We start from the raw sequence: 57,671 nt of genomic DNA on the forward strand, positions 1-57,671 counted from the left end.
AATCCAGGTAATATTTTAAGCACTTATTCATATAAGCTATCTTTTCATAGCGATCATTTTCATAAAACCAGGTTAAAGAAGGCTCATAGTATATCCTAAATTTATTCAACGAATCTCCCGACAACTTACTGTATTCCTTCGTCAACGCATACCACTCCTCACGAATTAAATCCTGTTGGTAAGTTTTTTCAAACTCACGTTGAAGTTTCCTCGCATTCCGCCCTTTTCGGCTGAATTTATTGTAAAGTTTGTTAAGATTGACAGCGATCCCTCCTTGATGTGGCAATGTGACCATATTCTTGGTATCGCCCCAAAAATAGATAGATTTATATTCTTCTTTTTTTTTGTCCAGTTTCTCCTTGGCCGAAAGGTTTTCACGAATGATCTTAGCCGTATCCAGTTTAAGCGTATCTTTTCCATTCTTCTTCACGGTATCCTGCAAAATAATCTCTTTAGGTAGCGCAAAGACCTGCCGATCAAAGGCCAAATAGATGCAAAGAGCGATTAAAAATAAGAAACCAATACGTGCCATATCTATCATTGATTATCCTAAAATAATCAACGTCAGATAAGAGCAAAATAATTTTAACGATCTTTAACTTATAAGAATTATTGGCTAAGCTCTTTTTTGATTTCCTCCCCGATCAGGTTAATCTCTTCATCCATTCCAAACATCGGCAATTCGGTTTCAGGATTTAGTTTTAGCCAAGTGGTATCGGTATCCTTTATAATTTTCACATATTCCATTCCATCTTTAAAGATCACATAGGCATCTTCCTCTTCCGGAAAGACAGAATAAATTATATCGCCCAATTCTATATCAAAAGGTTCTTTCATTTCCATACTAAAAATATTGTTAATTCAACAAAGCTACCAAATCAAAACATTCTTCCCAAAAACAGCCTCAAATTGTTCCCCCAAAAGGAACGATTCTGAAATCAAAACGCTCATCTATACGATAGCGCAAATGCGGTTCCAGAACTCAATTTATCAACAATCAATGATCGTGCGATACACGACCAGCAATACGATCTCCGAGCTAGGGCTTATCAGTGGAAACAGCACCGCTAATGTTTGCGGAAAATGGCCACAAAATCAAATGATTAATTCTAATGAAAAGCGCTACAAGATTTATAATTTTTCACTATATTTAAAGTACCCAATTATGAAATTAATCTATCCCATAGCTTTGACTAAGATCAAGGGCATTGGCCCTAGAACAGCGCGTAATATCATGGATCATTGCGACAACTTAGCGGATTTCTTCTCTTACTCAAAAAAAGAACTGATGCAGATCCCGGGGGTGAAGGCATCTATCGCCGATGCTGTCCTTAACAAAACTTACCTGTCAGCCTGCGAAAAGGAACTTGCTTTTATCGACAAACATCAGATTAAAGCGCTATGGATCGAAGATAAGGAATACCCCGATAGACTAAAACAATGTGATGATGCCCCCCTCATGTTATACTACAAGGGAAATGATGTGCTCAACGCAACAAAAGTCATCAGCATCGTCGGGACAAGAAATGCGACACATTATGGGCAGAAAATATGCGAGGACCTAATCCGTGACTTAAATGAAGACCGGGACACGCTGATCGTCAGCGGACTAGCCTATGGCATTGATGCCCTGGCACACCGCAATGCCTTAAAAAATAATATCCCGACCGTTGCTGTACTGGCTCATGGACTGGATCGGATATACCCAGCATCTCATCGCGAACTCGCATCAAAAATGCTCGAAAATGGAGGACTATTAACCGAATTCACATCGGAGACCATACCGGAACGAGTCAATTTTCCAATGCGTAACCGCATCATCGCCGGGATGGCAGATGTTACTATCGTGGTAGAAGCAGCAATTAAGGGGGGCGCATTAATTACAGCCGAAATAGCGAATAGTTATAACAGAGACGTATGTGCCTTTCCGGGATCCATATACGAGAAGAGCAGCGAAGGAACCAATTATCTGATCAAAACAAATCGCGCCCACATGATCAGACATGCAGAAGATCTCGCCTATGTCATGAATTGGGAAATCAGTAAAAAAAACGACGTAAACCAGCAGTTAGCCCTCCCATTGAGTTTGACTAAAGACCAGGAGAGCCTTTTCAATCTCATTCACCAAAACGGACAACTGGAACTTGATCAAATGATCAAGCTGCTCAACTGGCCGCAGAGTAAGCTGGCCCTGGTCTTATTGGAACTGGAAATGCAATCGCTGATCCGCTCGCTCCCCGGAAAAGTATATAAATCAGAGGGCAGTCTACAATGGTAACCAAATGAGTTATCCAATAAATACAAGAAAATAAATTCATTCAGATCAAATTCTATATTAAGCAAGCATAACACTAAACCGATTATTAATGAACGACAACAGCACAAAGAGCATCTGGAAAGTCATCGGCGCCTCATCCATGGGCACACTCATTGAGTGGTATGACTTTTTTATTTTTGGAAGTCTCTCCATCGTAATTTCAACGAAATTTTTTCCTGCCGACAATCCCACAGCGGCCTTTCTATCGACATTGGCTACCTTTGCCGCCGGATTTGTCGTACGCCCTTTTGGGGCATTGTTTTTTGGTCGCTTGGGCGATATCATCGGCCGCAAATACACCTTTATGGTAACACTGATGCTGATGGGTGGCGCGACCTTTCTGATTGGTTGTATTCCAAGTTACGAAACGATCGGTTTTTGGGCACCATTGATTGTTTTGATCCTACGGCTTTTGCAAGGACTCGCGCTGGGCGGCGAATATGGGGGTGCAGCGACTTATGTCGCCGAACATGCTCCTTTGGGGCAACGTGGCTATTGGACATCCTGGATACAGACTACTGCTACCTTCGGCTTATTTATCTCCCTTGTGGTGATTCTTTTAACCAAAAGCTTTCTGAGTGAGACGCAATTTGATAGCTGGGGATGGCGCGTTCCTTTCCTGCTCTCCTTAGTAATGGTATATGTTTCATACCTCATCCGTAAAAAAATGAAGGAATCACCTGAGTTTAGCAAAGCGAAAGCAGAAGGTAAGACAAGTACCAACCCGCTAAAAGAAAGTTTCGGAAATCGGTATAACCTCAAATTTGTTTTACTAGCCTTATTTGGTGCGGCGATGGGACAGGGAGTCGTTTGGTATACCGGTCAATTCTACTCCATGAGTTTCATGAAAACGGTCATGCACCTGCAATCCGATCAGGCAGATACCATTTTAGGTATTGCGTTATTGTTAGGCACTCCATTTTTTGTCGTTTTCGGATGGCTTAGTGACAAAGTTGGCCGCAAGTGGATTATGCTGGGTGGTATGCTCCTGGCGGTGCTAACCTATCGCCCTATTTACGAAGCGATGTATCAGCTATCAAATGTTCAGCAAAAAACCAAGCTCAACGAAACTACAGTACCTAGCTCCCAACAAAATTCTACCATCATTACGATCACAAAAAGCCAGTATGCCGATGGGACAGAAATGAGCAGTTCAAAAATCCAGCATCAAGAGGGCGAGCTTAAAGGAAAAGAAACGGTCAAAACAACCGTACATTTAACAGGCAAAAATTACATACTGCTCGTTGCCCTTATATTTATCCAGGTTATCTATATTACGATGGTTTACGGACCTATTGCAGCATTTTTAGTAGAACTATTTCCTGTAAAAATTCGATATACCTCCATGTCTTTGCCCTATCATGTGGGCAACGGTATATTTGGAGGGCTCCTTCCGGCAGTTTCCACTTACCTCACCACAAATGCAGAAGCCTCGAATACGCCACAGTTTTATTTGGCGGGATTAGGGTATCCTATCCTTATTGCTGCAGTCTGCTTTATTATCGGTAGTCTATACATCAACAACAAATCAACACCTCCGAACCATGAATAATCTGAAAAAACTTCTCGGTATAGTATGGATCATGCTAGCCATATACACGGCATATTTTTCCATTTTTGAATTGGCATTACCTAAGATTGCTACAGGACACCAAGAGGATCTGGTCTTTGGTATCATTATACTCTGTATCTTAACGCCGATCATTTCCCTCGGTTTGGGGCTGTTTGGCTACTATTCTTTGCTGGGCGAGTACGACAAAAAGAAGATGTAATGCATTAAAAAAGCAATCATGGCCATCTTAACGGATTATTTATACCAGTAAGATGGCCTTTTGAATAATTTATTCTGATGAGAATCAGTACAGTAGGAGAAAAAGGCATTTTTTCTTTCCTAAAACTATTTTTTTTTCTACTTTTGTGCTGGGTAAGTCTTCTACGACCAGCTCCCATTGACTCCCCCAGGTTGGGAACAAAGCAAGGGTATTTGGTTGAGCGGTGCGATAGAAGTAGCTTACCCTTTTTTTGTGCCCAAATTTTTGATCAGGGATCGTCCTCAACCCCAGCCGCCCCAATTTAGCCCGACAATATGCTCTCAAATCGCGTGTCTTATCCGCCGACCAGCATCCCTACCAAACGAAACAATTGATTTACTGCCCTTTACATTCAACACAATTATAATTGTATATAAAAGCATTTTTATCTAAGTTTGTAATCGAATAAGAACTATCGTATGAGTTGGTTTAAAAGAGAAAAAGCTGGTATTAGCACAGCTACCGCTAATAAAAAAGAAGCACCGGATGGCATGTGGAACAAGTGTCCCACGTGTAAAAAACCACTGTTGCATCTTGAACAAGTAGAAAACGACTATGTTTGTCAATATTGTGGCCATCATTTAAGAATTGGCTCCAAAGAATATTTTTCAATTTTATTTGACAATAACGAATTTACTGAACTATTCCCCAACCTAAATTCTGGTGACCCGCTGGAATTTTTCGATTCAAAACCATACCCTGAACGCTTAAAAGAAAGTCAAGCAAAAACAGGCCTTAAAGATGCGATACGCTCTGGTCACGGTAAAATGAATGGCCAGGATATTGTGATCGCTTGTATGGACTTTAGCTTTATCGGCGGATCGATGGGATCTGTCGTTGGAGAAAAAATCGCACGCTCCATTGATTACTGTATCGAGCATAAAATTCCTTTTATGCTGATCTCAAAATCAGGTGGTGCACGTATGATGGAAGCCGCATTCTCTTTGATGCAAATGGCAAAAACTTCAGCCAAATTAGCATTACTGGCACAAGCAGGACTTCCTTACGTATGTCTATTGACCGACCCGACCACCGGCGGAGTAACAGCCTCTTATGCCATGCTAGGCGATGTTAATATTGCTGAACCCGGCGCGTTGATCGGATTTGCCGGCCCTCGTGTTATTAAAGAAACAATCAAAAAAGACCTTCCTAAAGGATTCCAGACATCTGAGTTTGTACTTGAACATGGATTCTTGGATTTTATCGTTGACCGTAGACAATTAAAAGACAAAGTGGCCACTTATCTCAAATTAGTCGGATAAAACGTAAAATTTAAATATACAAAAAGGCTCTTAACATGTTTTAAGAGCCTTTTTTATGCAATCTAAATGCTTGATCGAGTCAATTATATGTATTGCCAAAATGCCCAGATCTTTCTTTTGGATAAGTAGGCAGGATCATCTTCGTGACGATAAGCTTCCCGTTCAAAGGAAATCTGGTGGTAAGCTTTGTCAAAATCGTGAAAACGGGCAAAGCGAACCACAAATTCACATAAATACCAGAGATAAAAAAACACAATCCCCAGTTCCAGGGCTTGCCGCAAGTGGATACGCTCGTGGCGGATCAGCTCCTTGTTATCTTTAAAAAATGCATGTTTCAGAAATATAATCGGAAAAATAGTAATTGCATCGGCTTTCCCAAAAGAGAATAAATTTGTCCAAAATTTGCTAACGATAATCATCCGATCTGTCCATATAGGTTTCAACGTCAGTCAAACTTAGCTAATTTAGTCCTTATTTACAATGCGCATCCTAGCGCCACAACAACTTGCCATGTCCCAACCCCAAAGCGGCTAAGACCATATATAGATCAGAACTTCAATTACCGGCTCTCTTTCACCGCTTTGTTTCCCGGCTACCTAAAATAAGAAACCGCAAAATTTCTTTTTGAATTGGAATTTTTATTAAGTTTGCTATAGATTAATTGCGATGATATGCCGTACAAAGAGCGTGAAATAAATAAATTGTATTATACAATGGGGGAAGTTACAGAGATGTTTGATGTAAATGCATCCCAGATACGTTTTTATGAGCGTGAGTTTGACATTCTTCAACCCAAGAAAAATAAAAAGGGCAACCGACTCTTTACGCAGGAAGATATCGCAAACCTCAAAATCATCTTCAATCTGGTAAAAGAAAAAGGATATACGCTACAAGGTGCAAGAGATTATCTCCGTGACAACAAATCCGAGGCAAAAGAAAATCAACGTGTTGTGGATTCTTTAGAACGCCTGAAGAGCTTCTTGCTGGAAGTACGTGACTCGTTATAGGAATATCTGTGTATCCATCTTAAGGCCATCGTCGTAGCACGCCCCTTTAGAGATTGATGGACTATCTCCCCTTGAGCTCAATCACTTCAAGGTTTTCAATCTTATCCTTATTGATCTCAAAGCGCATAAGCGTTCTTACTTTATGCCAACCATGTTTGCCTGCAGCACCTGGATTGAGATGAAGACAACGGATTTTCGGGTCAAAAACAACCTTGAGGATATGGGAGTGCCCGGTGATAAACAATTTTGGCGGATCAGCCAATAGGCCGGCCTTGATTCGAGGAGCATACTTCCCCGGATAGCCCCCAATATGGGTTATAAAAACCTCCACCTCCTCACAGGTAAATCTTAAATCTTCAGGAAAACGCAAACGAAGATCTTTTCCGTCAATATTTCCGTACACCCCACGCAAAGGTTTAAAAGCTTCTAGTTGGTCCGCAATAGCAGCGTCACCGAAATCCCCGGCATGCCAAATCTCATCGCAATCAGCAAAGTACTTGAATACAGATTCATCTAAATAGGAATGTGTATCCGAAAGAAGTCCAATTTTTGTCATAGTCTAGAAAGCTAAAAAATAAGGCGCCAAAGCATTCTTGTACGATTCCGAGTAAACGCCCCTGGATTTATAAATCACAAATTCACGTCGGTCAACCATCGCCGTTGGCATACGTTCAAAAGTGACGATCTTTCGAATCACGGGATCCCCAACGAATGAGCTTATTTCAATTTCAGCGGTACGATACAAGCGATGTTCCACTGCCAATGCCATTACCGTTTCCGCGAGTTGTGTAGGGAGAATCAGAACAATTTTACCTTTAGAAGTTAAATACGACGATGCGAACTGTAGTAATTCCCGAAAAAAGTCCAGGTCCGTATGTCGGGCTAATTTCTTCCGGACATCTGGATTATGCAGTGAATCTGTATAAAAAGGAGGATTTGATACAATCAGATCGTAGGGATCGCTTATTTGTAAGTGTTGAAAAGCAGTCGCATGCAATACGAGCCGATCCTTAAAAATCGAATTATTAAAATTTCTGCTCGCCATCGCTGCTGCAAGTTCATCTATCTCCACGGCCTCCACCTGGCTATCAATCATCCGTTGAGCCAACATAAGTGCGATCACACCTGTGCCCGTACCGACATCCAGCATCCGCCTCGCACCATCCGTATCGACCAATGATGCCAACAATACGCCATCTGTATTGATCTTCATCGCACAATTGGATTGATCAACTTCAAATTGTTTAAATCGAAATATAGACGCCATGAGCCAAAGATAAAACTTTTGAGATGTTTGCCACAAATAAGGAAGACATCATTCAATTTATTTATTAATTTAGTCCCTGATAAATCTATAAGCCATGATGATCCGTCAGTTCATTTTTGCAGTATTTGCTTTCATTTGCTTTCTTGCCCCACAAAAAACTCAGGCACAAGAAACATGCGAAAAACATACAGCAGAGATCCTTCCCTTAATAACAGGAGCGTTGAACAACAATGAGTTCGACAAAATTGCCCCCTTATTGAATACCTTACAGGCCAGCTGTGGTGTAACGGAATTCGGCCAACGCTTACGCATTCTTCTACTCATTATCGACAAAAAGGATAGTGGTACAGAAATAGAACGTTATATCGGTAATCAATTGGACAAGACATTTGTTCAACGTTTAGATGCTGCTGACCGGGGCGACTTCGCCCAGCAATACGAACAAAATAAATCGATATACAATTTCTTTCCCCTGCGGCATCCTTTGGACAATTTAATCAAGATAAGAGCCCGGGCGCTGCTCTCTTCAACTAACTACAGTCTCAATGATCGTGAAAGAGATATTCTTCATTTGTTTGCCGATACCGATAGCCCCGAAGATGAACCGGCACCTCAAAATACCGAACAACCGAAGAGTCGTCCTCAAGTCTACGGAAACAGAAGTAGATCCAAACTGGGCTATGTTCCCCTCATCGGTGTGATGAGTCCTCTTGGAGGCGCAAACAAGATTTTTGGAACAAATTTCATGTTTGGATTTATGCTTATGAGTTCATTGGAACGCAAATTTATATTCGAGGGTGGTTTCAACGTGCGGATCAATTCAAATGATAAAAATATCGCCTACAATTATGAAGGATCCGATGTTACGGTCAATTCTTCCGCAACAGGATTTATCGGAGGTTCCGTGGGCTATAAAATTTTTGACAACGAAAAATGCATCCTAATTCCCAAAGGCATAATAGGGATAGATATTACGGATACGGGCATCACGGAAAGCGTCTATTCAGACGGATATTATGACCCGGACGGTTACTATTATGACGGCGGTTACAACGATCGCATGGTAACCATTAACAATGTTCACCTAGGCTTGGGGTTTTCCTCTCTTTTTCAGATGAAAAACAAGAAATATGTTGGAATTGAGGTGGCTTACCACTATGCTCCCTATGATGCGAGTAGCAAGGTCCTGACACCGATACAGTCGAATTACGGAACTGCAGCGTTCTTCTTCAGGTTCTAATTCACTTTATCATCCGTTCCACCATTTGAATCTCTTTTCCTCCTGTTGAAGCAGATCCTTGGGATCCACGTGCAGCATAAGCCAATCTGTTTTTATCTAATTTTTTAGCAAACGCTGAATTTCGTCTAATTTCATCAAGGCTTCCACAGGAGTAAGTGAGTTAACATCCAAGTTGTTCAACATGTCGCGGATTTTATTCAGAACCGGATCATCTATAGAAAACATCTGCAACTGATAGGCCTGTTTCTGAATCTTACGCATGCTATCTTTAATCTGCTCCCCCCCTGTACGCTCCTGTTCCAATCGTTTCAAAATTTGATTGGCACGGTTCAACAGCTTCGGCGGCATTCCCGCGAGCTTGGCAACATGAATACCAAAACTATGTTCGGACCCTCCGGGTACGAGCTTACGCAAAAAGATCACCTTATTATTGACCTCCTTTACCGTAACATTGTAATTTTTTATGCGCTCAAGCGAGGTTGACAGTTCATTCAATTCATGATAATGTGTCGCAAAGAGAGTCTTCGCTTTGGCAGCAGGATGATTATGTAAATATTCTGCTATTGCCCAAGCGATCGAAATTCCATCGTAGGTACTTGTCCCACGTCCAATTTCATCCAAAAGGATCAGACTTCGATCCGAAAGGTTATTCATGATACTGGCGGTTTCATTCATCTCCACCATAAATGTAGACTCTCCGGAAGACAAATTATCCGAAGCCCCTACTCTGGTAAATATTTTATCGACAAGACCTATTTTGGCTTCTTTGGCAGGTACAAAACAACCAATCTGCGCCATCAGGACAATTAGCCCTGTCTGACGGAGCAAAGCTGACTTACCCGCCATATTCGGACCGGTGATAATAATAATCTGCTGCGCTTTGGGGTCGAGATAGGTGTCGTTGGTAATATAATCTTCACCAATCGGCAGATTTTTTTCGATAACAGGATGCCGTCCACCTTTTATATCCAAAATCTTGCTGTCACTCACCTCCGGTTTGACGTAATAGTTCTTTTCTGCGACAATGGCAAAATTAAGTAGCACGTCCAGCTTGGCAATAAGCTGTGCATTCAGTTGAATCGGCTTGATATATTCTGCAATAGCAACCAATAGTTCAGCATAGAGTCTATTTTCCAATGCCTGGATCTTTTCTTCGGCTCCAAGAATCTGCTCTTCATATTCTTTCAGTTCCTCTGTGATATATCGTTCCGCATTGACCAAGGTTTGCTTGCGGATCCACTCCGTTGGAACTTTGTCCTTATGTGTATTCGTTACTTCAAGATAGTAACCAAATACATTGTTGAATGCGATCTTTAGGGACGGGATACCCGTCAGTTCAGCTTCTCTTTTTTGAATTTCCAACAAATAATCTTTACCGCCAAAAGAAATCTTACGCAGGCGATCCAATTCAGCATCAACTCCCGCAGCAATGACGTTGCCCTTATTGATGGCCACAGGCGGTTCAGCCTGTATTTGTTGTTCTATTCGTTCTCGAATAGCGGCACAGGCATCCAATTGATCGGATATCAGGGCCAGTGATTGCGCGTCCTTACGATCGGTCAGTTCCTTGAGTTTTTCAATGGCATGTAAAGCACGTTTCAATTGAACAATCTCTCTCGGATTGGCCTTTTGAAGCCCGATCTTTGATATCAATCGTTCCAGGTCACCAACTTGTTTAATCTGCCCGATCAGCTCGTCCCGCAGTTCACGGTTATTAAAAAAGAAATCCACAACGTCCAAACGTTCCTGAATACCCTTTTTATCTTTCAATGGCATGACGATCCAACGCTTCAAAAGCCGTGCGCCCATTGGACTTGCTGTATGATCGAGGACATCTGACAGTGTAACTGCATTTTCGTTCATGGATCCGATCAGTTCCAGATTGCGGATCGTAAATCGGTCCAGCCACATAAACCGGTCCTCTTCAATGCGGGAAAGTGTCGATATATGTTGTAGGTTGCGGTGTTCCGTTTCATTGAGGTAATGCAGGGCAACCCCCGCCGCAACGATGCCTGCTGACATCCGCTCCACGCCAAAGCCTTTCAACGATGCAACTTCAAAGTGCTTTAACAAAGCCTCGGTCGCATAGTCACCAGTATAGGGCCACTCATCCAAAAAATAAGTATAATAGTGTGCTCCGAACTGCTCGATAAAATCCTTGCTTTGTTTTTTGGGTAAAATGATTTCAGTCGGCTTGAAACCCTGAAGCAATTTATCTATATAGGATGTGCTTCCTTGAGCAACAAGAAATTCACCAGTAGAAATATCCAGAAAAGCAATACCGATCTTGTCTTTATCTGTAAAAATAGAGGCTAGATAATTATTCGATTTCTGCTGAACAATGTTATCATTGTAAGAGACTCCAGGAGTAACCAATTCCGTGACGCCACGTTTAACGATCGTTTTGGTTGTTTTGGGATCCTCCAGCTGATCACAGATTGCTACCCGTTGACCTGCACGCACCAATTTAGGGAGATAAGTTTCCAGCGAGTGATGTGGAAAACCCGCCAACGCCGTTTCGGATTCCGAACCATTCCCTCGTTTCGTCAAAACGATACCCAAAATTTGAGCCGCCTTGATTGCATCCTCACCAAATGTCTCGTAAAAATCGCCAACACGGAACAACAATAATGCACCAGGATACTTAATCTTGATCGCATTATACTGTTGCATCAACGGAGTTACTTTCTTTTCTTTTGCCAACTTCTAAAATCAAATTTGTGAAGCGTAAAAATAGGATAATATCGTCGCTTTGGCAAACAATACCCTCAACTTCTCGATAAAATCATTTCCATTAAACAAGAATATACGCTAAGTTTGTATCCGAAAAAATTTAGTCATGGCCATCAAAAGATCTGGTAAGCAAAATACAGCCAGCAAACAAAAAAATACCTTTAAGAAAGTTTCCTTCAATCCATTGAAGTCTATCAAATCACCCGTTCTGCGCATCATAAGCAGAGTCGTCCTCTATTTTATTGGCATCAGCCTTTTTTGGGTAATAAGCTTACGTTTTATTAACCCACCTATTACCTGGCTGATGATTCAACGTGGCTTTGAACTCAAGGAACAGGGTAAAGGGTTTAAACTGGAAAAAAACTGGTTGAGTTACGACGAACTTTCGGACAATTTAAAGCTAGCGGCCATTGCTGGTGAAGATGCCCATTTTATGACCCACTGGGGTTTCGACCTCAAGGGCATCCAAAATGCCATCAAAAAAAATGCGCAGGGTAAAAAACTGCGCGGCGGAAGTACAATCAGTCAGCAGGTTGCCAAAAACGTCTTTCTCTGGCCAGGTCGCTCTTGGTTAAGAAAAGGATTTGAAACCTACTTCACGGTACTCATTGAAACCTTCTGGAGTAAAAAACGTATTCTTGAAGTCTATCTCAATGTCATTGAAATGGGACAGGGAGTTTATGGAGCAGATGCAGCTGCTGAATACTATTTTAGCAAAACCGGAAGCAATCTGTCCAAAAAACAAGCGGCATTGATTATCGCAATCCTGCCAAATCCCCGCGAATGGGATGCGCGTAATCCTTCTTCTTATGTCAACAGAAGAGCAAATGCAATTGCAAAGTATATGCATCATTATACCATTCCGGAATAGGAATACCCGGATTGGATCTTAGCGTTAAATTTGGAGATTTCAGTGATCTGGCGCAACAACGGATGGAATGCAGATCAATTCCTTTATTATACAGCTCACTACGATCTCGTAACACCATAAAAAAACGCCATTGATGAAATGGCGTTTTTTTTATACCCTCTTTTCGTTATGCAAATAATCTTTTGTGCCAGCTCTCTTTAAAAGGAACCACCCAAGCGTTATCCAATTGATGCTCGTAAGTAATTGTATTATCAAACACGAGTGTGTTATCATTTATTTCACCTGCGGCCAATAATCTTTCAAAACCTGAACGGTTGACTACCGCGACGCCGCTCGCCGATTTATACGCAAATTGCATACGATCGAAGAGTTGTACCCCGTACTTTTCTTCTATACCTTTCAGAAAACGAACCGAACTATCTACAGAGCAACCTGAAGCCGCAGCAATATCCTCATCAACCTTTAGAATAATAAAAAGGTTGTCGCGCAGTTCAGCAGAGGCAGACAAGGGCTTACCATGCACTTTCCACTGCTCAGCAAAAGCCGATAGTTCAACTTCTATTTGTTGCCCCTCCTCAACCGTGAGGATGCGATCAGCTTGATATATCCAAATACGTTTCATAAGCACTCTCCTTTATTAAATTAACCTATATAATAGGGTGAAATCATCAAATAAACAATGACACCTGTCACTGCAACATAGAGCCACATGGGGTAAGTGATCCGTGCCAACTTTTTGTGTCGCGCATAAGATCCCGAAATACCTCTTACAAAAGTAAAAAGAACAAACGGTATGATTATAATAGACAAGAGAATATGTGTGATCAATATAAAGAAATAGATTGGTCTTAAAATTCCCTCTCCTCCATATTTTGTTTCAATAGATGTCATGTGATAGGCCACATACATTGCCAAAAAGGCTAAGGAACAGGCAATACAACATTTAATCAAACGTTCGTGCAAAGTTTTATTCCCCTTCTTTATTGCAGCTACCGCCCAAAATAACAACACCGCGGTTACTCCGTTGATCGTCGCATAAATCGGCGGCAGAAAAGTCAATGGCTTCACGTCATAACCTAGCTTTTGTAAATTCACAGTAAACAAAATAGCGACAACTATTGGAATCACAATAGACAGCAACCAAATCCACTTACTATACTTTTTTTCTTTAATAAGGCTCTCTTCCATAATGTTAAAATCTCTTTTGTTCTATTGTGGCTGGATGGTTTCGGATTTCTTCCACCAACAGTAACTTAATTTCGTCTTCAAGACGATCGACATCTGTCTTTACATTAATATCATACATGCCGCGAATCCGTCCTTTTGTGTCAAGCAAGAGATAATTCGAACCGATAATAAATGGCTTGTTCTTATCACTGTTTACCAACGCATCCTGTAATAAACTCTCTTTGGCAAATTTAAAGATATCGACATTAGGATCTGTCACAAAAAACCAGGATTTAGTCCAAGGTTTGTAAACTTTTACGTATTTCGTCAGAACCCCCGGCGTATCGTACGCAGTATCCACGGTGATCGAATACAGTTTTACCTTTTTATTATGAATAAAGCGATTGGCAATCTGATCCAGCTTCTTCACCATCATTCGCGACAATGAAGCATCTCTTGAATACATCAAATGTACCACGGACAAGGTCGTATCACTATCCATTAGGCGCACAGGCTTGCCGTCATAATTCACAAAATCAACGGGCGGAACGGTATGATAAATGGTATCGGGAATATCACGTCCCCATTTACGGTGTGTTGTTCCGGGAACCTCCTTTTTACCGAAAATAGGTAAGGAAACGTAGCTATTGGAACCACTTTTATTTAGTATAAAATATAAAAATCCTGGCAATAAAAGAATTACTGCCAGGATCAATATAGTTTTAATACCTTTCTTTTGTCCAGTATTATTATTATCCATTATTCACTTTATCTATTTATTTGGAAACAATTGATGCTCCTGAAAAGCACCAGCCAAGAAACCTCCCTCAACTAGCATCAGGACGATAAAATAAATAATAAAAATAAAGACTATTGATACTGTAACGATGAAACTCGATTTTTCAAATTTTAAGTGCATAAAGAATGCAACGATATAATATGCTTTAACCAAAGTTAAAACGATATAAATAGTATTTACCAATGCACCTTTGGCTAAAATTTGCCAGTGGTGAACAAAACCTAATGCAATTAAGAACTCTAGACAAGTAAGCGCCAAAAGTACGCCAAATACTCTCCAGATGGCTTTCTTATCCATCCCACCTTCGTGAGCATGCTCTCCGTGAGCGATATTATCTTGATATTGTGACATAGCGATCTAAAATTAATAATACAGTGATTAGATTAAGTAGAAGAATGTAAATACGAATACCCACACCAAATCCACAAAGTGCCAATATAAACCTACTTTTTCAATCATTAAATAAGAACCACGATTTTCAAAAGTATTATTCAACGTCATGCAAAGAATGATGATGTTTAATATAATACCTACAGTAACGTGGAAACCGTGGAAACCTGTAATCGTGAAGAACAAGTTTGCAAATTGCAAGGCCGACGTATAGGAAATATCGTGTGTAAAGTATGGCAACAACGCGGTTTTAATCGCATCACCTTCTAAACCTGTAGCTGGATTTTTACCAAACCAGAAACCCATGTGGTGTAAGTGAGTCCACTCGATAGCCTGACAACCTACGAAACAGATACCTCCCAAAATTGTCCATAGCATCCATTTAACAACTTCATTTTTTTGATTACGGTGACCAGCTTCAACGGCCAAAACCATCGTTACCGAAGACATAATCAAGATAAAGGTCATCAAACCTACGAATACCAAAGGTTGACCATGCTCCGCAATACCCGGGATAGATTGGAAAATCTTATCAGGATCTGGCCAAGTTGGGTGAGAAAAGCGTTGTGCGCCGTAATAAACCAAAAATGCAGAAAATGTGAAGGCATCCCCTACCAAGAAAAACCACATCATGATTTTTCCATACTCTAAGTTCCAAGGTGATTTTCCACCATTCCATGGACCAGTTTTTACCTTATCCAATTGCGATACTGTTGTACTCATTGTTTACTATTATTGATTCAAAAGTAAGAAAACATATATATAAATCCATAAAAGATCGAGAAAATGCCAAAAAATACTGGCAAGATCCATGCGGAAAAGATTGCCGTCCTTAGGAAGTTTGTTAACTCCTATAATCGCGCCAATCAAAACGATCAAACCCGCAATAATATGTGCCAAGTGCATCCAAATAAAAACGTAAATAAACGATTGGGATGCATTGTTATTCACAAAATAAACACCTCTTTCGATTAATACGTTCCAAGCATGTACCTGTAACGCAAAAAATACGATACCCAAAACAAAAGTGACCATCAACAATGCCTTTTGTTTGGAAGAATCACCATTTTTAGCAGCTTTATGTGCTAAAAACATCGTAAGACTACTTACCGCAATCACAATTGTACTATACAACAGTGCATTTGGTAATAGGGTCTTGATCCCTTTGTCCACGCCACTCGCTGTATATACAATGAAACCACTGGATAACGCAGCAAACATCATGAACATACCCAGCATACCCAACCAAAGGTTGAATTTCTGAGCTTTTCTCTGTACTAACTTCTCGTCAGTCTGTGCCTGTATATCTAACATTATTTCAAAGGAATAAAGTTAAGCAATAATACGAGTTGTGTAACAGGTAAATAGATGAAAGATGTAAACATAACTTTCTTTGCCGAAGGAATATCACAATTCCTAAAAAGCAAATAGCCATAATACCCAAACATCAATCCACCAATGACGGACACTATCGTAAACCAAATTCCACCAAAGCCAAAATAATAAGGTATAAATCCAGCAGGAATCATTAACAATCCTGTAATGAATACCATAAAGGCCGATATCTTATCACGTTTTGTAGTTGGTAACAACCTAAAACCAGCCAATTTATAGTCATCATCCACAACCCAGGCGATTGCCCAGAAATGTGGAAACTGCCATAAAAACTGAATCGCGAACAAAACAAAGGGAATAATAATAATCGCGGCTTCGTTGTGTCCACTGTAATAGGCAAGATCATCCTGTGAAAAGGCTGCATAATAACCAATTAATGGTGGAAATGCGCCCGGAAAGGCCCCTACAAAAACGGCTATTGGTGATTTTCTTTTTAAAGGTGTATAGATGAATGCATAAAGTAGGATACAAAATACCGACAATAAGCCCGCCACAAAATTTAAGCGAACCAATACCAAGGTACCCAGTATGCCCATAAAGACGCTCAATACCAAAGCTTGACCAGTTGTCATCCGACCGGAAGGTAACGGTCTATCCTCCGTACGTTTCATCAATTTGTCCAGATCTTTTTCGATGATCTCGTTAAAACCATTGGCAGAACCTGTTACCAGAAAACCGCCTACAGTCAACAACAACCAATTGATCCAGAAAATTTCACCCTGTTGTTTTGATCCTATCAGAAAAGCTATTGAGGCGGAGAATACCACCGTCAACGTAAGTCTTAACTTAACGAGCTTTTTAAAATCTGAAATAAATTCTTTCATAATTAAAAGAGACCTCCTACTACCAGTGTATTCAAACACATAGTTTTTAACATAAACATCTCGAATTTCAAAATTAATGCCTCTGCTTATTTAACAGCAACAACAGATAAAATTGAGCACCAAACAAAAGTGTCCCAATAACCAAGTGTGTTGTCTGCGCAAATGCCGGTATTGCAAATCGAGCTAAGATAATTCCTGATAGCATTTGGATACCCACGAGGATCAATGCGATTAAAGCAAATTTAAACTGCTTAGATCCTGTATTGAAACTTGTGCGGACCAAAAAGAATAATACAATAACTAAAATCAAAGAACAATATGCCAACCATCGATGCACTTCAAATTGTTGGCCAATAGCTGTTATAAAATCGGCACGGGCAATGTTGGAACCAGTCAATAGATCAACTTCCTCCCGAACACCCGTTCCGACGATCACTTGCGTTAACATCAATAATATCGATGCCAATGCCAGAACTTTCAATACGCTTAAAGAACGATTAACCAATATGGTCTTATCACGTAAAGTAACTGCTTTAAAGTAAGTGTATATACTAATACAAACAATTACAAGCGCCAAGAGCATATGTACAGTGATAATCCATGGCATCAAATTAGTCGATACGACGATCGAACCCAACCAAGCCTGAATAACCACAACAAAAAGATTAATCACTGACCAAACAACGATCGAACTTTTTGATTTTATATATGTGAAGGAATAAATGGCGGTAAACAATAAACAAAATCCGGAAATAACACCTACCAAACGATTGATATACTCCGTCCAGGTCTTCGCAACATTAAATTCCTCATGCTGCAAAATACTTTTGTCGGTACGAAGCTTGTAAGCCATTTCCTTATCACCAAAAAATTCTACAATCTTGGCGAAACGTTCATTCTTCTTTGCTCTTCCTTCAATATAATGTTGTTCATATCCTTGTGGTAATTGGGAAATATCTGTGGGTGGAATAATACGGTTAAAACATTTTGGCCAATCTGGACATCCCATGCCTGAACCTGTACTCCGTACAACACCCCCAGCAATAATGACCATGAATAATACGATAATCGTAATAAAATTGGTCTTTATAAATCGCTTTTCAGCAGCTGGAAACATAATACTACCCCTACCTCTTAAAATACAAACTTGTATAAAATAGAGTAGGTACAAGCCCTACTCTATTTCATTAAATCTTATTAGTCTTTTCTACCATTCTGCGCATTCCATTCTGCCTGGATACGCTCAGCTTCCTCGTCTCCTTCAAAATCATGAGGCAAATTCGAGCTCATTGTTTCAGAGAAAGGAACATCTTGAGGAATGAAATCCTCACCATGACCTGGCTTACTGTAATCGTAAGGCCAACGGTGTACTGTTGGAATTTCTCCCGGCCAGTTACCGTGAATATGCTCTACCGGAGTAGTCCATTCCAAGGTGTTTGATTGCCAAGGATTTTGTGTGGCCTTCTTACCGAAGAAGATCGAGTAAAAGAAGTTCCATAAAAATGCAACTTGTCCCAAAGCAGCAATGATAGCCGCCCAAGTAACCAATTGATTCACAGATACCCATTTTGCCATGAAAGCAAACTCAGTAAATGCATAGTAACGACGTGGCACACCATCAATACCCATAAAGTGCATTGGGAAGAATACCAGGTAAGCACCGATGAAAGTCAACCAAAAGTGTAAATAACCCAATTTCGTATTCATCATACGACCAAACATTTTAGGGTACCAGTGGTAGACCCCACAAAGCATACCGAAAATGGAAGCAGATCCCATTACCAAGTGGAAGTGGGCTACAACGAAATACGTATCGTGCAAGTTGATATCCAATGCTGCATTACCCAAAAACAATCCTGTCAAACCACCGGAGATAAAGAAAGATACCAAACCGATAGCAAACATCATTGCCGGCGTAAAGCGGATATTACCTTTCCATAATGTTGCAAGGTAGTTGAATGCCTTAACAGCCGAAGGAACGGCAATAATCAACGTTGTGATCATAAATACACCACCTAAGAACGGATTCATACCTGTCACAAACATATGGTGACCCCATACGATAAATGACAACACGGTGATACCGATCAACGAGTAAACCATGGCGTGGTAACCGAAAATTGGTTTACGTGAGTTTGTAGCAATAACCTCAGAAGTCAAACCTAATGCAGGCATAACTACGATATATACCTCTGGGTGACCCAAGAACCAGAACAAGTGCTGGAACAAAATTGGAGAACCACCTTCATTAGGTAAAATCTGTCCTTGTACAACCAGATCAGACAAATAGAATGACGTACCAGCGGCACGGTCAAAAATCAAAAGAACCACTGCAGATACCAAGACTGGGAATGACAACATACCCACGATTGCAGTTAAGAAGAATGCCCAGATTGTCAAAGGCATTTTCCATAGATCCATACCTTTTGTACGCATGTTCAAAATCGTACTTACGTAGTTGATACCACCGATCAACTGTGAAGCGACGAATAGAACCATACTCACCAACCATAAAGTCATACCAGTCGCAGATCCAGCGATTGCTGTTGGTACAGCCGATAATGGTGGATAGATTGTCCAACCAGCAGAAGCAGGTCCGCTCTCTACAAAGAAAGAAGCGATCATGATTACTGATGCAATGAAGAACAACCAGTAGGATAACATATTCATAAAAGGCGACGCCATATCGCGCGCACCGATTTGATATGGAATCAATAAGTTACTGAATGTACCCGATAGACCCGCTGTCAACACGAAGAATACCATGACAGTACCGTGGATCGTCACCAAGGAAAGGAAAAACTCCGGCTTAATACGGCCACCCTCAGCCCATTTGCCCAAGAATACTTCTAATATAGGGAATTCTTTATCCGGCCATGCTAACTGGATACGGAATAATACTGATAAAAGCATCGCAAAAACTGCCATGATGATACCAGTGATCAAGAATTGCTTGGCAATCATCTTGTGGTCACCAGAAAAGATATACTTTCTGATGAATGATTCCTCGTGATGATGTCCGTGCGAATCGTGATGTTCAGCGCTATGCGATATTACTGTACTTGACATATTCGATTTTATATTCAAAAATTCTTAATTAGTTCAAAGATGCTGTAACTTGTACGCTATCCTTTTTTACGTCAGCCGTTTTACCACTGAATTCCTTTTGTAGGTCTTCAGTAAAATATTTGTTTTGTTTAGCTAACCACTCTTTATATTGTGCCTCAGTTACAACAACCACTTTCTTTTGCATGTTCCAGTGAGCAGATCCACAGATCTTGTTACATAACATCACAAAATCATAGTTGTAGTCTCCCAAACGATCACGCATTTCTTCTGTTGTTACAGTAGGTGTGAATTGGAAGTAGTTGGTCATTCCGGGTACCGCATTGATTTGAACACGGAAATCTGGAATAAAGAAAGAGTGAATAATATCTTTTGAAACGATATGGAAACGAACTGGTTTGTTTACAGGTAACCAAATCTCAGAACCTTGAATATCATCCCATGAATTTTTATCATTAAAATCGATCCCGTAAGGATTTGTTGGTGTCGTCATTTTGTAATTACGTTTACCAATAACGCCATCTGTACCAGGGTAACGTACATTCCATTGGAACTGCTCACCCAATACTTCAATTTGTAATGCAGATTTTTGAAGATCCTCTGGAACATTTGTAATCGATCTCCAAGTAAAGAAACCGAACAATACCAATACGGTCAAAACCACAGCCGGAACAATTGTCCAAAGCTTCTCAATTGCATTGTTATGCGGATAATAATAGGCTTGACGTTTTGCACGCATGCGGTACAAGAATGTAAAAGTCAACAACAAAATATGTGTGATAACCAATACAAATGTTGTAATTGCCGTTGTGATGATAAACATGGTATCAATACGTTCACCATGTTCTGTCACCGCAGACCGCCAATATGCGGCTCCCCAATGTACGTATGACCAGTAGACACCGTAAAGAAATACAACCAAGAAGACAAACAACAATGCCGATTGGAATGTGTTATTCGCAAAAGGATTGTATCTACCGTTCATTTTTCGTGTCAATTCGTAGATCGAAAGTACCTTGCCAATAACGGCAACGATTGTACAAATGACTAAGAACAATAACACATAGTATGTGAAGTTTTTATAAACCTGAGGGTCTATTTGCTTCACTTCTTCAACAGCAGGAGCAGCTGCGCTAGCCTCTGTAGTAGAGCTAGCAGATGCAACAGCAGCAGCACCTGCTGCCGCTGTTGTATCTTTTGCAACCGAATCCGTTGCTGCAGGGGCAGCTAACGCTGTAGTCGCCACTTTAGCAGAATCAGATGCTACTGTATCTTGTTGACTTGCAAGAATAGGATTTGCAAAAAGCAGCCCTAGTGCAAGCACAAAACCCGAGATGGATTTGAATCTATTATTTAATTTAAAGCTCATTTCTTTTATAACGTTTTTACGTAACCTTCCTTTAAAAGTGAAACTATATCTGGTGATGTAAACTCTCATCCAAGAAAGGATGATTTTTAGGCACCAAGGCTTGTTTGCTTAATTTACTCATCACTAAAAAGATGAACAAACCTAAGAAACCAAGTGCAGTTCCGATTTCAATGATACCAAATCCTCTATGTTCAGCAACAGTACCGGGCATAACCATGATATAATAATCAAGCCAGTGACCTGCCAACAATAGGATCGCTACGAACAACATAACATTTTGTTTACGTTTAGCATCGCGATCTACCAATATAAGCAATGGAGACACAAAGTTAATGATAATACTCAACCAAAACCAAGGTTTGTATTCAGGTTCCCAACGTTTGTAGAAATAAACTGTTTCCTCAGGAATGTTCGAATACCAAATCAACATGAATTGTGCAAACCAAACATAAGTCCAGAAGATGGAGAAACCAAACATCAATTTACCCAAATCGTGTAAATGATTTTCGTTCACCCAGTTCATATAACCAGCTTTCTTCAATACAACAACGATAATCGTGATACATGAAATACCACTCACCCACATTGCTGCGAAGTTATACCATCCGAACATCGTAGAAAACCAGTGTGCCTCTAGGGACATGATCGTATCGAATGCCCAAATTGGTGTTGTAAATCCAAAGATAACCAAGAAGATTGCCGACAATTTGAATGACTTTTTGTAAGATGTCAAACCGCCTTCTAAATCCTCTTTATAAGAAAGTTTCGCAAGGACAACGGCAAAAATACTATAGATACCCATGAATACAATTTGACGAGTCAAAAAGAAAGGTACATTTAAGTAAGCTGATTTTCCTTCGATAATAGGGTCATAATTTGCATGATTGGGGTCTAAAAGACCATCTGCATGCCAGTGATGATACAAGTTATGTGTAGTCAGACCTAAGCCCACTATAACTAGTAAGATCAAGGATGCAATTGGTAAAACACCTGCCATAGCCTGAGGTATACGTACCAGACCTGCAGACCATGCAGACTGTGTTACATATTGCAAGGCAACGAAGAATGCTCCAGCTGCGCATACACATGTAAAGTAATAACCCATCAATAACAAGTTGGCGTAAGTACGCTCTACAGTATGCGAATCGCCCGAAAGCAACCCGAAAGCTACAGCAGCTACGCCTAGTACAACAGCGATAATACTGAACATTTTAGCTTTGCCAGCAAACTCGTATCGCTCGTTGAAATTATAATCGTGATGATGACTGTGAGTTCCCATTTATATATCTGATGTTAGATTATTTCTTTTGTAATTCGTGAACATACATAACAACTTTCCATCTCTCTTCTGGAGACAATTGCGATGCATGCGATCCCATGGAGTTGTGTCCGTAATAAATCGTATGGTAGATTTTACCATCTGTCAAGTCAGCCATCAAACCACCTCTCGAAGAGTTTGCCGCATCCGTTCTATGATAAGACGGTGGCGGCGGAAAGTTCTCTAATTGACGGGTACCTCTAGAATCAGTTACACTACGATCTTTCGTCAGCGGTCCGTCACCTTTACCTTCCGGTCCGTGACATACCGAACAGTACGTGGTGAACAATGCCTTTCCTTTTTCAAGGTTTTCTGCATTGACAACCAAAGGATTTTTAACTTCCCGTCCCGCACGTTCGTACTCCTCTAATGTATTGGCATACTCGAAACGAGTGAATCCAACTGGATCGGTACCCTTTGGCGGAGTTTGCGCTGTTTTTCCATCAGCAAAATTCGCGTTGGGTTGATCCGGATTGAACGCAAGCGGATCGTACATGTTACGGGAAAATTCCAAACCTGTACTACGAGTTGTTTTATCACCACAAGAAGAAACAAGTGCTGTTAATGCTACAGCTGCGCATACAGTTCCAAGTAAATTCTTCTTATTCATAGCTAACATATTTTCTATCATTGTACTTAACTTCAACAGCACCCGCTTCTTTCAATAAACTATCGATCAAAGCGTGGTCTGCATTTTCTTTGGCATCTACTGCAAGGATGAAACGGTCATCTGTCGCTCTTAGGTCCATCACGCGAGGTGTACGTCCCGGGAACAAGTGGTTACGGAAGAAAAATGTAGCAACCATACCCAAAGCACACAATAAGATGGTAACCTCAAATGTTACAGGAACAAAGTTTGGCATTGCAAAAGATGGTTTACCACCAATATTCATTGGCCAATCGTATACCATGGTATAATACAATAAACTAAAACCTAATGTCGTTCCCAATGCTCCAAAGCAAAATGCTGCGATAGGCAAGCGAGAAGGTTTCACACCTAACTTCGCTTCGATACCGTGGATAGGCATCGGAGTAAAGCAGTCATAAATACTTATATTGTTTGCTTGCAACTTGTCGATCCCATGCATCATGTCATCCGGATCCGCAAAACTACCTAATATATATTTTGTATTGCTCATTGCTGATTATTTTCTAACTGATAATTCTTTAATCTCTTCTTCTGTCACTGAATCATATTTCTCCAATGATTCCTGGAAGTACTCCACTTGCTCTGCAGGGAATGCACCTTCCTGAGCCAATTTCGTTTTGTGTTGTAATGATGATGATTTCAACAACAACTTAACTTCGGCAATTGCTATACCCGGTAAGAAACGTAAGAACAACAAGAATAACGTAAAGAATAATCCAATTGAACCTACAAAGATACCTACGTCTGTCCAAGTTGGGTAGAACATTGCCCAAGATGAAGGCAAGTAATCACGGTGCAATGAAGTCACGATAATTACGAAACGCTCAAACCACATACCGATATTTACCACGATAGATAAGATCCATGAGATCGGAATACTTGTACGGATTTTTTTGAACCAGAATAACTGTGGAGAAATTACGTTACAAGTCATCATCGACCAGTATGCCCATGCGTATGGACCCAACATACGGTTCTCGAACGCATACATTTCGTATTCTGAACGAGAGTACATCGCGATAAACAACTCTGTTAAGTAAGCCACACCTACGATAGAACCAGTCGTCATGATGATGATATTCATCGACTCAATGTGGAACATCGTGATGTAGTTTTCAAAGTTCATTACTTTACGTAAGATCAACAATAAAGTCTGTACCATCGCAAAACCCGAGAAGATCGCACCTGCCACGAAATATGGCGGGAAGATCGTCGTATGCCATCCAGGGATAACCGAAGTTGCAAAGTCCATGGATACGATGGTGTGTACAGAAAGTACCAGTGGTGTTGAAATACCTGCCAAGATCAATGACACGATTTCAAAACGTTGCCAAGTCTTCACAGAACCATTCCAACCGAATGATAATACAGAATAAATCTTTTGTTTTAATCCAGTAGCACGGTCACGGATAGTCGCGATATCTGGCAACAAACCACAGTACCAAAATACCAAGGATACGGTGAAGTATGTTGAGATCGCAAACGCATCCCATACCAATGGAGAGTTGAAGTTTACCCAAAGCGATCCAAACTGATTTGGAAGTGGGAAAATCCAATAAGCCAACCAAGGACGACCCATGTGAGCGACAACGTAGGTAGCCGCACAGATTACCGCAAAGATCGTCATCGCCTCTGCGGAACGGTTGATTGAGTTACGCCAGTTCTGACGGAAAATTAATAATACAGCTGAAATCAACGTACCAGCGTGACCGATACCAACCCACCATACGAAGTCGGTGATATCCCAGGCCCAGCCTACAGTTTTATTCAGACCCCAAGCGCCGATACCTGTCCAAAAGGTATAACTAACGCTAACTACCCATAATAAAGCTCCTAATACAGCAACGGTAAAACCAATCCACCATGCTTTATTTGGTTTATTTTCAACCGGTAGTAAGATATCATCCGTAATTTTTGCATACGTGATGTCTTTACCGGTCATTAATGGTTCTCTTAATATTGATTCGTTATGCGATGACATAGTAATTTTATTTCAAATATTGTACAAGATTACGCCTCAAAAGTGTTTCTAACTTTTGTCATATAACCGATACCCGGTTGAACATTGATTTCCTCAAGTACGTAATAAACACGCTCATTGCGCAATGCTTTGGATACTTCTGATTCTGGATCGTTAGCGTCACCAAAGATGATTGCATTTGCCGAACATGCTTGTTGACAAGCCATTTGGATATCGCCATCTTTCACTTTACGATTTTCGATCTTAGCTTGCAATTTACCTGCTTGGATACGTTGGATACACATTGAACATTTTTCCATTACCCCACGTGAACGTGTTACCACATCTGGATTCAATACCAATTGTGTGAACTCATTGTTCAAGTAGTTGTCAAAACGCGAATCATTCCAGTATGCGAACCAGTTGAAACGACGTACTTTGAACGGACAGTTGTTTGCACAGTAACGTGTTCCGAAACAACGGTTGTAAGCCATATGGTTCAGACCTTCTGAAGAGTGTACTGTTGCCAATACCGGACAAACTGTTTCACAAGGTGCGTGACCACAGTGCTGACACAACATCGGTTGGTGAACAACAGTGATATCTTCGAAATCCAATTCAGCCGAAGCTTTCGCAATTTCTTTCTCTTTTGTAAGATCTTTTTCTTTGCCTTCGATTGTATAGTAACGGTCAATACGTAACCAATGCATCTCACGACGACGACGAACCTCATCACGACCTACAACAGGGATGTTATTCTCCACATTACAAGCTACGATACAAGCACCACAACCTGTACATGCGTTCAAGTCGATCGCCATCACCCATTTGTGACCCGGTTGCTCGTATTTGTTCCACAAATCATACGTTTTGTGATTATCTGTAAAGCGTCCCGCCTCAGAGTTAGGATCTTTCAAGTATTTCGCAAACGTAGTCTCACGAATCACGTTACGACCTTCGATCGTGTGGTGTGTTTGTGTTTGTGCCAATTGGTAAGTTCCAGAAGCTTTCGCTACAGTTGCTTTTGCAACACCTTGAACAGTACCGTTGATAATAGAAGCAAACGGGAATGCGTTTTTACCGACTTCATTACCTGCTTTACCAACTTTCGTGCGGCCATAACCTACAGCAACTGAAACAGTTCCTTGTGCTTGACCTGGTTGTTGTACAACAGGCAATTCCAATTCAACACCATTTGCTTTTACCGTTACTTTGCCATCTTCACCCAAGCCTAGTTTTTCAGCATCTTTAGGATTTAGGGCAGCGTAGTTGTCCCAAGTTACCTTAGATACTGGATCAGGCAATTCCTGTAAGTAAGCATTGTTTGCGTAACGACCATCGCGAAGAGCAGAAGGTTCGTAAAGTTTCAATTCAAACTCGCCAGTGATTGCTTTGCTCGAAGCTTCGATAGCAGAAGCCGCAGCAGCAGCATTTCCTGTAAAGGCAGGAGCAGTCGCAGCTTTAGCACCTTTATATTCAAAACCAGTTTGCAATACAGCATCCCAGTTTTTCGTAGAACCAGCTAAGATTTGTGTAGACCACAAGTTCTTAACGAAGTTGTACATATCTGTTGTGTTTCCTGCCCAAGTCAACAAGCTTTGCTCAACTTGACGTGTTTGGAAGACAGGATTGATTGTTGGTTGAACGATTGAGTACAAACCTTCCTTCGGATTTGCGTCACCCCAAGACTCTAAGAAAGTACTTGCAGGCGCGATCGCTGTCAATTCCGAAGCGGTCTCATCAGCACGTTGCGCGAATGATAAGGTAAAAGGAATTTGTTTCAATGCGGCTTTTACATCCTCTGCTTTGAAGTAGTCGTAAACAGGGTTGCTGTTCAAGAAGAACGCAGCACCTACCTGTCCACCCTTAGCAGCTGCCAAGAATGCTTGGAATGATGAATCAGAACCTTGATATTGTTTAGAGTAGTTATCTAAATCAATGATTGTACCGTAAGCGCCCAATGCAACGTTGATTGCATTGACCAATACCTGAACATTCACATCGTTTGAACCAGCAACAACAACAGCTGCGCCTTTGCTGTTCACCAATTCTTTTGCAGCTAATGCTACACCTTTTTGTGCTTTTTTGTTTGCAGTCGCGCCAGCCAGTGATTGACCAGTGATTGCATTATACAAAGCGATCAATGTAGCACCTTCTTCTGAAGGTTTGATAGCGATACGCGCATCCGCATTTGTACCCGTCATCGAAAGACCGGATTCAAATTGTACGTGACGTGACATTTTGCCATTTTTCAATGATTTATAGTCACGGTTTTTAGCGTATTGTTGTGTATGTTCTTCACCTGCCAACCAAGTTCCTAAGAAATCAGCGGCAACTGAAACAATGATATTTGCTTTATCAAAATTGTATGAAGGAACTACAGCTTTACCAAAAGAAGCTTTATTTGCTTCAATAATACCACTGTAAGACACAGCATCGTATTGTACGTGGTTAACTGTAGGAAATTTCGTTGCGAAAGCAGCGATAGCTGCCAAGGTTGAAGGACTGTTTACTGTATTCGAAACGATCGTAATTTGTTTACCAGAAGATGCGGCTGCAGTTAATGCTTTAACAACTTCCCCATCCAATTTAGACCACTCTACATCTTGACCTTTCAATTGTGCCTGTTTCAATTTAGACTCATCGTATAAATCCAATACAGAAGCAGCAGTAGTTGAATCCAAACCTTGGTTCAAACCAATTGCATTCGGGTTAGGCTCAACGTTAATCGGACGACCTTCACGCGTTTTAACCAAGATACTCTGACCATTGAATGTCGAAGCATAGTAGTTAGGTATACCTGGAGTTATTTCTTCAGGTTTAATCAAATAAGGAACTGCCTTATGCACAGGAGTACGGTTACAAGCCGCTAAAGAAACAGCACCCAAACCAAAACCTAATGCTTTCAAGAAGTCACGGCGAGGAGTTTTAGTACTCAAGCCAGCTTCGTTTAATACATCTTCTACAGGAATAGATTCGGCAAACTCACCCTTGCTTCCCTCAACGAAAGCAGGAGTTTGATTTAACTCTTCCAAACCTTTCCAATATTTTTTATTGCTATCCATTTAAGCTGTATATAAGATTGCGTATTTCAAATAATTATTAATAGTGACATTTACCACACTCAAGACCACCGATCATGGCTGCAGTCATTTTCTCACCTTTCTTAATTCTTTCGTGTGCCTTAATCAGATCTTCATAATATTTATTATCCGATTTGATATCTGTCTTTTTGTGACAGTCCACACACCATTTCATTGTCAATGGAGAGTATTGATATACTTCTTCCATATTTTGGATCGGTCCGTGACAAGTCTGACACTCTACTCCTGCTACCACAACGTGTTGTGAGTGATTGAAGTAAGCGAAATCAGGCAAGTTATGGATACGAACCCATTGAATTGGTTTTGGATTATTTCCATAAGTACGTGTCTCAGGATTCCAATCTAACGCACGGTAAATCTTCGCGATTTCTGGTGAGATCTCACCATCATAATGCTCAGACGCAGTGATTGTATTGTGACAGTTCATACATACGTTAGCCGATGGTATAGATGCATTTTTAGATTTAAATGCACCACCGTGACAGTATTGACACTCAATTTTATTTACACCAGCGTGGATTTGGTGTGAGAACTTAATAGGTTGAACAGGTTTGTAACCTTCGTGAACACCAACGTTCCACATCGTTTTCCAACCACCTACTGCCAACAGAGCAACAAGCATCAACACGGTGAATCCAACCAATTTTTTGTTTTTAACGAATGCTTTCGCAAACTTCACAAAACGTTGATTGTCTTCAGGTTCTTGTTGTGCTGCAATCGCTTCCTGATTCTTAGCAATAACATTTTCTAAGGTACGGATCACACGGTTCAACACCACGATCACAACAACCGCCAAAACAACAACCGCGATCAAGCCCAAAATCATGAACATAGACGCGTTATCATCTTTTGCTGCTGCGCCACTTGTAGCAGCATCTTTCGGTTTCTCTACTGAGGCATCTTTGATAAACGCGATTACCGATTTAATCTGATCATCAGATAAATCCGTAAAAGAAGTCATCACAGACTTGTTGTACTCTTCAAAGATTTTAACCGCTTCGGCATCACCAGAAGCAATTAGAGCTTGAGAGTTGCGAATCCATTTGATCAACCATTCTTCAGATTTTGTATCTGGAACTCCTTTCAACGCAGGACCAACTACTTTTCTGTCAATGGCGTGACAGGATGTACACTTAGATTTGAAGATTTTTTCACCTTCCTTGACATCTTGCGCATGCAACGTCGTAACGGCAAATAATAGCATCAAACTCGTTGACACCACCCTCGCAAGGCTTCCCAAAACGGATGAGATAGTTCTCATATTTAGCACTTTATACTATTTATTTGTGAATGTAAAAAATTAACTCCCATGGTTAAAGGAGCCACTACCCCCCTAACAATGCCACAAAAGTATGATTTATTAATAAATCGCTGACAATTTTGTGACCTTTAATATCAATTTATAATCATTCTAAACAATTGCCTTTAAACCACCGTGAAATCACTATTATAGTAAAAAGTAGCTCTTTCGCTACAACTTTTCATTACGTCGTTTAATCAAATATAAGACATTACTATGACAATTTAAAATAGCTGAATATCAAGCCCATTCAAGCTCATAAAAAACATTATTTCATATTAATTCCGTAACTTTATAAGCATAAAAATGCGCGGATATCGCGAAAGTATCATCTTGCTCCTAATAGCTTATTGCTCTCTAAGAGCGTGATACACATTAAACACACTACGAAGATGGAAACGAATAAAAAACACAACCCGTTAAGCAAAGAAGAGGAATATGTGATTCTGCATAAAGGGACGGAGCGTCCTTTTACGGGAGCACTTTTGGACAATAAAGTGAAGGGAACCTATATTTGTCGACGTTGCGACAGTCCACTGTACCGTTCGGAGTCAAAATTCGAGTCTGGCTGTGGATGGCCGAGCTTTGACGACGAAATACCCGGTGCAGTCACCCGGATTGCGGATGCAGATGGCCGTAGGACAGAAATCCTCTGCAGCGCATGTGGAGGACATTTGGGCCATGTTTTTCTTGGGGAGGGCTTCACGGCAAAAAATACGCGCCATTGTGTCAACTCCATTTCAATGAAATTCGTCGCGGATACTACACGTTAACCTTTGCTTTAGTCGACTCACGAATTTTCAATTCACAAGGCAACACCATCTTACGTGTTGCTTTTATTTTTCCCTGCAGCCGAAGTAAAAGTATATTGATCAGATTTTCCGCGATCTCCTTGATCGGCTGAGAGACAACGGTGATCGAAGGTTCCAGTAATTTAAAAACAGTATGATCATCGAAGGCAATCATCGCAGGCATAGCAAAACTATATTTCTTTGAAGCTTTCAACCCTGAAATTGCCAGATAATTGGTTGAAAATAGCACAGCATCCAAACGGTTCTCACAGATAAAGTCTTTCAGGGAGTCCATTGCCTCCTCATCCGATGCATCCATTTGAACTTTCTGTATAAAACTTTGCTGTTTGTTATTATCCATGGCCTTCAGGTAGCCATCTGAGCGTTCTTTCATCTGCGTCTGGTCGGAATATAAGGACACAAAGCCAATACGTTTATAACCTTGCTGACACAGATGGTTGGTGGCATCAAAGGCCCCCTGAAAGTTGTCCGCCCCGACATAATCTGTTTCCAGGTTCGGAAAGTAGCGGTCAAAGAGTACAACAGGGATATTACTTTGCTGCAATTGCTTAACAGTATCTTCCAAGCCATCTGACGGGGTAATTATAAAGCCATCGACCTGACGGTCGTAAAACATCTGAATTAACTCCCTCGCCTTGTCTACATCGTTATTTGTGCTACAATAGATAATGCGGTATCCCTGCTCGTAGACCTTGCTTTCGATCAGACGGGCGATATTTCCAAAAAATGGATTCGAGATATCTTCGATAATCAGCCCCAAAATCTTGGTTTTTCCAGTACGCAAGCTTTTCGCCAACTCATTCGGCTTATATCCTACTTTCTTAACATAATCCAATACGCGCTTGGTCAGCGCTTCACTGATACGCTTCTCTTTCGCCTTGTCATTCAAAATAAAGGAGACTGTAGTTACAGAAATTCCCAACGCCTTTGCGATATCACTGATTAGAATACGTTTCTTCATGTAGAGTAGGTTTGTTAAGTTTTATTTCGAAGATTACTAAAGTAAAAAATTTAACGACAATTTACTAAAATAATAATAAAATTGCGCTAAAAGGTTTTATTTACTAATTTTAGGCAGTTTCAAATACCCGAATACAACACCTATGACAGGAAATAAGCTTATCACGACAGTGTTGGGCACGCTAATCTTACCATTTTGCGTTCAAGCTCAACAAAATTTAACACAATATGTCAATCCCTTTATTGGCTCAGCGGACCATGGACACGTCTTTGTCGGAGCCAATGTACCTTTAGGTGCAGTACAACTTGGACCAACCCAAATACCACAGGTTTGGGATAAATTCAATGGTTGGGATTGGTGCAGCGGATACAATTACAAAAGTCAGGAAATATTAGGTTTTACACATACGCATTTGAGTGGAACAGGTATTGGCGATCTAAATGATCTGATGATTGTTCCGGCGAATGGCAAACTGCAATTAACGCCAGCAGAATTCAACAAGATGAATACAGGTTATGGTTCATCCTTCAAAAAAGAAAATGAAGTTGCTAAACCCGGATTCTACAGTGCCTATCTGGATGACTATAAAGTTCAGGCCAATCTCACAGCAACGGAACGCGTCGGTTATCACCAATATCGTTACGAAAAAACAGATAATGCCCATATCTTGGTTGACCTGGGTTATCATATCAACTGGGATAAACCGACAGATACCTATATCAAACAGATCAATGATTCGACATTCGTTGGTTACCGCTTTTCCACCGGCTGGGCAACTGATCAAAAACTATACTTTGCCATAAAAACTTCGCAACCGATTCAAAAGGTTAGATTTTTTGATGGCAAAGACGAAAAATTTGGTCAGACCACGTTCAAGGGACAAGCAATTAAAGCGGCACTTTTTTTCGATGCCGCAAAAAATAAAAACATTGAACTGAAAGTTGGTATTTCACCCGTCAGCTCCAGCAATGCGCTAAATAATATTAATGCCGAGATTTCGGGCTGGAATTTTGAAAAAGTAAAACAGGAGGCAGATCTACGCTGGAACAAAACCTTAAACAAAATTCAGTTTGAAGCAGATAAGGATACTAAAACGATCTTTTACACAGCGCTATACCATACTTACTTCGCGCCTACGATTTTCAACGATGCAAACGGCGATTATATGGGTACCGATAAACAAGTCTACGAAAAGCAGGATTTTGTCAATCACACCGTATTCTCCTTATGGGATACCTATCGCGGACTTCATCCTTTAATGACTATCCTTGAGGACCGTAAGATCAATCAGGATTTTATCAAAACAATGCTTGCCATCTATCAACAGCAGGGGAAATTACCGATGTGGCATCTGCAGGGTAACGAAACCAACACTATGGTTGGCCTGCCAGCCATTCCGGTGATCGCCGATGCCTTCTTAAAAGGAATCATTGACGAGAAAGATTATCCTTTGGTATGGGAAGCTGTTAAGACCACAGCAATGGGCAATGATCACGGCCTAAAATACGCACGTAACCTGACCTATATCCCTATTGACAGCATGCCGAATGAATCGGTAGCCTGGGCACTGGAATATGCTATCGCTGATTTTGGTGCTTATAAAATAGCAGAGAAACTTGGTAAAACAGAAGATGCCGCCTATTTCAAAAAACGCTATAAGCTTTACGAACAATATTTTGACAAAGAAGTTGGCCACTTTGTCGGCAAAAAAGTTAATGGCGACTTCCGCCGTCCCTTTGATCCACTAATGGCCAAGCACCGTGAAAACGATTACTGTGAAGGCAATGCATGGCAATATACCTGGCTGGTACCACAAGATGTGACAGGATTGATCAATCTTTTTGGTGGTGAACAACAATTTTTGAAGAAACTGGATTACTTCACAACTATGTCCTCGGATTTGGGTGGCGAAGCCTCACCAGATATCTCGGGACTGATCGGGCAATACGCGCAAGGCAACGAGCCCAATCACCATATCCCTTATTTGTATGCGTATGCAGGACAACCATGGAAAGGTGCAGCGTTAGCGCGTAAAGCGATGACCGATTTCTATACAAATACACCGGCAGGACTCTGTGGTAACGATGACGTCGGTCAGATGAGCGCCTGGTATGTCTTCTCCGCAATGGGATTCTATCCGCTGAATGCGATGAGCGGTGTTTATGTATTTGGCTCGCCGATGATGGAACACGCCAACATCAATTTGCCAAATGGTAAAACCCTAGCAATAACGGTGAAAAACCAAGGCAAAGCAAACCCGTACATCAAATCCATCAAATTGGATGGAAAACCTTACAGCAAGACTTTTATCACACACGCGCAATTGCTACAGGGAGGTCAGATGGAGATTGAGATGAGCGCCACGCCGAATAAGAACTTTGGAAAAAATAAAGCAGACAGGCCATCAAGTATTGACAATAATTAACTGAAAAATTGTCAGCATAACATTAGTGGATTAATATTTGTTAATACCTATATAAATTAAGGAGAACAAAAAATGGCAGATTACAAAAACATCAACATACAAGACATCCCTGATGGAGGCGAGAATCCTAAAGACTTCTATGAAACTTTTAAAGAAAGATTAGAGGACTTGGAAACCTTTCCAAAAGACTACACGTACAAATTTATCTTACCAAAAGATCAGGATCATTTCAATCAGATTCAAAGTGTATTTGATGATACGGATGCACGTTTTGACTTCAAGGATTCCAAAACAGGCAAATACACCTCGATCACGGTCAGCCTGAATGTAAAAGATGCAGATCAGGTCATTTACTTCTACAAAGAAGTTGCCAAGATAAAAGGCGTTATTATGCTATAATAAACAAAACAGGCTGTCGAAATGACAGCCTGTTTTGTTTATTGTTCAAGAAGTTCCTGCTTGACCAAATCGCCTTGAACAAGCAGCTCTTCCATCTTGACCTGATCAAACAATTCTTTCGGAACTTTGAGTTTCAAAAGATAGCATATCGGGCGCCCCGATTGAATCCCCGGACTCCATTTTTTTTGCATTTTTAGAAAATCAAGTAGAACCAGATCTTTAGCACCATTTCCCCTGTCCATTAGTGATCCGTTTTTTGTGACGAGTACCTCAAATATATGGTCAGCATGTATCGCTTTGTCCAATCGGCCGTCCCGCTTAGCTTCTTTTAGATAATTTAGCCAATGGATCTTAAAGTTATTCATTCCCTCTTTCGGTACAAGAAAAATATCCACGGCCTTATAGATATGGCTTGTATCAGTATTTTTTGATACTTGGGCCACAACCGGCCGATATAATACCGATAAAAATAGAAAACAATATATTCGGACCATAATTAATAGTATAGTACCAAGTTAATCAAATTTAGCGCACAAAAAAAAGCCCGCTACATAGCGGGCTTTTATATATTAAGTTAAAGAACAAGCTTATTCCTGTCCGGCACCGGCTACTGGAGCTTCGCCATTTGGCTTATCTTGTTTTGGTTTATCTTCTTTTGGAGGACGAGGCAATAAAGCTTTACGGGAAAGTTTCATTTTACCTTGTTTGTCAATATCCAATAATTTAACCGTTACTTTATCACCTTCTTTGAAGATGCCATCCATTGTTTCAAGACGTTTCCAGTCAATTTCAGAGATGTGCAACAAACCATCTTTACCTGGCATAATTTCAACGAATGCACCAAATGGCATAATTGATTTTACTTTACCTTCGTAAGTTTCACCAATTTCAGGTTTAGAAGCAATCGCTTTGATACGACCTACAGCATCGTCAATTGCAGCTTTATTATCCGCAAATACCTGTACGACACCTTTATTATCAACCTCTTCGATAGAAATCGTTGCACCGGTCTCACGTTGCATTTCTTGAATAATCTTACCACCAGGGCCGATTACAGCACCGATAAATTCTTTATCGATCAACAATTGAACGATACGAGGCGCATGTGGTTTGTAATCTTCACGTGGAGCAGAAATGGTTTTCTTCATTTCACCTAAGATATGTAAACGCGCTTCTTTCGCTTGGTCCAAAGCTTGTGTCAACACTTCCCATTTCAAACCATTGATTTTTAAGTCCATTTGACAAGCAACGATACCTTTCTCCGTACCAGTTACCTTAAAGTCCATATCACCTAAGTGATCTTCGTCCCCTAAGATATCCGATAAAATTGCATATTTACCAGTTTTCTCATCGGAGATTAATCCCATTGCGATACCCGATACAGGAGCTTTCAATTTCACACCAGCATCCAAAAGGGCCAATGTGCCGGCACATACAGTCGCCATTGAGGACGAACCATTGGATTCCAAAATATCGGAAACCACACGGATTGTATATGGATTTTCGTTATCTGCAGGAAGTACCTGTTTCAATGAACGCATCGCCAGGTTACCGTGACCAACTTCACGACGACCAGGACCTCTGTTTGGTCTTACTTCACCTGTAGAAAACGCAGGGAAGTTATAGTGAAGGATAAATTTGTTATAACCGTTGATAAAAGCACCATCGATCATTTGCTCATCGTCTTTAGCACCTAAAGTAACCGAAGTCAATGACTGTGTTTCACCACGTGTAAATACGGCAGAACCGTGTGCAGCAGGCAGATAATCCACTTCAGACCAGATCGGGCGTACTGTACGTACGTCACGGCCATCTAAACGCATGCCTTCATCCAAAACTAGATTACGGACAGCATCATACTGAACATCGTGGAAATATTTTTTGAATAAGAATGCGGTATCATCATCCAATTCTTCTGGCATTGTCGCTCTGTATTCTTCCGCAATTTTTGCAAAGTTCTCAGAACGGTCATGTTTCGCTGAAGCTGATTTCGCAATTGCATATACTTTATCATAAGTAGCTGCGAAAATGGAAGCTCTCAATTCAAGGTTTTCAGGTTCGTGATTATACTCACGTTTCACTGTTTTACCGACCAAATTAGCCAATTCTACTTGTGCTGCAACTTGTTTTTTGATAGCCTCATGTGCAAAAGCGATCGCTTCAACCATTTCAGCTTCTGAAATTTCTTTTGCTTCACCTTCCACCATACCAATATCCTGAGCCGAACCAGCAACGATAAATTCTAAAGTCGCATTTTCAAGTTCAGATAATTTCGGATTGATGACCAATTGACCGTCGATTTTCGCTACGCGAACTTCTGAGATAGGCCCATTAAAAGGAATATCAGAAACCGCAATTGCAGCGGATGCTGCCAGACCTGCTAACGCATCAGGCATAATATCTTTATCCGCCGAAATCAAGCTGATGGCAACTTGTGTGTCTGCGTGATAGTTTTCAGGGAATAATGGACGTAGTGCACGGTCTACCAAACGGGAAATTAATACTTCATAGTCTGATAATCTAGCCTCACGACGTAGGAAGCCACCCGGAATACGGCCAGTAGCCGCATATTTCTCTTGATAATCTACCGAAAGCGGTAAAAAATCAACACCAGATTTAGCTTCTTTGGCAGAAACGACAGTTGCAAGCAACATCGTATCACCTTGTTTTAATACCACAGCACCATCAGCCTGTTTTGCCAATTTTCCTGTAGACAATTCGATCTGGGTGCCATTACCCATATCGATGGTTGTTTTAATTTCGTTGTAATTCATTTAATCTTATTTTTGACACGCTTTTCATCTTGTTGGCAGCGGGCCTATATTTTAAATACGTTAGATTTCAGCACAAAGGTAAATTAAAATATTAAGATTAATGCAATTAACATCAGGCTAAATAATCAAATACTAACACTTCGCTACATTTGTTTTCGAACCCATCCAATTTGCATATCGCTTACCTCCCGCCTGCGATTGCAGGTTTACTCGAATAGGTATTGAAACGTTGATCTTATAGGGGAATTTGCTTATCGTCTTTATTTATACCATTAATAGATTATGAACCTTGCAATTTTCAAGGGACGTTGTTGTAAATAGCTTATGACCAAGTTCGCCCCACGGCCGCCCTGTTCCCGACTTGTAAAAAACATGCAGGCACAGTGAAAGCACCTTAGAAGGTGGACTCAACGTGGACTCACTGTGCACTTAATCTGCTTACAGGTCGAACTTGGTAATAACCAGGTATTAACTTGCTCCCTATTAAAGCACTCCGCCAGCCGAAGGCCGACACTAGACATCCCCAAGAAACCAGTTTACCGCTTTTCAACTTTAATTTTCTTTCATTACCATCTAATAGCTTCATTGCAGCTCTATCGTGTTTATCCTCAAGAAAGAAGCTTATCATCCCTTTCTCTTCATGCAGCAGCATACCTGCCTGGCGGCACTGTACACTTCTTACCTGCCGATTTGATAACAGATAGCAAAAAAGCCATCCAAAATTGGATGGCTTTCTTAAAAAACCTTTGTACAAAAGCTTATTTGATGATATCACGTAGACCTAGACCTTTGATGATCGCACGGTAACGGTTAATATCTTTTTTGTAAAGATAAGCCAATAATGAACGACGTTTACCTACCAACATTTGTAGGGCACGTTGTGTACCGAAATCTTTTCTGTTCTTTTTCAAATGCTCAGTTAAGTGAGCGATTCTCTTCGTGAATAAAGCAACTTGACCTTCTGTAGATCCAGTGTTAGTAGCTGATCCAGCAAATTCTGCGAAGATCTCAGCTTTGTACTCTTTACTTAAATACATCTCTTGAATAATATTAAAGCGTTAAAAAATTTATTAATTGCGTGCAAAGGTAGCGTTTTTTTTGAGACGAACAAATTATGCTCATAACTTCTTCACTTCCATTACACTTTGACATATATTTTCTTCTTGTCCAGCCAGTAGCAAATCACCCACATGAGTGTCAAAAAGCACAGCGAATAGACGAAAGAACCAACTTCTGGAATTCCAGGGACTTTGGCGCAAACATATTTATAAAACCAGGCAAAAGCGTCGGTATATTTCTGTGTTCCGTCATCCTTCAATCCATCGGGGATCCGGAATAAACCGAGAAAACGGGGCAGGATTCCGCTCAACACAAAAATAAATAACGGATTTTTGCCGAATACATCAAAAAATTGAGTGAGTTTGTTTTTGACACCCTGCACCTCGATAAACCAAATCATACCACCAATTGTCATTGTCGCCAGTCCTGTTGTATAGAGCACATAGGAACTCGTCCAGATTTTTTTATTGATCGGGAAGCCGAGCGCCCAGATCCAGGCCAGAACTAAAAGGATAAAACCAGTAACAAACATCCCGGCCAACAACTTAAAATGAGGTTCGTTTGAGGCAGGCACTTTAGACCATAACCAGTCCACCTGACCCTGTTTTTTTATGAATACACCGACCAGATAACCAAACACAACCTGTACGATCGCCGGTAGGGTACTCATCAATCCCTCCGGGTCGAACGGAACACCTTCGCCTTTATAAATATGCGGCAGACCTAGTATCGCAATATCGTGCTTGGTACCAAACCACCCTTCTAAACTATAAGGATCAGCTCCCCCTGCCAGTGCACAGACAGCCCAATACAGCAATAAGATACCAGTGGAAATCCAAATAATGGCCTTCTCTTTAAAATAATACGCTAATATAGATGCAAAACAATAAGCGATCGCAATACGTTGCAATACACCAAGGATACGAATGCCCCGGCTTGGATCATTGGGATCTACCCATTGTTTAAAAACCAGTTCCGCTCCTTCCCATTTTATAAAAGGCCACCAGTTAATAAAAAGTCCGATTGCAAAAATTAAGACCGTACGTTTAAGCACCTTCTTCCAGAAAACCGCGGGGCCAGCTTCCTGCAATCGAGGAATCACAAAGGACATGGCATTTCCTACTGCGAATAGAAAAAACGGAAAAACCAAGTCCGTCGGAGAACAGCCATGCCAGGCTGCATGTTTCAGCGGCGCGAACATATGCGCCCAAGTCCCCGGATTATTAACCATAATCATCAGTGCCACAGTAGCCCCACGAAACACATCCAAGGAATAATAACGTTGTTTCATCATAAATTAAGTGATTAGCTAGTAAATATAGGTATTAACGAATTCATTTTTATGCATAATATTTATAATAATGGCACAAACAGGAATAAAGCGAGTCGAATTGTTACAAATACCAAAACATTCGCCTTAATATTTTGATGAAACAGACACTTTTTAAAATATTTTAAAAAGTATTTTGAACTTACATTTTTTTTAACATATCTTTAACAAAAGTTTAACCAGCTTTTATGAAGCATTTCAAATACCAATGGAAAAAGAAATACTAAAAAACCTCTATTTTGATACAGCCCTCTCTATAGCAGAGTTGGTAAAAAAGCTTTCGAAAAGTACACCTTCTATTACAAAGGTTATCAATCGTCTATTGGAGGAAAAGATTATCATTGAATGTGGATTTGCCGAATCTACTGGCGGAAGACGCCCTATACAATTTGCACTTAATCCTTCTTTAGATTTCTATATTTTAACTATTTCCGCTGACCAGTATTTTTCTACATTTTCATTAACGGATTTAGGCCAAAATACAATTGTTGAGCATAGAGATGTTCCATTGGAATTACAATTAGCGAATTCATTCGATTTACTTCTATCGGAAATCGAAAGAATCTTAACCTCCTCTGCCATAGCCCTTGATAGGCTTATTGGGATTGGTCTCAGCATGCCCGGTTTTGTGAATTCGGAACTTGGTGTCAACGAGTCATACCCCGTCACTCACCCACTCTATAAGATCAAAAGCAAAATAGAGAAAAAGTACAAAATCGCTACAGTAATCGAAAACGATTCGCGTTGCATAGCGCTTGCGGAAAAGGAATTTGGCTTGGCAAAAAATATTGAGCATTCTTTGATCATCAATCTAAACTGGGGTGTTGGACTCGGAATTATCATCAATGGCATCGTATTCAAAGGAGAATCGGGATTTGCTGGAGAATTTAGTCATATTCCACTTTCTGATAACAATACGCTGTGCTCTTGTGGCAAACGAGGTTGTTTAGAGGTGGAGGCCTCGCTAAATGCAGCTATCAAAAACACAGAAAACGATATCGCAAAAAATGAATATTCAATCTATAGTACCTTTGTTAACAGCAATTTAAACAAAATTGACGCTTTAATTGAAGCATCTAATGTGGGAGATCAAATTGCCATAAACAATCTTGGAAAGATAGGTTATATGCTGGGCAAGGGAATCTCAACGCTGATTCACATCTTAAATCCCAAACAAATTATAGTCAGTGGAAGAGGTGCCGAATTAGGCCGCATATTGAATCCGCAGATTCAGATCGCAATCAACGAGTTTTGCATACCTGAAATCGCAAAGACCACACAAATTCAGATGTCTAAATTAAACAAACATGCTCAAGTAAAGGGTACTGCTGCTATCGTCGCAGAAAACCATATCGACAGGATCCTAACTAAATAATTATTAACAAATTAAACACTAAACAATGAGTCTATTCTACAAAAAAACAGCTGGATTAGCGTTGTGCACACTCTTCAGTGCTACTTCGCTTTTTGCACAGCAAGGCATTTCTGGAACAGTTTCAGATGCCAAGGGACCATTATCGGGAGCTACGATCTCTGTAAAAGGGGCAACTCGAGCAACCCAATCAGGAGCAGATGGAAAATTTAACATTCAAGCTGCCCAAGGTGAGACCATACGTATCTCTTTGGTGGGTTATAAGCCGCAAGAAATTGTGGTTGGCACAACTAAAACGATTAATGTTGCATTAACAAATGACGAATCTACTTTAGGTGAAGTTGTGGTGACTGCAATGGGAATAAAAAGAGAAAAGAAAACATTGGGTTATTCTTTTCAAGATGTCAAAGGGGATCAATTAGTTGATGCAAAAGAAAATAATATTGCCAATGGATTAGCAGGAAAAGTTTCTGGTCTTCAGGTAATTAAAGGATCCGCTGGTCCGGCGTCATCCACAAAAATAACGCTGAGAGGAAATAATTCGTTGACAGGAGATAACCAACCTCTCATTATAGTTGATGGTGTGCCATTAAATAATTTCCTTGGTGCTACTAATGGTATTGGACAGACAAATAATGACATGTGGAACCCTGGAACTGATATGGGAGGGGGATTAGGAGATATCAATCCAGAGGACATTGAGAGTATGTCTGTACTTAAGGGAGGAGCAGCCTCAGCACTCTACGGCTCACGAGCAGGTAATGGTGCTATTATTATCACAACAAAGTCTGGAAAAGCTCAAAAGGGCGCAGGTATATCTTACTCCTCTACACTAGGATTGGAGACCTTATTTATGACTCCAAGACTTCAAAGTACCTATGGACAAGGGAAAGACGGTGTCGGTAACCCTACAAGCACAGAAAATTGGGGTGAAAGACTAAGTGGCCAGGCTTATGACAACATTGGTAATTTTTTCAAAACAGGTGTCAATCACACACAAAATCTAACTTTCCAACAACAATTTAATAAAACCAATATTTATACTTCGGCTACCTATTTAAACGATCAAAGTAAAATCCCTGGATCTTCCCTAGAACGTCTCAACTTAATGACCAAAGTTAATACATCGTTTGGTCCTGATGACCGTTGGACAACGGACGTAAAAGTACAATACATGAATACCAATGCAAAAAACAGACCAACTTCAGGAGATAATACATCGAATATGTATAGTACTTTGTTTACGATGCCGCGTTCAATAAATATCTTAGATTTCAAGAACCCTGTAGATGCACAAGGCAATATGAATTGGTATGGAACAACAAATTCTATTAATCCTTATTGGCTTGCAAAGTATAAATTAAACCAAGACATTCGTGATCGTTTCTTAATGAATGGAAGCATTCAATACAAGTTTAATAATTGGTTAAATGCCGAAGCAAGATTAGGAAGAGATCAATATACAACGAACTATGAAAATAAAACATACGCTGGAAGCCCAATAAGCACAACAGGACAATATGGTCTAGGTAAAAACACGTTTTTTGAGAACAACTTTACATTGGCTTTAAATGCTAAAAAAGATAATTTAGCTGGCAAATGGGGCGGCGCATTATCATTATTTGGGCAAATAATGAAACAAAAATCAACGGGATTAGATGCAAATGCCGGCAATTTGGAAGTTCCGAATCTATTTTATATCCAAAACAGCATTTCAAATCCAGTTGTAAACCAATCGTTAGCGACTAAACAGATCAACTCCCTATATGCCAGCGGAGAAATAAACTACGATAATTATTGGTTTATTAATTTTACTGGTAGAAATGATTGGTCTTCTACATTAGGAACTAACAACAGGTCATTTTTTTACCCATCCGTCAGTACTTCATTAGTCATTTCGGACATGGTCACCAAAAATGGAGGACAGCTACCTTCTTGGCTAAGTTTTGCTAAAATAAGGGGATCCTATGCGCAAGTAGGTAACGATTTGAGTTCATTCCAACTATACAATGTATTTAATATTGGAAAAGATCCAAATGGCAACACCACTGCGGGGATGCCTAAAGTTAAATTTAATCCAAATATTTTAAGTGAATTGATTAAAACACTGGAATTTGGTTTTGATGCTCGATTCTTTCAAAGTAGAATGGGGATTGATTTCGCTTGGTACAAAAACAACGCGACCAACCAGATTATTGATATCCCTGCTGATCCTTTTAGCGGTTATGAATTTGAAAAAATCAATGCTGGAAACATTCAAAACTCAGGTATAGAAGTTGTTTTAGACGGTCGTATATTTGACAATAGAGAGGGATTCAGTTGGACATCGAGTGTTAACTTTTCCAATAATAGAAATAAAATTATTGATCTAAGTGCAGCAAGTGATATTTACCCATTAGGATCCTATGATAATGTTGCTATCCGAGCTGTAAAAGGAAGTTTATACGGCGACATTTACGGCACAAAATTTCTTCGTGTTGAGGATGCCAACAGCGAATACAATGGTCAGCTAATTTTGAATGGCAATGGTCTACCACAATCCAATGGTCAAATGGTCAAATTAGGAAACCAAGCACCAAAGGCACTAGTAGGATGGACAAACAGCTTCGCCTATAAAAACTTTGGTTTGAGTTTTTTAATTGATGGAAGATTTGGCGGCGAGTTCTATTCGGGAACAAACCTGAACTTACAAGTAAATGGTAGTGCTGCAGTGACCGCTCCTAATGGACAACGTGATAAGCTTTTGGTCGACGGCGTTGTTGCTTCAGGAAATGGCTATGCAAAAAATACAGTGGAAACAACTCAGCAGTTATACTGGAATCAAGTGGGTACGACTTCTGGAAACTTCGGTATCGGCGAAGCTAACGTATATGACGCAACCAATATTAGACTAAGAAACCTAAGCTTAAGTTACAATTTCCCGAGCACAATACTCAAAAATAGTATTATACAACGTGCAAAAATTAGCGTGACAGCAAATAATGTCTGGATGATAAAAAGCCATGCAAATGGGGTTGATCCAGAATCTGTTTTTGCAATTAATTCAAATGCGACAGGTTTTGAAAATTTCTCTACACCAACTTCAAGATCATTTTTCTTTAACGTAACATTAGGATTTTAAACAATAAAAAAATGAAAAATTTCAAATCAAAAATAGGAATAGCCATATTATTTGGATCTATCACATTTTCTTCTTGTTCAAAATTTGAAGAAATGAATATTGACCCGCTAAAGGCCAATGAAACACAAGTAAAAATTGAGTACTTTTTTAACAATTCACTAACTGGAGCTCAGCAAGATCCCAATATCGCAGAACGGATATTTGTTTTAGACTGGAAAACAGCAGGAAGACAGCACATGACCAACGGCCTTGCATTAGGAACAGTGAATGACGATTGGTCGAAAGAATATTATCGATATTCTGCCGAATGGATTAAAAATGCAAGTAAAGGAATTCAAATAGCCAATGATGAAATTAAAGCTGGATCTGCAAAAGATTATACCAACAATATCCTTCAAATATCAAGAATATGGAGAGCTTATCTTATCAGCGAACTAAGTGATAACTTTGGCCCAGTGCCAATTGATTATGCCGAAGGGGTAAATCCAGATTACAAACCTGTTAAAGATGTCTATTATTACATTCTTGAGGAATTGAAAGATGCGATTTCAAAAATTGATCCGAATGTAAAAATACCTGAAGATGTTTTAAAATTCGACAGAGCATATGGATTTAAATACGATAGCTGGATCAAATATGCGAACTCTATGCGTATGCGATTAGCGATGCGTATGTCAGAAGTAGACGCTGCTAAAGCAAAAGCTGAATTTGAAGCTGCTGCTGCAACAAATAAATATATTGCAAGTCCTGCGGATAATTTTACAGTAGCAGAAAAAACAGGCTGGGATCCTTTGTCTGGAGTAATGAGCAGAGAATGGAATTCCCAAGCACTTTCCGCTACTTTAAACAATCTTTATATTGGTTTAGGCGGAATAAAATCTGATCAATTAGTTGGTACAGACTTAAAATCTTCTATTAAAGATGAGAATTATATTGGAAAACGCTATGCTAATCATTTCACCACACAGACAAATGATCCTTCAGCGGGATATTGGTTGGATGGGCTTCCCAATAAAATTGACCCGCGTGCATATAAAGCATTTTATATTCCCGGAGATTTAAGTAATTCCAATTACTCTTTGTATCCATCCTGGACCGATGATGCGAAAACACAGGAAGAAGTTTTAGTAAGCGGATCTAATCAAATAAAGGTTAATACAAAATATACATGGAATGCTTTTTCTTTAGGAGATTGGGGGGCCAAAGGAACAAATAATAGACTCCGTTCAACTTTAGTAGGAAAAGTTCCGGCATTAAGCCAACAATTTAGAGCAAGCACAAGTAGCAGAATCTTCTTTGCTAGTTGGGAATCCTACTTCCTCTTAGCGGAAGCTGCTGTAAGAGGATGGTCTACAGGTACAACTGCTAAACAAGCGTATGAAAATGGCATAAAAGCTAGTTTCGATTATTGGGGTGTAGGTGCATATGCAGGCGATTACTTAAATTCGGAAAATTATAATCGTGTAGGGACTTCGGTAAAATTCACACATACAACTGAACCAGGGGATACCCACAATATGAATTACATTGATGGATATACAAATACACCAGGAACTGTTAGCATCAAATATCCTGTTAACACATTATATAAAAATGGTGCGGTACGGAATGATTTGCTAACGAAAATTATCACACAAAAATTTATTGCCAATTTACCATGGTTACCATTAGAATCTTGGAACGACCAAAGAAGACTGGGGTTACCATTTTTTGAAAATCCGGCAATTGAAAATGCATTACCTAACTTGCCAGATCTGAATGCAAGTAATATGATGACAAGTAATATCAAATTCTTCCCACAACGATTAAACTATCCTTCTTCTTTCAGAGAAGCTTCTCCTGATAAATATCAACAGGCTGTTTCTCTTCTTGGAGGTACTGATAAAGTTTTAACACCATTATGGTGGGCAAAACAAAAATAGTCCCTATTTTATTTATTAACTGAAGACCGGCTTTAAAAGCCGGTTTTTTTATTTAATGTCAAATAAAAGAATTACATCTGTTACAATTACATTTAATAATCAATCAAAAGAAGGGGTCAATTCACTTAAAAATAAAGAATCTGTTAAATTCTTTTTAAAAAATTTAAAAAGAATTTGGAACTTAAAATAAACTATATATATCTTTATTTTTAATAAAACTAGGAACAACACAAAACTCCTCTGCGTTAACCTGAATTGACAGATCAGAAGAGTGTAAGTTCGCTACCTATGATATTAAATAGATAATATCATACATAAAAAATATTAGAACCCAATAATTACGCATAATGAAGTTTAACTAGATATGGTCGTCGAGATTTTAAGAAATTTGTACTATCGGCCAATGCAACCGATTGCAGACATCGCAAGTTCACTCTCTAAAAGTATTCCGTCTGTGACAAAACAGATTAATGAACTCCTCTCAAAAAGCATTATTGTTGAAAATGGTTATGCGCCTTCAACAGGTGGAAGAAAAGCCATTCAATACATGCTTAACGAAAATCTTCAACACACTATCATTAGCGTATCTATTGATCAGTTCTACACATCAATTGCCTTATCCAATCTTCAGACAGGTGTACTATTTTCCCAAGACAATATGCTGATTGACCTAAGGGATCCAGATGCAGCACACAGGATTATGGAAGCAATTGATCAGTTTATCTCTAGCAATTCCATTGGATTGCAATATGTCATTGGAATTGGAATAAGTATGCCCGGTTTCGTAAATGCCGATTCCGGTTTAAACGAATCTTATAGTAGCCAATCACCTTTATATAATATCAAAGAAAAGGTTGAACTCAAATTCAACAAACCGGCTGTAATTGATAACGATTCACGTTGTGTCGCTTGGGCGGAAAAAAAATTTGGTGAAGCCCAGGATTCTTCCCATTCCCTTGTTATTAATCTCAATTGGGGTGTTGGATTAGGTATACTTATTAACGACAATATTTTCAAAGGTACATCTGGATTTGCTGGAGAATTTAGTCACATCCCACTTTCGGATGCGCAGACCTTATGCTCCTGCGGAAAAAGAGGCTGCTTAGAAGTTGAGGCTTCATTAAGTGCTGCAATCCAAAATATTGAAAAAGACATAAAGAATGGGGAATATTCAATTTATGACAAACTTGCAAAAGAGCACACTAATAAAGTCGAAGCAATGGTAGAAGCGGCAAAGATAGGTGACCAAGTTGCAATAAATAACATTGGAAAAATCGGCTATTTATTAGGGAAAGGAATTTCTACACTAATCCATATACTTAATCCCAATAAGATTATCATTAGTGGACAAGGTGCGGAAATCGGAGATATTCTTGCTCCTCATATTCAAGTAGCTGTTAATGAATATTGTATTCCAAAGATTGCAAAAAAGACAACTCTTGAGATTTCAAAACTACAAAATGCTCAGCAACTAGGCACAACAGCCCTCGTGATCGAAAAATTTATAAACAGTATAATTAACTAATATTTTACACAAACACCTAAAACATGAGTCTATTTTACAAAAAAACTGCAGGATTGGCGTTATGTACACTATTTAGTGCGACATCACTCTACGCGCAGCAAAGCATTACTGGAATAGTTTCAGATGCTAAGGGACCAGTCTCTGGCGCGACTGTTTCTGTAAAAGGAACAACTAGGGGCACACAAACAGGCACCAATGGATCTTTTACAATTCAAGCCTCACAAGGGGAGACCTTACGTATATCTATTGTTGGATATAAATCCCAAGAGATTGTAGTCGGTACGAGCAAGTCCGTAAAGGTAACGTTAACTGAAGATGCTTCCGCTTTAGAAGAAGTTGTAGTAACGGCCATGGGCATAAAAAGGGAAGCTAAAGCCCTTGGATACGCCTCATCTACAATAAGTTCAAAAGAACTAACTCAAGCAGGTACGACAAACATCGGTTCTGCCCTTTATGGAAAAGCGCCAGGCGTACAAATTAATTCAGCTCCAGGAGGAGCTTCCAGTGCAGTTAACATTCAAATCCGCGGTATTAATTCGCTAAGTAACAACAGACAACCTTTATATGTTGTTGATGGTGTAATGATTAGAAACGATCAACAAGCGGGTTCAAAAGGTCTAAACAACACCGGCGGTATAACCGATCCTGGAGGTCAGGCGATATGGTCAGATAACAGAATACGTGGAAATGGTATGTTAGATTTAAACCCCAATGATATCGAGTCCATGACAATATTAAAAGGTGCCAGTGCCACAGCACTGTACGGATCCGATGCTGCAAGTGGTGTAATAGTAATTACAACAAAAAAGGGGGCGAAAGGAAAAGGACTTGGAATAGACTTTAATTACACTGGATCAATAGAAACAGCTGCTTTCCTTCCAAGACTGCAATACGAGTATGGACCTGGTTATGATGCTGCGACCAACTTACAATCAGGAGCAACTGAAGAAGGTTGGATGACAAATTCACTTTTTCCAGGAGATAGACTCTTAAATTACAATGCATGGGGGCAGTTTGGGCCAAAATATGATGGACAAGATGTCCGTTGGTGGGACGGTTCGTTAAGAAAATATTCAGCTAATAAAGGAAATTATGGTGATATTTTTGACACCGGACACAATAGCAACTTTAATCTAAGTATATCAAATCAAACTGAAAAGATAAACTATAGGTTATCCGCTTCCAATATGGATTATAAGGCAATTGTACCAGGAAGTAAAATGAATAAAAGCACCTTTAATTTAAACAGTTCCATCAAGCTGGCCGACCGTTTGGATCTGGACGTAGTTGCTTCTTATATCAGTACAATCACCAAAAATAGACCTGGTTTAATGGGAGACGTTTTGGGATCATATGCTGGTTTTTTTAGTGGAGCCGAGGATGTCGAGAAAATGAAAAATCAACTCTACCAAACCTCTGACGGCTACCGCTACAACCCTTTTGGTTCAAATCGACCTGAAGCATTTCCTGTTAATTATAGAGCAGTCAATCTCCTAAACTATTTTTGGCAACAAAAGAGAAACAGTTATGAAGAGAAAGAAAACCGTTTTTTGGGAAGTGCTACATTAAATTGGGGTATATTGGACAAACTAAAGTTTAGAGGCCGCTTAGGAACAGATTTTACAGGGCTAAACATTGAAAATAAAGAGCACAATGAATATGCTGTTCAATATAATGCAACCAACAGCACTGGTAAATTTGAGGTGTCTAAAGGAATATATAAAATTATTTATGGGGACGCATTATTAACTTATGCAGATAAACTATCAGATGATCTTGATTTTAGTTTAAGCGGAGGCTTTCAATCCCGCATGGAAAACTATGATGATCAAATGTCAAGAACTGAAGGCGGCTTAGTTTCAGCTAATTGGTTTAGCTTAAACAATACGTTTGGACAAGCAGTAACTACACACGTTAGAAAAGAACTGATTAAATATGCTTACTTTGGCCTATTGAACCTTTCCTATAAAAACTACTTATTCTTGGAAGGTACAGGCCGTAAGGAGTATTCGTCAACATTGCCAGCTCAAAACAATCCATATCATTATGGTTCCGTAAATACGAGTTTTGTATTCTCTGATGCATTTAAATTACCTGATTTCTTTAGCTATGGAAAGCTAAGAGCATCTTATGGTGTCGTTGGTAATGATGCTCCAATTTACGCGTCAAATATTGCCTACAAACAATCGTCATTAATTACTGTAAATGGTCCGGTACCTGCTCTAAATCTAAATTCTAGCTATGGTAACTTAAACTTGAAGCCTGAAAAGAAAACTGAAAAGGAAATCGGATTGGATTTAAAATTCCTGAAAAATAGATTAGGTCTAGATGTAAGCTATTATTCAAATTTTATAGATGATCAAATTATGCCGTTGTCTACAGCATACACGACAGCAGCTACAACTCAAATACTCAATGTGGGAAAAATCTCTAACAGAGGTTGGGAAGTATCATTGAGCGGAACACCAATAAAAAATGAAGAATTTTCTTGGAATGCTAGGCTAAATTTCTCAACTAACAAATCCAAACTTGACGCTCTAATTTCAGGAGTACCAAAATTAGTTTTTTATGACGCCGATCAAAGTTCCATCCGCATGGAGGCAAGACCTGGAGAGACCTTGGGAAATATATACGTATTCCCTCGCGCGACAAATGAAAAAGGAGAATTTTTAATCTCCGACGAAGGTAATTATGTTATTGACAAATCAACATATGTCAAAGCAGGTAATATTATGCCTAAAGCAATAGGTGGATTATCAAATACGTTTAACTACAAGAACTTTAGCTTAGACTTTACTGCTGACTACAGATTTGGTGGACAAATGATTTCCACTCCACATAAGTATGCTTACGGAGCTGGTAGACTAGAAAGCACATTGGAATACCGTGAATCGGGAATTACTTTAGACGGAGTTAATCAAAACACCGGTGCTAAAAATGATGTCCATCTTTCTGGAGCTGAATACTATATTAATAATTTCTATTGGGGAAACAATGCTTGGAATGAAAAAGCCGCTGTCTTAGATAACAATTTCATTAAACTGAGAGAAGTTGTTATTGGATATAGTCTACCTGAATCATTTACACAAAAATTAAAGTTGAATAGTTTACGTGTTTCTTTGATAGGGAGAAATCTCTTCTACTTCTATCGTTCGATTAAAGATATTGATCCGGAGGCACCTGTTGGCAACTACTGGTACTCACAGGGTATCGATATTGGTTCTAACGCAGCAACAAGAAGTTTTGGTTTCTCTCTTAATGCTAAATTTTAATACATAAAAGCGATGAAAAAATTTAATAAAATATTAATATACGGAAGTTTTCTCCTGACATTGGTGAGCTTTCAATCTTGTAAGACAGAATTAGAAGACCGTTATGTCGATCCTGAACAAACAGTGACACCAAATATTCCAGCGTTTTTCACGCAGATTTTAAACAATCCTCGTTTACGTTCCGAATATTGGCATTATAGAACATTCATATTCATGCATCATGCTAGGTATACTCAAACCGCATATTTTGAAAATGAAAACACAATGTATCAACAAAGCGACTCCTATACAAACGACTATTGGAAAGATTTTTACTCACCAGGTATGATGGGAATTTTCAGAGTGATGGAGAAAACATTTAATGGTCTTTCGGATCAAGAAAAAGCTTCAAAGGAAATATTTATGACAGCAGCAAAAGTCGTTTTGTATGACCAAGCTTCTAAATTAGTAGATAACTTTGGAGATATTCCATTTTCAGAAGCTGGAAGCCTTGCATCAACAGATCAGATTAAATTAGCAAAATTTGATGATCAAAAAGAGCTATATAACACTTTTTTAATTGGACTTAAAGAAGCGAACAGCTTTTTTAAAAATGCTTCCGCTACAAATGAATTTAATAGAGCTGATATTCTAAATTCAGGAAATCTTACAAAATGGCGTAAATATACTAATTCTTTACGTCTACGTTTGTTAATGAGAATCTCGGCAATTGATGAAAATAGGGCTAAAACCGACATCATGGAAATGTTAAATAATCCGACTGAATATCCATTACTTGATGGCACAAATACTGGCGATTATAGTGTTGGAACAGAGGATATACTGTTGCAGCCTTTAACAAACTATACATCGAGCTTATTAGACGCAGTGAGAGAACTACCCAGCCATTATGCTCCTGATTATATGCTGAATACAGTTTTGAAAACTGCAAATGACCCTCGTACTACAGTACTATTTGACAAGTTCGGAGAAACAGTAGGTGGAAAATTTATTCCTAATAAGGAGTATCAAGCTATGCCAATTACTTTCACTTCGGCTCAAGCCAATGCTCAGTACATGAAGTATTCGGTTGTCGATTCTGCAACTGCATGGATCAATAATAAATTGCCGGGAGTTTTGATGACTGCATCTGAAACAAATTTTATTAAGGCCGAGGCCCAAGAAAGATGGGGTACTGACGCTGCTGCAAAAACAGCTTATGAAACAGCGGTAAAACAGTCTGTCGCTTTTTATTATTACCTAAATGCTAACTCATCGAATTCAGCCAAAGCAACTAAGCCAAGTAGCGAAGTAATTGATAAATTCGTGACTGAATCAAATATAGCTTTCAGTGGGGATAAAAATGCAAAATTGAAGCTCATAGGGACACAAAAATGGTTACATTTTGGTTGGTTACAGGGTGAACAAGCATGGTCGGAGTATAGAAGAACAGGTTATCCAACTTTGCCAGCGTTTCCAGTTTCTACATTGAATGGGTTTCAGCGTCCTCCTGTACGATTAACATATCCTTCTTCAGAGATTACTAACAATAGTGAAAACTATCAAGCTGTAAAATCTAAAGACACACGCGACACCAAAATTTTCTGGGACGTCAATTAATCGACACTACATCTCCTACAGAAAGCCACCTTCAAGTGGCTTTCTTTTTATCATTTTCATTATATTTATACATGCAAAAACTGACAACCATTATATCAACCGCACTCTTGGCTACGACCTCTACTTTAGTCTTTGGTCAAGCCCACAATGTGTCGGGTGGCTATCAAAAACCTACCGATCCGCAGGTGATCGAAAACCTCGAACAATGGCAAGACATGAAATTTGGTCTCTTCATGCACTGGGGAACCTACAGTCAATGGGGGATTGTTGAAAGCTGGAGCTTATGTCCGGAAGATGAGGGCTGGACACAACGCAAGCCTGAACATGGCGCAACTTACAACGAATACGTAAAGAACTACGAAAATCTACAGACAACATTCAATCCTACGGATTTCAACCCACAAAAATGGGCCGATGCCGCCAAAGCAGCCGGAATGAAATATGTGGTCTTTACAACCAAGCATCACGATGGATTCGCAATGTTCGATACCAAGGAATCGGATTATAAAATTACTTCCAGCAAAACCCCTTTCTCTTCAAACCCAAAAGCTAACGTCACCAAAGAAATATTCAATACCTTTCGCAATGACGGGTTCAAAATCGGGGCTTATTTTTCAAAACCGGATTGGCATACGGATTATTACTGGTGGAGTTATTTCCCGCCAAAAGATCGCAATGTAAACTATGATCCCCAAAAGCATCCTGAACGTTGGGAAAAGTTCAAAAACTATACCTACAACCAAATCAATGAACTTACATCCGAATATGGCAAAGTCGATATCTTATGGTTGGACGGTGGTTGGGTACGTCCATTCAAAACGATTGATCAATCTGTAGACTGGCAACGAACCATCAAAGTTGAACAAAATATTGATATGGATCGCATTGGTGGCATGGCCCGAAAAAATCAGCCCGGAATCATTGTCGTAGACCGCACCGTTCCCGGTAACTGGGAAAACTATGTCACACCGGAACAGGCCATACCTGAACATCCCCTGGACATTCCTTGGGAAAGCTGTATTACTATGGGTGACTCGTTTAGCTATGTTCCCAACGATAATTATAAGCCAACAAAGAAAATCGTCGAAACTCTCGTCAAGATTATCGCTCGTGGTGGTAACTATTTGCTGAACATTGCTCCTGGCCCTAAAGGAGACTACGATCAGGCTGCATATGATCGTTTAAACGAACTAGCCGCTTGGATGAAGATCAACCAAAGTGCTGTATACGCTACACGTACCATTGCGCCTTACCATCAAGGTGATTATTATTATACCCGAAGTAAGGACAATAAAATCGTCAATGTATTCCACCTGTCGGAGGGAGATACTTACCAACAGCCGAATGAATATGTCTTTGAGGTCCCTGACAATTTTAAGGTAAAAAAAATAACAATATTGGGCCATAAAGGTCGTTTGAATTGGTCGCAACATGACAATCAGATCACCCTGAGAAGTCCGGGTACAAGATTTAATTATGCTACCGCGATTCAATTGCAAAGCAAGTAACAAAAAAGCAGCTGGATTACATCGAGCTGCTTTTTTGTTATCCGATAACGATGATCGATTTCAGGCATTTTCAGAGGCTTTCAATTGACTAACGAAGACCAACAAATACAAATCCACCCGATCGCCGCCATCAATCATTGTTCAAATAACTAAAATACAACCTATAAAAAACAGCACTTGTGAACTTGTCAGCACGTACTAACCGAATGAAACAGATAACCTTATTTTTAGCATTATTACTCATAACATTTTATTCATGTAAAAGTTATAAGCCGCAGATCATCTCATCCCGGCAGATCTTCAAGGAAGGACAGGTCAATTTCAAACAATGCCATGCTTCGACCATACAATCCATCGGCAAAGACAGCCTTTTGGCTTGCTGGTTTGGCGGCACGCAAGAATCCAATCCGGATGTGGTGATATGGAGTTCTCATTATACAAATGGAAAATGGCAAACACCAGTACAAATCGCAGATGGGATTCTTGCAGACAAACGTTATCCGACCTGGAACCCCGTGCTCTATCAACATCCTAAAAGTGATACCCTCTATTTATTCTATAAAATTGGTCCTAACCCAAGAGAATGGAAAGGCTATGTCAAATACTCCCTCGATAAAGGTCGTCACTGGTCTGTGGCACAGGCATTACCCGATGGTATTTTGGGCCCAATTAAAAACAAACCATTTACATTGTCTAATGGAGACATACTATCTCCTTCCAGTACCGAATCAAAAGACGAAATCTGGAAAGCGCATGTAGAAATAAGTCGCGACCGGGGTAAAACCTGGTCTATTCATACAATTCGGCCCGATACAAATATTCAAGTCATTCAGCCCAGTATTGTCCAACACGAAGATGGACTCCTCCAGGTGCTTTGCCGCAGTAAAGAAAATAAAGTAATGAGTGCTTTTTCTTCCGATCAAGGCAATAACTGGGGACCATGGAAAGCCACCAATCTGCTCAACCCCAATTCAGCCACAGATGCCATCCGATTGGAAAATGGTTTATTTATGATCGTTTACAATCCCGCCATAGCAGGAAAAGATTGGTGGGAAGGGCGTACAAAGCTGCGTGTCGCAACTTCCCGTAATGGCCTACAATGGAAAGATGCTCTTATACTTGAAGACGGGGTCAAGGGGGACGAGTATTCTTACCCCACAATTATTCAAGATAACAATGGTTTAATACATATCACGTATACATGGAATAGAAAGAGTATCAAGCACATTATCCTTAAATAAACAAAGGGATCTATTTTCAATAGATCCCTTTGTTTATTTAAGGAGTTGTCTTAGTAATCCTTCTTTAGTTCCATCTCTCCTTTCAATCGAATGTCGTCGGATGATGCCCCGATTAGCAATTTGAATTTCCCTTTCTCTGTTTTCCAGACATTATTTGCGTTCCACAGTTTAAGATCTTCTTTGCCTAACTGGAAAGTGTACCGTTCTTTATTTCCTGCTGCAATGGTTTTACGTTCGAATTGTTTTAACTGCATAATGGGCGTAACCACCGAACTGACTTCATCGACAACATATAACTGCGCTACTTCATCACCGGCCGCACTACCCTTATTTTCGATATCAAAAGAAACCGTACACACAAAATCAGCTGCACCTTCGGTCAGTCCGACCTGTAAGTTGCTGTATTCAAATTTACTGTAACTTAATCCATAACCAAAAGCATATAGAGGTTTGGCCGACATCTCCACATAATCATGATGTTTAGGTTTTGTATGATTATAATGTACAGGAAGCTGGCCCACAGAGCGAGGCACAGAAATCGGTAACCGGCCGGCGGGATTATAATCGCCAAACAAAACATCAGCAATTGCCAGTCCCCCTTCTTGTCCCGGATACCAGGCATTTACGATTGCAGGAATATGTTCAGCAGCCCAATTCAGATTAAGTGGTCTTCCCATAATGGTCACCAGGACTACGGGTTTTCCTGTTGCCCGGATCGCTTTCATCAGTTTTAATTGATCGCCCATCATATCCAACGAAACGCGATCAAATCCTTCACCGCTTTCCATATCACTGACAGTATTAGGATCTACATTCGCTGCTCCGGTTGCCTGGTAAGAAGTTTTGAAATCCCGAGCACTCGAACCTCCGAGAATCAAAACCACCGCATCTGCTTGCTCAGCAGCCGCTACCGCAGCTGGAATATTAGAATTTGCCGTATCACGGATGGCGCAACCTTTGACATAATCAACTTGCGTTCCCTTTCCTAGAGTCGAGCGAATACCTGTCAATACAGTCTGAACCTTCCCTTCGGCCTGTGGCGCTGTATAATCCCCCAATTGATTATAGCCATTGTCAGCATTTGGCCCGATCACCGCAATCCGTTTCAACGATTTGCTTAATGGCAGGATATTTTGTTCGTTTTTCAGCAAGATAATAGATTCCCGTGCAACCTGTCGTGCAACAGATCTATTCTGTGCTGTGGCAACTTTTTGAGCAACAAGCTTCTCATCTACATAAGGACGGTCGAATAGCCCAAGGTTAAACTTCATCCGTAGCACCCGCGCTACTGCAGTATCCAATACTGCCGGCTCAACCAGTCCTTGTTGTACCGCTTGCAATAGATTCGGGCCATATCCCGATCCGCTCAAGTCCACATCCAATCCGGCATGTATACTTTGTGAAGCGGCTTCTGCTGCTGTCGCCGCCGTCGCATGCCCACCGTTGAGACCAGAAATACTTAATAGATCTGACACCACAAATCCCTTGAACCCCCAGTCTTTCCTTAAAATATCTTTCAACAGCCAGGGATTTGCAGAGCAAGGAATACCGTCAATACTATTATATGCCGTCATGACCGACCCCGCACCGGATTTAACGGCACGCTCGAATGGCGGTAGAAAATACTGTCTTAGGCTTCGTTCACCAAAAGATACAGACTCACCATTATGTCCGCCATCGGGTGCAGCGTAAGCGACAAAGTGTTTCAATGTACCAATGATTTTATCCTGTTGCCCAAGCTTCTCACCCTGAAAACCACGGATCATGGCGCTTCCCATCTGTGCGATGAGGTAAGGGTCTTCACCATAGGTTTCCTCGGTCCTGGACCAACGCGGATCGCGCGCCAGATCCAATACCGGGCCATAGCCATTCTTTCCGCCGACAGCGTAAGTCTCCTGTGCAATTGTTGATGCCATACGCTGAATTAGATCCGGATTCCAGGTACTCGCCTGCCCTATTGCCGTCGGGAATACCGTGGCACCAATAGCCATATGTCCATGCGGAGCTTCTTCAGACAGCAACAATGGAATACCCAGGCGGGTGCTATCCAACATGTATCGCTGAATGGCATTGGTCGCCCGTGCAGCTTCCGTGGGAGTAAGACCATTGAGTAAGGTTTTTTGTGTCCAGGGATCGGCACGCAATGTGGCCCACAACAAGCCAATATGCTGCTCCTTTACCGCTTTCTTTAATTTATCACTAACCCCGACATACTTGCCCTTTTTCTCATACATATCCCATCCAAGCAATTTGCTTAGTTGCCCGACCTTCTCTTCCACAGTCATACGCCCTAAAAGATCTTTGACCCGCTGTTCGGTAGGCAATGTGCCATTTTTATAGGGCAATTTTTGGGCTTGAACTTTTGGCGAAAGCAATGTTGCCATTGCCGTAAAAAGTATTATTTGGACTTTCATAAGTAGATTTCTATTTTAACCATTTTTTGTATATTATGAGACCTGTAGTTTTTGCATCACACAATATATGCAACCGGTTTCAAAACAC

At 40.1% G+C, this 57,671-nt stretch carries 46 protein-coding genes and 1 other RNA gene (1 of these 47 running past the window's edge); 19 read left to right on the top strand and 28 right to left on the bottom strand.

Annotated features, from left to right (window positions below):
- Both DCO56_RS22510 and DCO56_RS22515 read right to left on the bottom strand, forming a co-directional pair.
- A protein-coding gene (locus tag DCO56_RS22510) for a hypothetical protein (protein ID WP_108635976.1) crosses the window boundary here: on the bottom strand, positions 1–541 show its 5' portion. The gene continues 56 nt to the left of window position 1, outside the view; the window shows 541 of its 597 coding nt (coding positions 1–541); the start codon lies at positions 539–541; its stop codon lies beyond the left edge, outside the window.
- Between the two features lie 68 nt (positions 542–609).
- Complete coding sequence (locus DCO56_RS22515; protein ID WP_108635977.1) at positions 610–843, bottom strand: hypothetical protein; 234 nt, start codon at positions 841–843, stop codon at positions 610–612.
- Between the two features lie 322 nt (positions 844–1,165).
- On the opposite strand from DCO56_RS22515, the gene dprA reads away from it, so the two are divergent.
- The 5 genes from dprA to accD all read left to right on the top strand — a co-directional run bounded on the left by dprA (position 1,166) and on the right by accD (position 5,390).
- Positions 1,166–2,278, top strand: coding sequence for a DNA-processing protein DprA (dprA, locus tag DCO56_RS22520; RefSeq protein ID WP_108636112.1), 1,113 nt, complete (start codon positions 1,166–1,168; stop codon positions 2,276–2,278).
- An 88-nt stretch (positions 2,279–2,366) separates the two neighbouring features.
- Complete coding sequence (locus DCO56_RS22525; protein ID WP_108635978.1) at positions 2,367–3,869, top strand: MFS transporter; 1,503 nt, start codon at positions 2,367–2,369, stop codon at positions 3,867–3,869.
- Complete coding sequence (locus DCO56_RS22530) at positions 3,862–4,089, top strand: DUF6814 family protein (protein ID WP_108635979.1); 228 nt, start codon at positions 3,862–3,864, stop codon at positions 4,087–4,089. The genes DCO56_RS22525 and DCO56_RS22530 overlap by 8 nt, the downstream gene beginning before the upstream one ends.
- A 150-nt stretch (positions 4,090–4,239) precedes the next feature.
- Positions 4,240–4,337: signal recognition particle sRNA small type (ffs, locus tag DCO56_RS22535), an RNA gene on the top strand.
- A gap of 210 nt (positions 4,338–4,547) precedes the next feature.
- Positions 4,548–5,390, top strand: a complete 843-nt coding sequence (gene accD, locus DCO56_RS22540) for an acetyl-CoA carboxylase, carboxyltransferase subunit beta (protein ID WP_108635980.1) — start codon at positions 4,548–4,550, stop codon at positions 5,388–5,390.
- A gap of 83 nt (positions 5,391–5,473) precedes the next feature.
- Here accD and DCO56_RS22545 read toward each other — a convergent pair whose 3' ends face one another.
- A complete protein-coding gene (locus tag DCO56_RS22545; protein ID WP_108635981.1) occupies positions 5,474–5,809 on the bottom strand; it encodes a hypothetical protein in 336 nt (111 codons plus the stop codon).
- Positions 5,810–6,061: 252 nt separating this feature from the next.
- Here DCO56_RS22545 and DCO56_RS22550 point away from each other — a divergent pair, with 252 nt between their 5' ends.
- Complete coding sequence (locus DCO56_RS22550) at positions 6,062–6,397, top strand: MerR family transcriptional regulator (RefSeq protein WP_077437903.1); 336 nt, start codon at positions 6,062–6,064, stop codon at positions 6,395–6,397.
- 61 nt (positions 6,398–6,458) lie between these two features.
- On the opposite strand, the gene DCO56_RS22555 is transcribed toward DCO56_RS22550, so the two are convergent.
- Together DCO56_RS22555 and DCO56_RS22560 are read right to left on the bottom strand one after the other, a co-directional pair.
- Positions 6,459–6,953, bottom strand: a complete 495-nt coding sequence (locus DCO56_RS22555; protein ID WP_108635982.1) for a metallophosphoesterase family protein — start codon at positions 6,951–6,953, stop codon at positions 6,459–6,461.
- A 3-nt stretch (positions 6,954–6,956) separates the two neighbouring features.
- Entirely contained in the window at positions 6,957–7,664 is a 708-nt protein-coding gene (locus tag DCO56_RS22560; RefSeq protein WP_108635983.1) for a tRNA1(Val) (adenine(37)-N6)-methyltransferase, read from the bottom strand.
- A 94-nt stretch (positions 7,665–7,758) separates the two neighbouring features.
- On the opposite strand from DCO56_RS22560, the gene DCO56_RS22565 reads away from it, so the two are divergent.
- Entirely contained in the window at positions 7,759–8,904 is a 1,146-nt protein-coding gene (locus tag DCO56_RS22565) for a hypothetical protein (RefSeq protein WP_146191117.1), read from the top strand.
- A 96-nt stretch (positions 8,905–9,000) separates the two neighbouring features.
- Here DCO56_RS22565 and mutS read toward each other — a convergent pair whose 3' ends face one another.
- A complete protein-coding gene (gene mutS / locus DCO56_RS22570) occupies positions 9,001–11,607 on the bottom strand; it encodes a DNA mismatch repair protein MutS (RefSeq protein WP_108635985.1) in 2,607 nt (868 codons plus the stop codon).
- 136 nt (positions 11,608–11,743) lie between these two features.
- Between mutS and mtgA the strand changes: the two genes are divergently transcribed.
- A complete protein-coding gene (gene mtgA / locus DCO56_RS22575; RefSeq protein WP_108635986.1) occupies positions 11,744–12,508 on the top strand; it encodes a monofunctional biosynthetic peptidoglycan transglycosylase in 765 nt (254 codons plus the stop codon).
- 166 nt (positions 12,509–12,674) lie between these two features.
- Here mtgA and DCO56_RS22580 read toward each other — a convergent pair whose 3' ends face one another.
- The 16 genes from DCO56_RS22580 to DCO56_RS22655 all read right to left on the bottom strand — a co-directional run bounded on the left by DCO56_RS22580 (position 12,675) and on the right by DCO56_RS22655 (position 29,810).
- Entirely contained in the window at positions 12,675–13,130 is a 456-nt protein-coding gene (locus DCO56_RS22580; RefSeq protein ID WP_104384994.1) for an ABC transporter ATPase, read from the bottom strand.
- A 20-nt stretch (positions 13,131–13,150) separates the two neighbouring features.
- Positions 13,151–13,696 (bottom strand): DUF420 domain-containing protein, encoded by a 546-nt coding sequence (locus DCO56_RS22585; RefSeq protein WP_108635987.1) that lies wholly within the window; start codon positions 13,694–13,696, stop codon positions 13,151–13,153.
- 4 nt (positions 13,697–13,700) lie between these two features.
- Positions 13,701–14,435 carry an SCO family protein gene (locus DCO56_RS22590; RefSeq protein ID WP_108635988.1) on the bottom strand — a complete coding sequence of 245 codons (735 nt, stop codon included), beginning with the start codon at positions 14,433–14,435 and terminating at the stop codon, positions 13,701–13,703.
- Positions 14,436–14,447: 12 nt separating this feature from the next.
- Positions 14,448–14,825, bottom strand: coding sequence for a cytochrome C oxidase subunit IV family protein (locus DCO56_RS22595; RefSeq protein WP_077437911.1), 378 nt, complete (start codon positions 14,823–14,825; stop codon positions 14,448–14,450).
- 27 nt (positions 14,826–14,852) lie between these two features.
- A complete protein-coding gene (locus DCO56_RS22600; protein WP_108635989.1) occupies positions 14,853–15,587 on the bottom strand; it encodes a cytochrome c oxidase subunit 3 in 735 nt (244 codons plus the stop codon).
- A 9-nt stretch (positions 15,588–15,596) separates the two neighbouring features.
- Positions 15,597–16,178, bottom strand: coding sequence for a cytochrome c oxidase subunit 3 (locus DCO56_RS22605; RefSeq protein ID WP_108635990.1), 582 nt, complete (start codon positions 16,176–16,178; stop codon positions 15,597–15,599).
- The gene (cyoE, locus tag DCO56_RS22610) at positions 16,178–17,083 is read right to left on the bottom strand and encodes a heme o synthase (RefSeq protein WP_108635991.1); all 906 of its coding nucleotides are present in this window, start codon (positions 17,081–17,083) and stop codon (positions 16,178–16,180) included. Before cyoE ends, DCO56_RS22605 begins: the two co-directional genes overlap by 1 nt.
- 73 nt (positions 17,084–17,156) lie before the next feature.
- On the bottom strand, positions 17,157–18,200 hold the full coding sequence (locus DCO56_RS22615; RefSeq protein ID WP_108635992.1) for a COX15/CtaA family protein: 1,044 nt from the start codon (positions 18,198–18,200) through the stop codon (positions 17,157–17,159).
- An 80-nt stretch (positions 18,201–18,280) separates the two neighbouring features.
- The gene (locus tag DCO56_RS22620) at positions 18,281–20,152 is read right to left on the bottom strand and encodes a cytochrome c oxidase subunit I (protein WP_181390647.1); all 1,872 of its coding nucleotides are present in this window, start codon (positions 20,150–20,152) and stop codon (positions 18,281–18,283) included.
- A 28-nt stretch (positions 20,153–20,180) separates the two neighbouring features.
- Entirely contained in the window at positions 20,181–21,518 is a 1,338-nt protein-coding gene (locus DCO56_RS22625; RefSeq protein ID WP_108635994.1) for a cytochrome c oxidase subunit II, read from the bottom strand.
- Positions 21,519–21,561: 43 nt separating this feature from the next.
- A complete protein-coding gene (locus tag DCO56_RS22630) occupies positions 21,562–22,797 on the bottom strand; it encodes a quinol:cytochrome C oxidoreductase (protein WP_108635995.1) in 1,236 nt (411 codons plus the stop codon).
- A 19-nt stretch (positions 22,798–22,816) separates the two neighbouring features.
- On the bottom strand, positions 22,817–23,332 hold the full coding sequence (locus tag DCO56_RS22635; RefSeq protein ID WP_313533445.1) for a c-type cytochrome: 516 nt from the start codon (positions 23,330–23,332) through the stop codon (positions 22,817–22,819).
- A gap of 106 nt (positions 23,333–23,438) precedes the next feature.
- Positions 23,439–23,975: a DUF3341 domain-containing protein gene (locus DCO56_RS22640; protein ID WP_108635997.1), complete on the bottom strand. Its 537-nt coding sequence runs from the start codon at positions 23,973–23,975 to the stop codon at positions 23,439–23,441.
- Positions 23,976–23,981: 6 nt separating this feature from the next.
- Positions 23,982–25,466, bottom strand: coding sequence for an NrfD/PsrC family molybdoenzyme membrane anchor subunit (gene nrfD, locus DCO56_RS22645; protein WP_077437920.1), 1,485 nt, complete (start codon positions 25,464–25,466; stop codon positions 23,982–23,984).
- A 29-nt stretch (positions 25,467–25,495) separates the two neighbouring features.
- Positions 25,496–28,510, bottom strand: coding sequence for a TAT-variant-translocated molybdopterin oxidoreductase (locus DCO56_RS22650; protein ID WP_108635998.1), 3,015 nt, complete (start codon positions 28,508–28,510; stop codon positions 25,496–25,498).
- A gap of 37 nt (positions 28,511–28,547) precedes the next feature.
- Positions 28,548–29,810, bottom strand: a complete 1,263-nt coding sequence (locus tag DCO56_RS22655; RefSeq protein ID WP_108635999.1) for a cytochrome c3 family protein — start codon at positions 29,808–29,810, stop codon at positions 28,548–28,550.
- 431 nt (positions 29,811–30,241) lie between these two features.
- On the opposite strand from DCO56_RS22655, the gene DCO56_RS22660 reads away from it, so the two are divergent.
- Complete coding sequence (locus tag DCO56_RS22660; protein ID WP_181390648.1) at positions 30,242–30,622, top strand: methionine-R-sulfoxide reductase; 381 nt, start codon at positions 30,242–30,244, stop codon at positions 30,620–30,622.
- Here DCO56_RS22660 and DCO56_RS22665 read toward each other — a convergent pair.
- Positions 30,612–31,622: a LacI family DNA-binding transcriptional regulator gene (locus tag DCO56_RS22665; protein WP_108636001.1), complete on the bottom strand. Its 1,011-nt coding sequence runs from the start codon at positions 31,620–31,622 to the stop codon at positions 30,612–30,614. The two genes, DCO56_RS22660 and DCO56_RS22665, sit on opposite strands and share 11 nt — an antisense overlap.
- Positions 31,623–31,764: 142 nt before the next feature.
- On the opposite strand from DCO56_RS22665, the gene DCO56_RS22670 reads away from it, so the two are divergent.
- Both DCO56_RS22670 and DCO56_RS22675 read left to right on the top strand, forming a co-directional pair.
- Entirely contained in the window at positions 31,765–34,047 is a 2,283-nt protein-coding gene (locus DCO56_RS22670; protein WP_108636002.1) for a GH92 family glycosyl hydrolase, read from the top strand.
- A gap of 72 nt (positions 34,048–34,119) precedes the next feature.
- Positions 34,120–34,446 (top strand): DUF493 domain-containing protein, encoded by a 327-nt coding sequence (locus DCO56_RS22675; RefSeq protein WP_108636003.1) that lies wholly within the window; start codon positions 34,120–34,122, stop codon positions 34,444–34,446.
- A gap of 38 nt (positions 34,447–34,484) precedes the next feature.
- Here DCO56_RS22675 and DCO56_RS22680 read toward each other — a convergent pair whose 3' ends face one another.
- The 4 genes from DCO56_RS22680 to DCO56_RS22700 all read right to left on the bottom strand — a co-directional run bounded on the left by DCO56_RS22680 (position 34,485) and on the right by DCO56_RS22700 (position 39,570).
- A complete protein-coding gene (locus tag DCO56_RS22680) occupies positions 34,485–34,889 on the bottom strand; it encodes a hypothetical protein (protein ID WP_146191118.1) in 405 nt (134 codons plus the stop codon).
- A gap of 144 nt (positions 34,890–35,033) precedes the next feature.
- On the bottom strand, positions 35,034–37,220 hold the full coding sequence (pnp, locus tag DCO56_RS22685; protein WP_108636005.1) for a polyribonucleotide nucleotidyltransferase: 2,187 nt from the start codon (positions 37,218–37,220) through the stop codon (positions 35,034–35,036).
- Between the two features lie 758 nt (positions 37,221–37,978).
- Entirely contained in the window at positions 37,979–38,257 is a 279-nt protein-coding gene (rpsO, locus tag DCO56_RS22695; protein ID WP_108636007.1) for a 30S ribosomal protein S15, read from the bottom strand.
- Positions 38,258–38,358: 101 nt separating this feature from the next.
- Entirely contained in the window at positions 38,359–39,570 is a 1,212-nt protein-coding gene (locus DCO56_RS22700; protein WP_108636008.1) for an acyltransferase family protein, read from the bottom strand.
- A 247-nt stretch (positions 39,571–39,817) separates the two neighbouring features.
- Here DCO56_RS22700 and DCO56_RS22705 point away from each other — a divergent pair, with 247 nt between their 5' ends.
- The 8 genes from DCO56_RS22705 to DCO56_RS22740 all read left to right on the top strand — a co-directional run bounded on the left by DCO56_RS22705 (position 39,818) and on the right by DCO56_RS22740 (position 55,169).
- Positions 39,818–40,984, top strand: a complete 1,167-nt coding sequence (locus DCO56_RS22705; RefSeq protein WP_108636009.1) for an ROK family transcriptional regulator — start codon at positions 39,818–39,820, stop codon at positions 40,982–40,984.
- Between the two features lie 25 nt (positions 40,985–41,009).
- Positions 41,010–44,102, top strand: a complete 3,093-nt coding sequence (locus DCO56_RS22710; protein ID WP_108636010.1) for a SusC/RagA family TonB-linked outer membrane protein — start codon at positions 41,010–41,012, stop codon at positions 44,100–44,102.
- An 11-nt stretch (positions 44,103–44,113) separates the two neighbouring features.
- Complete coding sequence (locus DCO56_RS22715) at positions 44,114–46,024, top strand: SusD/RagB family nutrient-binding outer membrane lipoprotein (protein ID WP_108636011.1); 1,911 nt, start codon at positions 44,114–44,116, stop codon at positions 46,022–46,024.
- A 403-nt stretch (positions 46,025–46,427) separates the two neighbouring features.
- Positions 46,428–47,549: an ROK family protein gene (locus tag DCO56_RS22720; protein ID WP_181390649.1), complete on the top strand. Its 1,122-nt coding sequence runs from the start codon at positions 46,428–46,430 to the stop codon at positions 47,547–47,549.
- Positions 47,550–47,572: 23 nt separating this feature from the next.
- Positions 47,573–50,821 carry a SusC/RagA family TonB-linked outer membrane protein gene (locus DCO56_RS22725; protein WP_108636013.1) on the top strand — a complete coding sequence of 1,083 codons (3,249 nt, stop codon included), beginning with the start codon at positions 47,573–47,575 and terminating at the stop codon, positions 50,819–50,821.
- A gap of 12 nt (positions 50,822–50,833) precedes the next feature.
- On the top strand, positions 50,834–52,420 hold the full coding sequence (locus DCO56_RS22730; RefSeq protein ID WP_108636014.1) for a SusD/RagB family nutrient-binding outer membrane lipoprotein: 1,587 nt from the start codon (positions 50,834–50,836) through the stop codon (positions 52,418–52,420).
- Positions 52,421–52,491: 71 nt separating this feature from the next.
- The gene (locus DCO56_RS22735; RefSeq protein WP_108636015.1) at positions 52,492–53,928 is read left to right on the top strand and encodes an alpha-L-fucosidase; all 1,437 of its coding nucleotides are present in this window, start codon (positions 52,492–52,494) and stop codon (positions 53,926–53,928) included.
- A 206-nt stretch (positions 53,929–54,134) separates the two neighbouring features.
- A complete protein-coding gene (locus DCO56_RS22740; protein ID WP_108636016.1) occupies positions 54,135–55,169 on the top strand; it encodes a sialidase family protein in 1,035 nt (344 codons plus the stop codon).
- Between the two features lie 50 nt (positions 55,170–55,219).
- Here DCO56_RS22740 and DCO56_RS22745 read toward each other — a convergent pair whose 3' ends face one another.
- Positions 55,220–57,583 carry a glycoside hydrolase family 3 N-terminal domain-containing protein gene (locus DCO56_RS22745; RefSeq protein WP_181390650.1) on the bottom strand — a complete coding sequence of 788 codons (2,364 nt, stop codon included), beginning with the start codon at positions 57,581–57,583 and terminating at the stop codon, positions 55,220–55,222.
- Between the last annotated feature and the right edge of the window lie 88 nt (positions 57,584–57,671).

It is taken from the genome of Sphingobacterium athyrii (assembly GCF_003071065.1).
GTDB lineage: Bacteria > Bacteroidota > Bacteroidia > Sphingobacteriales > Sphingobacteriaceae > Sphingobacterium > Sphingobacterium athyrii.

Excerpts from the sequence above, each read along its gene's own strand:
- DCO56_RS22515 (WP_108635977.1), bottom strand. The coding sequence starts at position 843 with ATGGAAATGAAAGAACCTTTTGATATAGAATTGGGCGATATAATTTAT.
- dprA (WP_108636112.1), top strand. The coding sequence starts at position 1,166 with ATGAAATTAATCTATCCCATAGCTTTGACTAAGATCAAGGGCATTGGC.
- DCO56_RS22525 (WP_108635978.1), top strand. The coding sequence starts at position 2,367 with ATGAACGACAACAGCACAAAGAGCATCTGGAAAGTCATCGGCGCCTCA.
- DCO56_RS22530 (WP_108635979.1), top strand. The coding sequence starts at position 3,862 with ATGAATAATCTGAAAAAACTTCTCGGTATAGTATGGATCATGCTAGCC.
- accD (WP_108635980.1), top strand. The coding sequence starts at position 4,548 with ATGAGTTGGTTTAAAAGAGAAAAAGCTGGTATTAGCACAGCTACCGCT.
- DCO56_RS22545 (WP_108635981.1), bottom strand. The coding sequence starts at position 5,809 with ATGATTATCGTTAGCAAATTTTGGACAAATTTATTCTCTTTTGGGAAA.
- DCO56_RS22550 (WP_077437903.1), top strand. The coding sequence starts at position 6,062 with ATGCCGTACAAAGAGCGTGAAATAAATAAATTGTATTATACAATGGGG.
- DCO56_RS22555 (WP_108635982.1), bottom strand. The coding sequence starts at position 6,953 with ATGACAAAAATTGGACTTCTTTCGGATACACATTCCTATTTAGATGAA.
- DCO56_RS22560 (WP_108635983.1), bottom strand. The coding sequence starts at position 7,664 with ATGGCGTCTATATTTCGATTTAAACAATTTGAAGTTGATCAATCCAAT.
- DCO56_RS22565 (WP_146191117.1), top strand. The coding sequence starts at position 7,759 with ATGATGATCCGTCAGTTCATTTTTGCAGTATTTGCTTTCATTTGCTTT.
- mtgA (WP_108635986.1), top strand. The coding sequence starts at position 11,744 with ATGGCCATCAAAAGATCTGGTAAGCAAAATACAGCCAGCAAACAAAAA.
- DCO56_RS22580 (WP_104384994.1), bottom strand. The coding sequence starts at position 13,130 with ATGAAACGTATTTGGATATATCAAGCTGATCGCATCCTCACGGTTGAG.
- DCO56_RS22585 (WP_108635987.1), bottom strand. The coding sequence starts at position 13,696 with ATGGAAGAGAGCCTTATTAAAGAAAAAAAGTATAGTAAGTGGATTTGG.
- DCO56_RS22590 (WP_108635988.1), bottom strand. The coding sequence starts at position 14,435 with ATGGATAATAATAATACTGGACAAAAGAAAGGTATTAAAACTATATTG.
- DCO56_RS22595 (WP_077437911.1), bottom strand. The coding sequence starts at position 14,825 with ATGTCACAATATCAAGATAATATCGCTCACGGAGAGCATGCTCACGAA.
- DCO56_RS22600 (WP_108635989.1), bottom strand. The coding sequence starts at position 15,587 with ATGAGTACAACAGTATCGCAATTGGATAAGGTAAAAACTGGTCCATGG.
- DCO56_RS22605 (WP_108635990.1), bottom strand. The coding sequence starts at position 16,178 with ATGTTAGATATACAGGCACAGACTGACGAGAAGTTAGTACAGAGAAAA.
- cyoE (WP_108635991.1), bottom strand. The coding sequence starts at position 17,083 with ATGAAAGAATTTATTTCAGATTTTAAAAAGCTCGTTAAGTTAAGACTT.
- DCO56_RS22615 (WP_108635992.1), bottom strand. The coding sequence starts at position 18,200 with ATGTTTCCAGCTGCTGAAAAGCGATTTATAAAGACCAATTTTATTACG.
- DCO56_RS22620 (WP_181390647.1), bottom strand. The coding sequence starts at position 20,152 with ATGTCAAGTACAGTAATATCGCATAGCGCTGAACATCACGATTCGCAC.
- DCO56_RS22625 (WP_108635994.1), bottom strand. The coding sequence starts at position 21,518 with ATGAGCTTTAAATTAAATAATAGATTCAAATCCATCTCGGGTTTTGTG.
- DCO56_RS22630 (WP_108635995.1), bottom strand. The coding sequence starts at position 22,797 with ATGGGAACTCACAGTCATCATCACGATTATAATTTCAACGAGCGATAC.
- DCO56_RS22635 (WP_313533445.1), bottom strand. The coding sequence starts at position 23,332 with ATGTACGATCCGCTTGCGTTCAATCCGGATCAACCCAACGCGAATTTT.
- DCO56_RS22640 (WP_108635997.1), bottom strand. The coding sequence starts at position 23,975 with ATGAGCAATACAAAATATATATTAGGTAGTTTTGCGGATCCGGATGAC.
- nrfD (WP_077437920.1), bottom strand. The coding sequence starts at position 25,466 with ATGTCATCGCATAACGAATCAATATTAAGAGAACCATTAATGACCGGT.
- DCO56_RS22650 (WP_108635998.1), bottom strand. The coding sequence starts at position 28,510 with ATGGATAGCAATAAAAAATATTGGAAAGGTTTGGAAGAGTTAAATCAA.
- DCO56_RS22655 (WP_108635999.1), bottom strand. The coding sequence starts at position 29,810 with ATGAGAACTATCTCATCCGTTTTGGGAAGCCTTGCGAGGGTGGTGTCA.
- DCO56_RS22660 (WP_181390648.1), top strand. The coding sequence starts at position 30,242 with ATGGAAACGAATAAAAAACACAACCCGTTAAGCAAAGAAGAGGAATAT.
- DCO56_RS22665 (WP_108636001.1), bottom strand. The coding sequence starts at position 31,622 with ATGAAGAAACGTATTCTAATCAGTGATATCGCAAAGGCGTTGGGAATT.
- DCO56_RS22670 (WP_108636002.1), top strand. The coding sequence starts at position 31,765 with ATGACAGGAAATAAGCTTATCACGACAGTGTTGGGCACGCTAATCTTA.
- DCO56_RS22675 (WP_108636003.1), top strand. The coding sequence starts at position 34,120 with ATGGCAGATTACAAAAACATCAACATACAAGACATCCCTGATGGAGGC.
- pnp (WP_108636005.1), bottom strand. The coding sequence starts at position 37,220 with ATGAATTACAACGAAATTAAAACAACCATCGATATGGGTAATGGCACC.
- rpsO (WP_108636007.1), bottom strand. The coding sequence starts at position 38,257 with ATGTATTTAAGTAAAGAGTACAAAGCTGAGATCTTCGCAGAATTTGCT.
- DCO56_RS22700 (WP_108636008.1), bottom strand. The coding sequence starts at position 39,570 with ATGAAACAACGTTATTATTCCTTGGATGTGTTTCGTGGGGCTACTGTG.
- DCO56_RS22705 (WP_108636009.1), top strand. The coding sequence starts at position 39,818 with ATGGAAAAAGAAATACTAAAAAACCTCTATTTTGATACAGCCCTCTCT.
- DCO56_RS22710 (WP_108636010.1), top strand. The coding sequence starts at position 41,010 with ATGAGTCTATTCTACAAAAAAACAGCTGGATTAGCGTTGTGCACACTC.
- DCO56_RS22715 (WP_108636011.1), top strand. The coding sequence starts at position 44,114 with ATGAAAAATTTCAAATCAAAAATAGGAATAGCCATATTATTTGGATCT.
- DCO56_RS22720 (WP_181390649.1), top strand. The coding sequence starts at position 46,428 with ATGCAACCGATTGCAGACATCGCAAGTTCACTCTCTAAAAGTATTCCG.
- DCO56_RS22725 (WP_108636013.1), top strand. The coding sequence starts at position 47,573 with ATGAGTCTATTTTACAAAAAAACTGCAGGATTGGCGTTATGTACACTA.
- DCO56_RS22730 (WP_108636014.1), top strand. The coding sequence starts at position 50,834 with ATGAAAAAATTTAATAAAATATTAATATACGGAAGTTTTCTCCTGACA.
- DCO56_RS22735 (WP_108636015.1), top strand. The coding sequence starts at position 52,492 with ATGCAAAAACTGACAACCATTATATCAACCGCACTCTTGGCTACGACC.
- DCO56_RS22740 (WP_108636016.1), top strand. The coding sequence starts at position 54,135 with ATGAAACAGATAACCTTATTTTTAGCATTATTACTCATAACATTTTAT.
- DCO56_RS22745 (WP_181390650.1), bottom strand. The coding sequence starts at position 57,583 with ATGAAAGTCCAAATAATACTTTTTACGGCAATGGCAACATTGCTTTCG.